Source organism: Vibrio sp. ES.051 (assembly GCF_002563795.1).
Classification (GTDB): domain Bacteria; phylum Pseudomonadota; class Gammaproteobacteria; order Enterobacterales; family Vibrionaceae; genus Vibrio.
Window position 1 is genome coordinate 57672 of record NZ_PDJL01000003.1, and the last position, 57671, is coordinate 115342.

The window sequence follows — 57671 nt, forward strand, 5'->3', positions numbered from 1 at the left end:
TTGGCATTAGTGATCGGTGCGGTGTTAGCAACACCTGCAGTGGCGGAAGTTCAAACAGACGAACATGTAGTTGTAGAAGGTCGAGAGTTCGGTTACAAGGCGGATACAAACAGTACAGCCATGCGCATGGAAATGATGCAGCTGGAAACGCCAGGACAAGTCGCGGTTATCGATGAAACGCTAATCGATGAGCAGCGTGCGAGCACACTTGGTGAAGTGCTACGTAACGATGCCAGTGTTAGCGCGGGTGGCACCAGCCGTAACCGCGAACGTTTCTCTTTACGTGGTTTTGAGCTTAGTAGTTCAGACGGCTTTCTTCGTGATGGTCGCCAACACTGGTCACATTATCGTCAGCCAATTGAGCTTTTAGAGCGCGTTGAAGTACTCAAAGGCCCATCGGGTCTACTTTACGGTAAATCTGAGCCGGGTGGCTTAGTAAACATGGTTTCTAAGAAACCAACAACTCAAACGCAAGCAAGTTTGAGTCAAGAGATTGGCTCGAATGATCACTCACGTACCGTATTAGATGTGAGTGGCGCGCTAAATGATGCAGAGACGCTACGCGCTCGTGCTATTTTTGCTAAAGAAAGCGACGGTTCTTGGCGTAGGTACGGTGATGGTACCGAGCCTAAAACGGATCGTACGGTGGCAGGTTTAGTGGTTGAGTACGATATCACAGACAACGTTATGGTATCGGCCCATTACGATCGCACGAAAGACGATGGTAGCGTGGATTCTGGTGCCTACATTGTCGATGGTAAAGCGGTTCGCGGTGATAAGTACATTTGGGATGCTCAGTGGTCTGAAATTGATAATGACGTAGAAAACTACGGTGTCGATATTAATGCTCAAGTCACGGACAACGTGAATGTAAAAGCGGGTTACAACCGCCAAGACTTTAAGCGTTTTGATGTAGAGTCTTACCCTAAGTTTGGTCAGTATGAAGAGAGCAATACGATTAAACATCGAGGCAACGATCGTACCGATAACTGGGTATTTGATACCGCCTATTTGGATGTAACCACGGACTTTACGCTGTTTGGTACGGAAAATAGGCTATTAGTGGGCGCTAACTACTTAGATTATAGTTATGATCGCTTTATGGCATTTCATAATGAAGCGAATATAGAACCTGGGCAAACCGTACCTAAGCCTGGATATCGTAGCTCGAAAAAATCGCCAACGTCAGAGTACGATACTTGGGGGCTCTACGCACAAAATATGATGACGATTAATGATTACTGGCAAGTGCTTGCGGGTGTTCGTTATGACGAAAAGCGTGATGATGCACTGACAGAAAACCAAGTTTCTCCAAAGTTTGGTGTGATTCTCCACCCGACAACGAATGGCTCGATTTATGTTCAGTATTCAGAAAGCTTTATGCCTCAAGGGCAGGTAAGTGGTGAAGATTATACGAACGATGGTGAGAAGCTGGACGCTGAACGAGGCATCTCTTACGAAGTCGGCACCAAGTGGGAATTGTTTGATCAGCGTCTTTACCTAACAGGTGCTCTGTTCGATATCACGCTAGAGAATGTCAAGCTGACAGTTGATGCACCAAATAACCCGGGTAAAGAGACAGTGACTCAAGACGGTGAGCAAGTACACCGTGGTGCCGAAATTCTAGCGCAAGGTTTTGTCACAGAGGAGCTCTCGTTAACGGCTTCTGCTATGTACTTAGATGCGGAGATTACACAGAGTAAAAACTATAAAGGCAATCGTCCAGCAGACGTACCAGAATTCTCAGCAAGTTTATGGTCTAGCTACAAGGTTCAGGACAATACCAACCTCAACCTCGGTTTGATTTATGAAGGTGAGCGCTACGGTGATGCAGAAAACACCTTCGAGAAAGATGGGTATGCACGTATCGATATGGGCGTGTCATACAAACACAAGTACGATGAAAACTTGGATATTATTGCTCGATTCAATGTCGAAAACCTGTTTGATACTGAATACTTTGCAGGTGGCGGTAAAACAGACCCTCTTGAGTATGATGGTGCTAGCGGCGTAGTGATTGGTGAAAGCCGAAACTACATGGCAACAATCCAGTTTAAGTACTGATAAAATTTTGATTTTTAAGGGGAAGTTTGGTCTTCCCCTTTGGTCGTTTTTGGAACACAGAAATATAACTCGTATGAATCTAATGAAATCAAGTATCGCTCTGTTGATATCATCGGTTTTGATTCCCGCTCACGCGGCGAACTTAAACGATGCACAAGCTGTGCAGAGTAAAACAAACCAATCGTCGGCGGTAAGTCAGAAGCGTATTGATGCAAGCGCAGAAAAATCACTGACTTTAGATGCTGAAATTGAACAGCTGCAAGAAGAAGTCGGTAACTTGAAGATTTATCGCGATCACCTTGCAAATCTCGTTGCGAGTCAAAACCAAGAAGTGGAGAGCTTGAACGAGCAAATTGAGCAGATCGCTCAAACACGTCAAGGTGTCGTGCCTTTGATGTATCACATGCTTGAAGGTTTAAAAGTGCTCGTCGCTAACGACAAGCCGATACGCAAAGCGCAACGTGAGGAGCGAATTGCAAAGCTGGATTCCATGATGACGCGCGCAGATGTTGCGGACGCAGAGAAGTTTCGTCGCATTTTAGAAGCGTACCAAATCGAGATGGATTACGGCACCAAGCTTGGTGTGTACCAAGGCAAGATCAACCTGAATGACAATGAAGCGGTGGAGGCGGATATTCTCTATTTAGGGCGTTTGTCTTTGGTAGCGCGTAGCTTATCTGGTGAGACATTCTGGAGTTGGTCACAGCAGCAACAAGCATGGCAGCCAGTGGGAGCTGAGCAGAAATCAGAGCTAGATAAAGCGTTCGCTATGGCGAATAAACAGATCGCGCCGAGCATGTTAACTCTGCCAGTGTCGTTAACCGCTGCGGAGGGCAAATAAATGATGAAAAAATGGTTATCGGTGGCACTAATTTCGACAGCCGCATTAATGCCTCATACAGCGTTTGCTAGTGATGCGTTGTTGCAAAAGGCGCAGCAAGAAAATCGTCAACAGCAATCACACAACGTAGCGCGTGAGTCGGGCTTTAAGCAAACAGAGCAAGAGCTACAGGCGATAAAGAATAAACTGGTTGCTGAGCGAGCGGCTCTTCAAGCAGAAGCCGACTCATTAAGTGTTACCTTCGCTGAAAATGAAGCAGAACTGGCGCAGCTAGAAGAAAAGCTACGTTTAGAAACCGGAAGCTTAGGTGAGTTATTTGGCGTCGTTCGCCAGAACGCAAAAGATCTAGAGTCAGAGCTAAAGAGTTCGGTAACGGGCGTAGACGCAAACTCATATCAGAAAGATATCGATGCTATTGTTGCGGCTAAATCACTGCCAACGTTGACCCAACTTCAGGCGATGTGGCGCAGCATGGAAGAACAAATCAAAGCAAGTGGTGAGATGGCAGACGTCTCTTTCACATTGCTCGATGGCGAAGGTCGTGAACAAACGGTTAATGGTGTTCGTCTTGGTTCTATGGCGCTGCTGGATGAGACTGGCTACGTTAAGTGGAATGGTCAACGCGGAGATGCGGTAAATTATCTACGTCAGCCTGACAACGGCCCAACGGCGAGCACTATCTCCTCTGGTGACATTGAGGCGCTTGTTATTGATCCGTCACGCGGCATTCTTCTTGAACAACTGGCAAACTCACCGACTTTGGCTGATCGCCTAAATGCAGGCGGCGTTGTCGGTAAAATCATCCTTGGTTTATTGGCTATTGGTCTATTGATTGCGCTCGTACGTGGTGCATCGCTGATGATTTCGTGCCAGAAAATCATGAAGCAACTGAAAACTCCAGCGCAGCCAGGCGATAACCCTTTGGGTCGCGTGCTTGCAGTGTACCAGAAAGACAAGCATCGCAGCGTAGAGGCGTTAGAGCTACGTCTTTTGGAAGCCGTGGTTGATGAGCAAACCCATCTAGAAAAAGGGTTGTCGATGCTGAAGCTGCTTGCCGCGCTTGCCCCTATGCTTGGTCTTCTCGGCACCGTAACGGGTATGATCGAAACCTTCCAAGTGATCACTCAATTTGGTAATGGTGATCCGAAAGTAATGGCGGGTGGTATTTCGATGGCGCTTGTGACTACCGTACTTGGCCTTGTTTCGGCGATGCCTTTGCTATTGGCGCACAACGTATTGGGCTCTCAAGCAGAAAATATTCGCAGTATCTTAGAAAAGCAAGGCATCGGTTTGGTTGCAGAACAAGCGGAGCGTGATATGCCGAGCAACAAAAGTCACTCTAACACCTTAGCGGAGAACGCAGCGTAATGGAGCAGATCCTACTCAACACATTGGGTTTGATCAGTGAGGATTGGGCCACAACCTTGATGAGCTTTATGCAGCAAGGTGGTCAAATCCTATGGTGGCTGGCTGCCGTCGTGGCGGTGTGCTGGCTGTTGGTCATGGAGCGAGTTATTTATCTCACAACGGTTTTTCCAGGAGTAAAGAAACAGCTTTGCGAGCAGTGGCAAGCAAGATCAGAGCACCACTCTTGGTACGCGCATCAAATCCGTGACGGGTGGATTGCAAAAGCGCAAATCGAACTGCGCCAAAACCTATCGACCATCAAACTACTTGTGGCGATTTGCCCAATGCTGGGTCTGTTAGGAACGGTGACGGGCATGATTACGGTGTTTGACGTAATGGCATCGCAAGGCAGCAGCAATCCAAAATTGATGGCTTCAGGTATCTCACTTGCTACGCTGCCAACCATGGCCGGTATGGTCGCGGCGCTTGCGGGCATGTTTGTTCATGCTCGCCTTAGTAAAGTGTGTGAACGAAAAGCTATCCAGTTAGAACAATCTTTAAGGAGTCAAAAGTGAGACTCGGACGCAGACCTAACCAACAAGATGAAGCCCAGGTCGATCTCACCTCGATGCTTGATATCGTCTTCATCATGTTGATCTTTTTTATTGTGACCAGTTCGTTTGTACGTGAGTCCGGTGTAGAAGTGAATCGCCCTCAGGCTTCTAATGTTGTCAGTCAAAAAGACGCGGGCATTTTTATCGCGGTAACGGCAGCAAATGACGTATACATCGATAAACGAGTGGTTGATATTGAGCGTGTTGAAGCGTCTATTGAACATCTGTTACTTGATCAGCCTGATGCCTCGTTGGTTATCCAAGCTGATGAGCATGCTTACAATGGCACCGTCGTGAAAGTGATGGATGCGGCAAAAGCCGCGGGCGTGAAAAGCATCGCATTGGCGGCGGAGAAACCTTAATGGGCAGGCTGTTACTTGCACTCCCAGCATCATTGCTAATTTCTTTGAGCCTGTTTAGCTTTATGGCGTGGATGGTTGATAAAGGCAACCAACGTGCGCCGGAAGCGTCAGAAACTGTTCGTTTTGATATGGTGATGGTAGAGAATGACGCCGACGTGCAGCGTCGTCAACGTTCAGTGCCAGAGCAACCAGAACCACCACAAGCGCCGGAGCCAATCGATCTGTCTCAAGCCGATACGCAAATGGAACCCATGAGCCAGATGACGCCAGTCAGTGCTTTGGGTTTAAATACGGCGCTGGATGGCATCGCGATCAGTGCACCAAACTTGAAGGGGACGATGGGTAACCAACAAGCACTGCCGTTGTATCGTGTTGATCCTCGCTATCCAAGTAAGGCGCTAAAACGTAGAGTTGAAGGCTATGTCATTATGCGTTTCACCATTGACGCAACCGGACGACCAAAAGATATTGAAGTGATCGAGGCGAAGCCAAAGCGTATGTTCGAGAGAGAAGCGATTCGTGCGCTTAAAAAATGGAAGTATCAACCAAAAGTTGAGGATGGGGTGTCCATTGAGCAGTTCGGACAAACCGTAAAACTGGAGTTCAAGTTAGCCAAATGATGAAAAAATTATTAATTGGTACGGTATTGAGCCTGAGTGCATTTTCTACTATTGCCAGCGAGCTAAGCCAATACACCGCCGCGAGAGTTCAGCGAGCACATAACTTGGCTCAAGAGGAGAAGCTAAAAGAAGCGATTTCATCTCTTGAAACTATGGATCTTTCGCATGGGTATGACCAAGCTTATGTGGATCGAATGTTGGGTATTTTTTACTGGCAGAATGAGCAAACTCAAGCGGCCATTAAGCAACTTGAGTTGGCAGTCAATAGTGGTTTGCTGCAAGATGAGCAAGCATGGCAAACCCGAAAGATGCTGGCCGATATCTTGCTGAATGAGCAACGTTTTTCTAACGCTTTACCTCATTACTACGCCCTAAGCCAAAACGTGCCTAAGGACCAAAAAGTGCATCAACTTTGGCTACGTATTTCTCAGTCGCACTATCAGCTGAGCCAGTGGCAAAAAGTGCTGTCAGCAATCGCTCGCTATGAGAAATTTGGTCAGCCTGACAAACTTGGCGCATTGTCGATAAAGCTTTCTGCTGAGCTAGAACTGAAAAAGTGGAAGCCGGCCATCTCAACCATCAAACGCTTGATCGTGATTGACCCCGAGCGGATTGAATGGTGGCGTCAGTTAGTGAGTCTTTACCTACGAGTTGAGGATAACAAACGTGCGTTAGACGCTTTGGCTTTGGCAAAACTGAAAGGGCTAAAGCTCACTCAAGATGATTTAAAACTGCTGGCACAATTGTACGCGAAACGAGGCATTCCAGAGAGAGCCGCGTTGGTGATGAACGAGCTAGAGGATGTAAACTCGAATAGTAAGCTAAAAGCTCAGCAAGCGACGTATTGGCAAATGGCAAAAGAGTGGGAAGAGTCTATTGATAGCTGGCGTATTGCTGCTCAGTTAGATAGAAAGTATTACTGGAACTATTCTCAACTGCTGGTTCAAGAAGGCCACTACAAGCAAGCACTTGCGGCGCTGGATAAGGTCAGCGGTCGTAAAGCGGATGTCGCACTTATCAAAACACGCGCTTACTACAAGCTGCAACGTTTTGACGATGCATTGGCGAACGCGAAACGAGCCGATGAAATTAAGCCGTCGAATCAAGCGAAAAGTTGGGTGAAGTACTTATCTCAGCGGCGCAAAGTGGAGTCGACCCAAAACTCGTAAACCTACAGTTATTGATAAAAAGACCCGAGCTTAGCCTCGGGTTTTCAAGTTTAGTGGAACAAGATAAGCCACACACACTATGGCGAGTGGCAGAAAAGACTTTGAAAAACGTTAACATCGTTTATTGAACGAGATCGCATACTACATATTATATTATTGACCGTAGGGGCAGTAAGAATACCAAAAGTGAGAAGCCACTCGCGCGCAGGGAATGTAACACGTAAAAAGTCCATAGAATTTATGTTGGAAAATGAAAAGTTCCCTGCTTTTTCGTGACTTAGTTCAAAAAATGACCGTCAATACCATTGATTGCATAATAAAGTGTTTGTTTTATTTCGATTTCGTCATTACTTTGTTACGTGTTCGTTGTGATTAATTCAAGTTTAATCTGATTCTGAGCGAACCGGTACAAACAACTATACGGATGTTAACAATGAAAATGAAAACTCTAGCCGTTGCAGTGGCGGCACTAGCATGTGGTACACAAGCTTTCGCAGCAGAAGTTTATAACAGCGATGGCACATCTCTTTCTATCGGCGGTCACGTTTCTGTTGGCGTCGGTGAGTATTTCGAAGACGAAGTGAAAGTTCACCAAGTGTCTCCACGTATTAACGTGGCGGGTAAGAAAGACATTGGCAACGGCATCACTATCGACGCTAAAGGCGAATGGGCACTTAACTACCTAAATGGTGGTGAACAGTCATTCTCAACGCGTTTAGGCTACATCGGTGCAACTCATGAGCAGTTTGGTCGTCTAGTCGCAGGTACACAGTGGTCACCGTACTACGACATCGCGGGCGTAGCGGACTTACCAATCGCGTTTGCGAACGATTTCTTGTACGACAACCACAACAACCTAGGGACTGGTCGCGCAGAAAAAATGCTCAGTTACCGCAAAGGGTATGATTTTGGCAACGGCTTTGCTTTCAACCTAGGCCTAGGTTGGCAGGGCGAGAATGATGATACAAGTGTATCAATCGTGAAATCTGAAGCTACAGGTCTGCCTGTATATGCAACTTCTGGTAATAAATATGATCAACGCGGTCAAATCGCACTTAGCGGCTCTGTAGCGGGCTTTGGTCTTGGTTACGTATACAGCGGCGGTGACGTTAAAATCGGGAATAATACAGAAAATGCTGAATCACACCTAGTCTCTGTAAACTATGGTGAGTATGCTTCAGGCCTATACGCAGCAGTAGTATACGGCATGAACGAATACTTCTACGATATGCGTGAAGACACATCTCAGCTTGAAGCTTTGTTGGCGTACGGCGTAAACGATTGGACATTCAGCGTTAACTACGAAGGTGTAGAAGACGACAAAGACAATAAGACAGTTACAAGCGAAACAGCATTACAAGCTGAATACGCTGTAACACCAGCGTTCTATACTTTTGCAGGTTACCAGTTTGACTTAGGTAACGACTATAATAATGAAGAGAACGACTACTGGACTTTAGGTGCTCGTTACTACTTCTAATCAATAGGCCAGTTTCTACTGCCTAAACACATCTATTGTGTTAGCGCCTACTCAGTGTGAGTAGGCGTTTTTCTTAGTTGGCCAGTTAAATGCGTATATTGCTTATTGATCGTACTGATGGTTTGTAATGAGTCCGCATACAGCCTTCACAAGAGGCGAGGAAAGTGAATATCTAATATCGTGGCTAGGAGCGATAGGAAAGTAATAGGGGCATCTCTTCCCTTTGTGTTAGCCTCAGCTTTTCAAGCTCAGATGAAAAAGGTGAGTAATATAATGAAAGTATTCAGCAACTTCGATAGCGGCAGCATTCACGTAGTGAAAGCAGACGACAAAAACGACATTCAACTCAAAATTCCTAATGACAACCTGTCAGAATTCTACCAATGGTTTCACTTTCGTCTAGAAACAGAAGCAGAACAGTCACACATCATCAAACTGCTTGATTTGGCCAAGTCTGCATACCCAGAAGGTTGGCAGGGTTACGATGTCGTGGCGTCTTACGACCGCGAAGAATGGTTCCGTATTCCTGCTGAATTCGATGGCGATACGCTGACCTTTAAAGTTATTCCAGAACGCAGTTCTATCTACTTCGCTTACTTTGCGCCTTACACGTACGATCGCCATTTAGACTTATTACACATGGCACAGAGTGCGCATCATTGTCAGTTGGAAACTTTAGGTCAGACGCTGGACTGCAATGACATGAGCCTACTGACGTTTGGTGAACCAGAAGCAGGTAAAAAGAAAATTTGGATGATTGCCCGTCAGCATCCAGGTGAAACTATGGCGGAATGGTTCATGGAAGGCATGATCCAACGTTTGTTGGATGAAAACGACACGGTTGCACGTGTGTTACTAGAAAAGGCCGTGCTTTACGTAGTGCCAAACATGAACCCTGATGGTGGTATTCGTGGTCATTTACGCACCAACGCGGTAGGCGTGAACTTAAACCGCGAATGGCAAACGCCGTCAATGGAAAAAAGCCCAGAAGTTAGCCTCGTGCGTCAACGAATGTTGGAAACTGGAGTCGACATGTTTTTAGACATTCATGGTGATGAGGCGATTCCATACAACTTCGTTGCAGGATCAGAAGGAATTCCTTCCTATGATGAAAACCTTGCTGCTTTAGAAGCGTCATTTAAGCAAGCATTACTTACTATTACGCCTGAGTTCCAAGATGCGATGGGTTACGACAAAGATGAACCAGGGAAGGCGAACTTAACGGTTGGTTCAAATTGGGTTGCAGAACAATTTAAATGCTTGTCTTATACCATTGAGATGCCATTTAAAGATAACAACAACCATCCAGACCCACTTTACGGTTGGTCGCCAGAGCGCAGCGTATTATTTGGACAAGATGTGCTAGCTGCGACGCTAACGGTAACAGATAAAATTTAGGGCAATGAAGGCATTACCCTGAAAACAGCTCATTTTTGATGAGCTGTTTTTTCTCTCAATCATTTTACACTCTATAAAACGTTGTTAGCGGCATTACTCGCACGGTGGTGCCATGTGGATCACGGCTAAACCGCCTAAAGATGTTTCACGGTATTTTTTGTTCATGTCTTTACCTGTCTGGTACATGGTTTCGATAACTTTATCTAGTGAGATAAGACACTTACTATTGCGCTTTAACGCCATACGTGACGCATTAATCGCTTTCATTGCACCCATCGCATTTCTTTCGATACACGGCACTTGAACCAAGCCCCCAATTGGGTCGCAGGTCATACCCAGGGAATGCTCCATCGCGATTTCTGCCGCAATACAGATCTGCTCGTTACTGCCGCCTCTTAGCGCCGTCAGGCCCGCTGCTGCCATGGATGAAGAAACGCCGACTTCTCCCTGGCACCCCACCTCTGCACCTGAAATTGATGCGTTAGTTTTATATAAAATGCCGATCGCCCCAGCGACGGCAAGAAAGTCCTTTAACTGCTTGATATCGAGTTCTTTAATGAATCGATGGTAATACATCAACACCGCAGGTATGACTCCCGCCGCGCCGTTCGTTGGAGAGGTGACGACTTGTCCACCAGCTGCGTTTTCTTCACTGACTGCAAAAGCAAATAAGTTAATCCAATCCATGATCTCCATGGGATCATTTTCAATCGCAGCATTGGCCTCCAGCTTTTTCAACAGGTTTGGCGCGCGGCGAGTGACGTTTAAACCGCCTTCTAAAATACCTTCAGTATTAAACCCACGATCCATGCAGAGTGACATCACTTTCCAGATCTGCTCTGCTTTTTGGTCGATCTCTGCCTCAGGGCGGAATGAAAGCTCATTCTGCAAAATCATGCCACCTAAGCTAAAACCGTTCGCTTCGGCCTTTGCAAGCATCTCATCAGCGGAAGTGAATGGGAATGGCACTTCTACTTGAGCTTGTTGTGTGCCGTACTCTAGTTCATCTGCTGTTGCGATAAAACCGCCACCAATAGAGTAATAAGTCTCGAATGCGACCTGATCGCCAGCGGCATCAAGTGCAGTGATCATCATGCCGTTCTCATGCAAAGGAAGGTAATCGCTATGGAAGACGATATCATGGTCATAACTAAACTCAATGTGGTGAGTTCCCGCTAACGGTAAGGTTTTGTTTTCTATGGTATGTTGTAATGCACTTTTAGCACTGGTCATTTTTATGTTATCTGGGCGGTTACCCATCAAACCGAGGACGGTGGCGCGATCCGTATGGTGTCCTCTGCCAGTAAGTGATAATGAGCCGTAGAGGTCTACTTGCACACGATGCACTTTCGCCATAGAGTCTTTAAGGCGTTGAGTGAAATGAAATCCGGCGAGCATAGGGCCATTAGTGTGGGAACTTGAAGGTCCGACTCCAATCTTAAATATATCGAAAATCGACAGCATAATTGACTTCCTTTAACAGTGAACCTTTGTAAAGGTCTCTAGAACAGTGTTGTTAACTAGATGTTAGGGTTTGTAAGCTAATTGGGAAAGAAGAATTTTGTAACTCTGCTAAATAACCTCGAGATTTTGATATGAAGTTAGATAATGTAGTCATCATTCTAGGTAAACGCCTAGTCAATAGTCGATTAACGGCTGAGGGTATCTCGAGAGTCGCTGCGTTATCTGACTCTCTCTCTTCTTTACCAATTGATAATACGCTGCTAATTTTTTGTGGCGGAAGAGTTTCAGATCAAACCGTCTCTGAAGCGGATGCGATGTACGCTTATTTTAAAAGACTGAATGCGTCATCATTGGTCTCGTTTCCTCAACATCAGGTTCTAATTGAAAACCGTTCGTTGAACACATTTCAAAATATGCGTAATGCCGCACAAGTGTTATGTGATAGTGGTCTGGTTCCGTTGCCGTCACAGCACCTGATTAATGTGACATTATTGTCCAATGATTACCATCTTGAACGAATCATAGAAATCCAAACGCTGATGGATGAGCAGGGGTTGCTGCGAGTTCTTAAGACAAATTGTGCCTCAAAGGGCGTTCAGCTCAATATTCCATTAGACATCAGCCAACATATTAGTGTGCCATATCCGCACAAAGGAATTTTGGCAGAGGCATTTTTACACCTTGATGAACTGACAACTTACCGAGTTTATTTAGAAGGCGTAAAGAAGGGGTCGTTTCAACGAGATTTGTCGGTTGTGAGAGCTCAGCCGCTATCCATTGCACGAAAAGCGATTGAGCAACTGCAAGTATTACCGCTAGACCAAGACACGTTACAGTTGGTTGAAGTAATTAAAAAGGCCGTCGAGATGACAGCCTTGAATGAATCTTTCGATGCGACGGAGCAAGCCTTGAGCGTACTTCATCCGACCCTTACCAGATTAAACCGCCGCTTAGATCCCGAATCTATTCAGTAAGTTCGCGTCGCGTACGTACTGCGCTTAATGCAATTAGACAGTAGCAAAGTAGCTCTATGCCTTCTTCTGAAATATTTTTAACATCGCGAATGTAGCTCTCATCCATAACTTGTTGCCAAAAGTTACCCATACCGTATAAACGTGAGAACACCAGCAATAGCATGACAGCGCCAATCAATAACTTCATATCTGGCATTTTTAAGATGTTTGCCATTTCATTCACCGTACCTTTACCCCCTCGGTAAGCTTTTGCACAGGCAAGTGCCGTTATCGTTAGGGCAGGGAAAATCCAAGAGCCATGATGAATCATGTCCGTCCAATAGTCCGTCTCACGGATAATTAGAACGGCGAAAAAGCCTGAGATCAGAATGGCCGCGTGTTTAAGCTGGGTCTGCTGCTTTGAAAGGCTAAAAAACGACCACGAAGCAATAGCGAGCATCACAAGCTGAAGTGTTTCAGTGATCGAGACTTCTCCAAGGCTTGAACCCAATACGACATAATCAAGACGAATGCTTAGGTTAACGAGAATACTGATAGCCACAATCATTAACGCGCTCAAACTTAATTTATAGATAATCCGCTTAGCTTCTTCAGTAACAACGTTGTTTTGTGCCGACTCGGCTTTTTTCATTATTTGCGTTTTCATCTGGCCCACCTGCTCCACATAGTGTGGAAGAAACGTGAATTTATGTGATCTGTGTGCGAGATTTTATTGTCCGAGTGGAAAGTTTTGTCAGGGAAATGTCAAGAATAGAACACTGTTCGATATTATTGTGCGCACTAAGTTGAGTATATTGGGCGTTTTTGGTCGGAAGATATAAGTCAATGAAAAAAGGAGCCATTTGGCTCCTTAATTGCTGATTGGGTAATTAGTATTCATCATTCTTTTTATGATGGTCGCGGTAATACTCCCATTGCTCAACACGATTGTCTTCAGAAAGAACGCAGTAAGTCACTCGTTCACCGTTTTCTGATATGGTCTCAAGCTCACCACCTTGTTGAACGCAGTAAACCGCGGCAGGATTCGCCGCTGATGTGTATTCGGTAGATCGAGTCGCACCGTCGTAGGTTGCACAGCCAGCCAGCATCATTGTCGCAGCCATAGCCATTATTAAACTTGTCTTTTTCATTCTTTATCTCCGCATGGGATGGGCGAGTATTATGCTGATTATAGGAAAATTTTAGTGGTTATTGTGTTATGCCTGTAAAAAGTATGAGGGGCGTAGCGATATTTGTATTCAAGTATATTCCTAGCTCTTGAGTGGACCATCTTCCATGCGCTTTTATCAAAGTGGTTAGAGGGCGTGTGCGGTTAAGATGAAACGATGCGCTTTCCTAGACAAATAGCAACTTGGGAAAGACGAGGAATTTCGGTAGTATGCGCGTAAAACCTTCACAGCGGAACGTTTAATGAGACATTTAAAATCGATAATCCACCCAGACATTGATCATTTGGACGACAAGATCATCTTTCAACGTAATGCTGCGCGTGCCATTGTGCTTGATGGCGAAGATGTTCTGTTGCTCTATACTGAGCGCTACCATGATTATACTTTACCTGGTGGGGGCATTGACGATGGTGAAGATGTGATTGCCGGACTGGTTCGTGAGTTAGAAGAAGAAACAGGTGCACAAAATATTCATGGCATTAAACCCTACGGTATTTTTGAAGAGTTTCGACCTTGGCACAAAGATGATGCGGATGTTATGCACATGGTCTCGTATTGTTACATATGCCGAATCGATCGTGAGCTTGGTGAGACGGCCTATGAGGATTACGAAGTGAAGAATGGCATGCGGCCTGTATGGATAAATATCCACGATGCGATTGCGCACAATGAAGAAACGATAGCGGATAGCCCGAAGAAAGGGATGAGTATTGAGCGAGAAACTTTCTTATTACAGCTCATTGCTAAGGAGTTAGTTTGATTTTCCCGCCGTATTTTTGGGTGGCAAGTTGAAAGTAATAAAAAAGTCCGAGATCCCCCCGGAACCCGGACTTATTCCAGACGCGCAAGCGAAGCGTCATCTCAATATTTTAAATCTGTTTTAAATTATAGAAACAATAGCCGCTTTTCATTGAGTGTGTAAATAAATAACAGGTCCAACCTTTAGTTTTCATGCGTTTCGCAAACGCAATGTGACGCATATCTATCAATCAAAGAGTGCAACTGAGTGTCTATGAGCAAACCACTGCTCTTTCTTATCTTTGAGATACCCTAGCTTAACGTTTTTACACACGTTGGTAGCAAGATCACGAGTTTTCAAATCAGTCGAATAGGAGGGCGCAGTTTTACGTTCTTCTGACATTGATGGCTTTGGCGTTTTTTACAAACTGACCAGCGGGGGGAGTCGACTAAAGTCGATGAGTGGTTGAGAAAGCGGAATGGGTTCGGTGACAAATAAGAGTAACGGTTGGAAGGATGATGATTGTAACTGCTCTATATCTATTAACTGTTCCAGTGCGAAAAAGCGACTGACATATTGGTGAGTTTCTTGAGGTAACTTGAGTTGTTGGAAATGGCTGCTACCCGCTCGTTTAATCGCACGTGCGACTCGTCCTTCTCCTGCGTTATACGCGGCCAAAGTAAGAGCGATGTCTTGGTTGAACTTGTTGTATAAGAATGTCAGATATTTAAGCGCCGCGATTGTGCTCGCTTGGGTATCAAAACGATCGTCCTGTTTTGAGTCCACGTTTAATCCGAATCGTTGCGCTGTCGCAGGGATGAGCTGCCAAAGCCCTGCTGCATTTGCGTGAGAAACGGCTTTTGGGTTGTAAGAGGATTCCAGCATCGGGATCAAGGCTAGTTTCGTTGGTAACGAATGGTTCTGTAATTGCTTGAGAATATGATCCAACACTGGGCTCACTGAATTGAGACGTTTGGTGATTTGTGGTTTATATGGGGCTAAAACTTGATATTGCTGCTGAATATCAGCGGAACGTGGCTGTGCTTGACAGATTGCTGACAGGCAAGAAAATAAGGTGATAAAAATATAAAGACCTACAGTATTCAATCGGGATGGCGACGGAATCTGTAGGTTAGACGAATATCGTTTAGAACGATTTATCTTCATAAGTGTGTTGCACTGGTTGTTTGAGTTGACTGATCAACTCATGGAACGCCGCAGAGCTTTGACCATTGCTCTGATTGTATTGTTGGCACTGACTGACCAACGTTTCTAACAGCGCCCATTGTTCTCTAGCTTGCTTGGCTATTTGGGCAGGCAAAGCGTTGAAAATTCGTTTCACGCTAGTGTCATTAGGTGTTAACCCCAACTCTCGCATACACTGGCTTCTCTCAGTGGCTGAGCGACTGAGTTTATTGAGTATCGGCGTTTGTTGCTGAATATTATTATTCAGTGTTTCACCATCAAACATTAGGTACAAAGACTTCTGCTGTTGAAGTAAAGGGAGCAGTTGTCGATAGAGTTTAATATCTTCTGGTATTGAGCGAACAAAATGTTGGATTCGCTGCGATACTGCGCTTGCCATGATGCCTTCCTAGTGTATTTTTACTCGTGACCGGTGTGGAATTGCATGATCGCCTTTGATAGTACTTGGGTATCTAGGCTCAGTTCGCCACGTGCTAATGCATTGCGTACCTGTTCTACTTTTTCCATGTCAACATCGGGTAGTGATGCCATTTCAGCTTGAGCGCGATCAATCGCAGCCGTATTCGCCTGAAATGCGGGCTCGCTTACTTTGTTTTGTTCGACGGTGTCGACCAGTTGTTTGCTCGCTTGCTGTAATTTTGTTTGTGGGACATGACCGCCCGCGACTTTGTCTATTTTCATGCTGTGGTCCTCATCATCATGTTCTAATTAAAGTAGGCGGCTAGGGTGTAAAAAACATTAAATATTTATTTTGTACTCGAAGTTCACTATGGCTGACGAGCGCCAAAATCAAAAAATGTTACTCTCAGTCCAAAATCAGAATTGAGTGTGGACTTGATTGAGTCCTGTCACCACGGCCCGTATGACCTTTCCTGAGCTTAGGTTTTTCACTTCAATCTGTTGGCCTTTCGCACCATCTTCAAAGGCGACACCTTTCGTACTGGCACTAAATCCATTTTTTGTGGCAATCACGATGACTTCGTTGCCCTTTTCTATTAACGGTGGGGCAGATAAGTTCGATGGATCTACCACTTGACCTGCACGCAGCCGGCGGGAGGTTTCTAACCCAATCGCTTGCTTCGGATGAGTATAAAAATCGTCCTGACGAGTGATGGTGCGTATTTCCAGTTTGACGTGTTTCGCTGTCACGACTTCATCTCGGCCCACGGTGGTGGTGGCAACCAAGACGGGCAATGTCAGTTTTGATTTTATTGTCACGTTAATTCGCCAAGATGAAGACATATCATCGCAACTTACCGATCGTTTAAGGTTTCCGACTGGCAGAGGTTGGTTATCTCGACCAGTGATGATCAGAGGCGAATCACATTCTGGTAAGTGGTTGGCCGACCCCGGCACCCACATGTCGAAATTCAACTGGTAGTTCCCCCACCGGTTGGAAAGTGCAAAGCGTTTTACTTCTTGCTCGAAGTGCTCTGTCACGGCGCTTTTTAGCTTCTCGACACTGAGGGTGTTGTTGTCAGTGCTGGCAAAACTTTGGCCTGATGTGAGAGCGAGTAGCATGAGCATCAGTAGTGAGGAAGAGCGCAGCTTCCCCTTATTTTTAATGCCTTCCGCGACCCGGAAGTTTGATTTCCATGATTGTTTGTAAGTCATTGATATGAATTGCTATTTTTTATGGCACGTATTTTGTTTATATATTGGCGTATTCGAGCCGACTGTAAGGAAGATGCATGGCGATCACATTTGAAAATGCTTTAGGTGTACATCCAGAGGCACTCAATTTTCGTGTTCAGCGTACCAAAGTCCTCGCCAGTAACCTAGCAAATGTTGACACTCCTGGGTATTTGGCGAAAGACCTAAGTTTCACCACTGTTATGAAGAAAATGTCGACAAACGGTGTGAGTAATTCTGTACCTAAACTTCAGGTTGAGGCCCAGTACTCGGTGCCTTACCAGAATAGTAAAGATGGCAACACTGTAGAACTTGGTGTTGAACAAGCAAAATTCACCCAAAATAACATGGACTTTCAAACCAGCCTGACGTTTCTCAATATGAAACTTAGTGGTTTAGCGAAAGCGATTGAGGGACGTTAATTATGTCATTCACTGATATTTACTCGATCACTGGCTCAGCGATGACGGCACAAACCGTACGTCTTAATACGGTAGCCAGTAACTTGGCAAACGCAGACGCGGTATCGGCAAATCCCAATGATGCCTATAAAGCTTTAAAGCCAGTGTTCGCCACGGTGTATCAAAAAACGCAAATGACAACGGAAAATGGTGTGTATCCCAATGCTGAAGTTCGCATTGCTGACGTTGTGAAAAGTGCAGGAGAAGCCGAGAAACGCTTTGAGCCAAATAACCCATTGGCGAATGGTGAAGGCTATGTGTATTACCCCGATATTGATGTTGTCGCTGAAATGGCAGACATGATGTCGGCAACACGTAGCTTCGAAACCAATGTTGAGGTGTTGTCAAATGTGAAAAGCATGCAACAAGGTTTGTTGCGTTTAGGGCAGGGTAGCTAATGAGTCTCGCACAATACAACGCACTATCGTCTGATGCACCCGTTCAAGCATCGGCTAGTAATGGCAGCGGTATTTCTGCAAACCCAAATGATATGAACAGTGCCTCTTCGTTAGAGAACGAGTTTATTTCTTTAATGGTGGCACAAATTCAAAACCAAGACCCGCTTAACCCCTTGGATGGTACGGAATATGTCAGCCAGCTGGCACAGTTCTCTCAAGTTCAAAGTACAGAGAATATGTCGACGATCATGCAAAACAGCATGGTTCTGCTCGATAACATGCAAGTACTTTCTACCGCTGGCTTAGTGGGTCAAACCGTTTACGTTAATTCAAATGAATTTGAACTCGGCGAAGGCGTTCAAAGCGGAAAAATCGAGCTAGAGCATGGCTCAAACCAAGTAACGCTAGAGGTGAAAGATGAATTCGGCCAGTCAACCAAAGTGCCTTTAGGTGCTCATGGGGCTGGGGATGTCGATTTTTCAATTGATCCTGAAGCGCTGGGTCTTAAACCCGGTAAATATACGGTGTCGGTTGAGGTACAAGACGGACAAGCAAGTCCGAACATCCTCATGGCTGGTACTGTCGAGCAAGTGCGTATTCCGAATACCGGTGGCGCTGCATTAGTCAACGTACAAGGCGTTGGTAATGTTCCTTTTTATCAAATCACTCAGTTTGGTGCTTAACCAAATAAGAAAATCAGAGGTCTTTTTATGAGTTTTAACATCGCACTAAGTGGTCTGGACGCGACCAATACGGAACTAAACACGATCAGTAACAACATTGCCAACGCTTCTACATATGGTTTTAAAGGGGCGCGTGCTGAGTTTTCAGCGGTATATAACGGCATGCAACCTGGCGGCGTAGAAGTTGCTTCTATCTCACAGAACTTCGATAAAGACGGCTCTATAACAGGAACCGGTCGTGCAATGGATTTGGCTATCAACGGTGGTGGTTTTTTTGTCACTCAAGATAGTGCGGGTCAAATGCTTTACACTCGTTCTGGCGTGTTTGGCACAGACAAAAACAATTTTGTCGTTTCAAACAATGGCGCAAAATTGCAAGGTTATGGCGTTGATGGTGACAATAATCTGATGGAAGGCGCGGTGGGCAACATCCAAATTGCTACCTCTTCACTGAAGGCTGAAGCAACAGACAAACTGGATTTTGTGGCCAACTTTGATGCCAGTGCAAGTAAAGTGAACCTTGTTCCTGCGGATAGTGATCTCTTAATCCCAACTGACGACCCTAGACGTGACCCGGGTGACCCTGCCTATGATGCTAGTATTGTACAACCTTATGATGAAACAGCTGTTGCTTTTGATCCAGAAGACCCTAAATCATTTAACTCTTCTTACACCACCAAAGTGTATGACTCGCTAGGTAATGCACATACAGTCACTCAATACTTTACTAAAACAGATGCGAATGAGTGGGAAGCCCGAGTGCATGTAGATGGAAGCCCAACTACACCCGAAACAAAGCAGGAAGTTACGTTTAAAGAGGATGGGGTACTAGCTTCTCCGATTAATGCATTTGAGGTTGAATTTCCAACAGCCGGTGGCAAAAAAATGGAAATTGATATCAGCTTAGCCGGCAGCACCCAGTTCGGCGCCGCATTTGGTGTGAGCACCAATAACCCGAACGGTCATACCTCTGGTGAACTGGCTGGTGTGCGTGTCGAAGACAACGGTATGGTTTACGCCACCTACACTAACGGTCAGTCTCAGCTGCAAGGTCAAGTTGTACTGGCCGATTTTGCTAATACTCAAGGTCTTGCTAAAGCAAACGGTACCTCATGGACGCAAAGCTTTAGCTCAGGCGCGCCAATTATTGGTGCTCCGGGGTCAGGCACGCTAGGTGATTTAACCCCAGGTGCACTAGAAGGCTCTAACGTTGACTTAACCAGTGAGCTTGTGGCGCTGATGACGGCACAACGTAACTACCAAGCGAACGCAAAAACCATTTCGACCAACGATAAGCTCACTCAAGCTTTATTTAACGCGGTGTAATGGGAGAGTTGCATGGATAACTTGTTATTTACCGCAACCTCGGGTGCGAGCCGTGTTCTTAAAGCTCAACACGTGCGTTCAAATAACTTATCAAACGCGGATACTGCCGGCTTTCGGGCTGATATGGAGCGGGTAAGTAGTCTTGAAATGCAAGGCCCAGGCTTTGATGGCCGCACTATGGTCGTAACGAATTCAGCGTCAACACGTTTTGATTCGGGCGACATCATGAAAACGGGACGCCCACTAGACATCGCCATTATGGGCGAAGGTTATCTAGCGGTTGAAACGCCTGCTGGTAACGAAGCTTACACCCGTGCGGGCAATATTCAGGTAGATACCTTTGGCGCAATGACCATTAATGGTTTCGCGGTGCTTGGTGAAAATGGACCTTTGGTCGTGCCTGATTATCAAAAGATTGAAATTAGCGAACGCGGACAAGTGTCGGTTATCCCACCGGGTGGCGGCGCGGAAATCGCTGCAGGCACGTTAAAGTTGGTTAAACCAGAAATGAATCAACTACAAAAAGAGAGTGACAGCCTACTGCACAGTGTTGATGGCGTGCCATTCGCAGCGGATGAGACCGTGCAGGTGTCTGCAGAGCACCTTGAAGGCAGTAACGTGTCTGCCATTGATGAGTTGATTAACGTGATGTCGCTAACGCGCAACTTCGAGATGCAAGTTCGCATGATGAAAACGGCTGAAACCTTAGCACAAGCTGGTAATAAATTAATGGCGGCGAGATAGTCGGTCTCGCACCACAAGGAGTAACCAATGCATTCAGCATTATGGGTAAGTAAAACGGGCATGGCAGCGCAGGACACTAAGATGACTGCCATTTCCAACAACCTAGCAAACGTAAACACGGTTGGTTTTAAGCGCGACCGAGTGGTCTTTGAAGACTTGTTCTACAACATTCAGCGTCAACCCGGCGCTCAAGTGGATCAGGTGAATGAGTTGCCAAGTGGTGTTCAGCTGGGCAGTGGTGTTCGCGTGGTGGGCACACAAAAAGTGTTCACCCAAGGCAACACGCAAAACACGAGACAAGATCTAGATTTAGCGGTCATGGGGAAAGGCTTTTTCCAAATTGAAAACTCAGATGGCCAGATCATGTACTCGCGTAATGGTCAGTTCCACATCAACTCTGAGGGCTTGATGGTCAACAGCCAAGGTCTACCGTTAGAACCACAAATCCAAATTCCGGACAATGCGAATTCGTTTTCTGTTGGTGTTGATGGCACGGTAACCACGACCACGGCAGACGATCCAACGCCTCAGCAGCTGGGTCAAATCACGTTGGCAAAATTCATTAACCCAGCCGGTTTAGAAGCCGTGGGCGGCAACATGTTCCGTGAAACCGAAGCAAGTGGCCCAGCAGATGAGCTTATTGCGGGTGAAGATGGCGCAGGTAGCATCAAACAAGGCGCACTGGAAGGTTCAAACGTACAGGTAGTGGAAGAGATGGTCGATATGATCACCACTCAACGTGCGTACGAGATGAACGCGAAAGTCGTCTCTGCTGCAGATGACATGTTGAAGTTTGTTTCACAATCAATGTAAGTATGAAATTGGTGATGATGAAGGAAAAAGCAATGAAATGGCTTTCTAAGAGTTGGGCTGTAGCCGCCGTGTTGCTGGTGGGGTGTGCTGGCCGTCAGGAATTTATTCCGCCTGAGCCAAATGCCGAGGAATATGCGCCACCAACACTTGATTACACGTTACCGGAAACGCAGTCTGGTAGCCTTTATCGTCACCAATACACGATGACCCTCTTTCAGGATCGTCGTGCTTACCGAGTCGGTGATGTGTTAACGGTTGAACTTTCAGAAGAAACGTCATCAAGTAAAAAGGCGGGTACTCAGTTTGGTAAAAGTTCTGCGGTGAACTTCGCAGTACCGACCATTGGCACAAGAACATTTGATGAGTTTGGTGTGGGTATCGATGGCAACCGTAGCTTTGATGGCAGTTCTTCCAGCTCTCAAGGTAACAAGCTGCAAGGTGCAATCACGGTAACCGTGCATGAAGTTTTGCCTAATGGTGTACTGCGAATCAGCGGCGAAAAATGGCTTCGTTTGAACCAAGGTGACGAGTTTATCCGTTTAACGGGCATCGTTCGTGTCGATGATATTAATCGCGGTAACCAAGTTTCTTCTCAACGAATTGCGGATGCGCGTATTACCTACGCAGGACGCGGTGCATTGGCAGATAGCAATGCAGCCGGGTGGCTGACTCAGTTCTTCAACAGCCCATGGATACCTTTCTAATGAAGTCAATGCAATCTTTTTTTACGTCTTTCCTATTGGCGTTGATCTTAGGATTCCCAGCCACTTCACAGGCTAAAGGGGAAATTCCGCTCATGGACTTGGTGGATGTGCGAGGCATCCGAGAAAACCAACTGGTCGGTTATGGCTTGGTGGTGGGTTTAGCCGGACAAGGTGACCGAAACCAAGTGAAATTCACCGCACAATCGATCACTAATATGTTGCGTCAGTTTGGGGTTCAAATTGATGACAGCATGAACCCAAAATTGCGTAACGTGGCCTCCGTCAGTGTCACAGCCTCCGTTGACCCAATGGCCGGGGCAGGACAAAACTTGGACGTAGTCGTGTCTTCGATTGGTGATGCGAAAAGTCTTCGTGGCGGTACGCTATTACTGACGCCTTTGCGTGGTGTTGATGGTGAAGTGTACGCCATTGCGCAAGGTAATGTCGTGGTTGGCGGTTTGTCAGCAGAAGGACGCAGTGGCTCAAAAATTGAAATAAACACACCGACAGTGGGTCGTGTCCCTAATGGCGGAACGCTAGAGCGCGAGATTAAAACAGATTTTAATCAGCGAGATGAAGTGACTTTGAATTTGCGTAAGCCAAGTTTTACGACCGCAAAAAATGTTGCCCGTGAAATCAACAATACTTTCGGTCCCAATGTGGCGGTGGCAATCAATAAAGCGCGAGTGGATATGCGTGCGCCAAAAGACACACAACAACGTGTTGTGATGATGTCGATGCTCGAAGAGATGAGTGTTAAGGAAGGGCGTAAACCTGCACGTATTGTCTTTAACTCTCGCACCGGAACCGTCGTGATAGGGAAGAGCGTTAAAGTGAGTGAAGCCGCTGTGAGTCACGGCAACTTGACCGTGCGGATTTCTGAATCGCAGCAAGTGAGTCAGCCGAATGCATTTGCAAATGGCGACACGACAGCGGTTAACCAAACTGACCTTGATGTTAATGAGGATTTGGCTCAAATGGTGATTTGGCCACCAGGAACCGAACTTAACACTATTGTGAGTGCCGTAAACAGTTTAGGTGCAACACCCACCGACTTAATGTCGATTTTACAAGCATTGAACGAAGCTGGTGCGCTGAATGCTGAACTGGTAGTGATTTAAGGAGTTAAGGATGAAACTAGACAGTACCCATGATCAAACTCAGCTCAACTCGATGCTGTATCACGACCAGAGCACCCTTGCCAATATCAAACAAAGTCGTGATCAGGAAGGGGCTCTTGAAGTCGTTGCTGGTCAATTTGAGGCGATGTTTCTACAAATGGTACTGCGTCAAATGCGCAGCAGCAGTGATGTGTTAGCAGATAAGGACAGCCCGTTCTCAAGTCAACAACAAGGCGTTTTTCGTGATATGCACGATGGCCAATTGGCGATGGAATTGGCTAAAAAACAGGGCTCTGGAATCGCGAACATGCTCATCCAGCAACTCAGTCCATCAATGCAAGAAGTCGCGTTTGATACCTCGCGTAATGTATCGCCAGCCAACGACGGTAAGCAAGATGATTCCGAATCGCTTTCTCTGAAGGTACAAGAGGAAAACACGGGTCTATTTAACGCTAAGCCTGAAACCGTCGCCTCTGTTAAACAAGTCCTAGGTGAGGCCGGTTTAAGCACCGCGTTTTCTCAGCCGCTGATCAGGAAAATGGAGCTGTAAATGAACCTTGTAAATATCGCCCTTTCAGGTTTAAACGCGAATCGTGTTGCACTTGACGTAACGGCGCAGAATGTGGCCAATGTCAATACGCCTGGATACAGTCGTCAGCAAGCGTTGATGGCCTCAGTTGGCGATGGAAAAGCCAACAGACTCAGCCCGGGTATGGGGGTGGAAGTAACCAGTATTCGCCGTGTTACCGATCAGTTTCTTGTTAAGCAAACGTGGTCAACGAATAGTCTAGCGGCATATGCGTCTGCTTATAACAGCAATATGGGCCAGTTAGAAAATACGTTAGGCGCGGATGGGTTTAATATCTCCTCAGGCTTAGACTCGCTGAACGCGGCGCTTAACGACGCTACGGTTAAGCCGGAGTCGATCCCTTACCGTCAGCAAATTATCAATGAATCTGAAGCTTTGGCGCGCCGTTTTAATACACTGACAGAATCGCTGCATAATCAGCAGAAGGACATGAGTGATCAGCGTAATGCGGCGGTTGAACAGGGCAATAGTCTGATGGCTAATATTGCTCAGGTGAATAAGCAGATCGTCGAAATGCAAGGCACGGGTGGTAATCCAGCGCAATTAATGGACACGCGCGACTCGCTTATTGGCGAACTTTCGCAAATCGTAGAAATTAAAACAAACGATCAACCAGACGGTAGTACCCAAGTAACGCTTACCTCTGGTCAACCGCTTGTGATGGGATCGGATTACGGTCAATTGAAAGCAAAACCAGATCCTAATGACCCTTACCTTGCGGATTTAAGTGTTGATTTTGCCACACAAAGCTTTGCGATCAACAAGTCAGTTGGCGGTAAGCTTGGCGCTGTTTCTGATTACCAAACGAACGTTCTTAAACCGAACCAAGTGGCTCTGGACGATATGGCAAAAGCACTTGCAGATGAATATAACGCCGTGCTAGCGACCGGAACCGACTTAAACGGAAATCCGGGTAAGCCGCTGTTTAGCTATGATCCAGCCAACCCGGCTGCCAGCCTTACAATCACCGATATTGAGGCGAAAGACTTAGCGTTTTCAAGTGATGGCACTCCAGGCAATGCAGATATGCTAAATGAGCTGATTCAGCTTAGTAATAAACCCGTTGCAGTGACTGGCTACGGCTCGTTGAGTTTGAACGATGCCTACACCGCGATGGTCGGTGAAACGGCGATCAAGGCACGTCAAGCTGGTGCGGATTTTGAAGCAAAATTAGCGATGAATACGCAAGCGCATGCCGCGCGCGACAATGTAAGCGCGGTAAACAGTGATGAAGAAGCAGCGAATCTGATGACATTCGCCAACGCGCACAATGCCAACATGAAAGTGATCAGTACAGCGAATCAATTGTTTGACTCGGTACTGCAGTTATTCTAAAGGAAACCCGACATGCGAATCAGTGACAGTCAATTTAGTCAAATGATGCTGCAAAGCTTGCAAACCAACAATGCAGGCTTAGGGCAGGTACTTCAACAGATGGCAACGGGTGATCGGCTCACCAAGCTGTCCGATGATCCAATGGCGTCCATCAAGCTACTTAATCTTGACCGTGAAAACAGTGCAATCAGTCAGTATCAAAGTAACATCGCCAACCTTAAAACCACGCTTTCTTCTCAAGAAACGCATTTGGATACGGTTAATGAAAGCCTGAAAAGTATGCGTGATCTCGTGCTTTGGGGCGCGAATGGTTCACTCAACGATCAAGACCGCGCAGGTATGATTACTGAGCTTAAGAGTTACCGAGACTCGATAGAGTCGTCGTTCAATGCTCAGGATGAAGAAGGACATTATTTGTTCTCTGGTACCAAAACAGACACTGCTGCGGTAAATAATACAGCTGGCGGTTATGTGGTGGATGGCAATAATGACAAACGTGTTGTAACCGTGGCGAAAGGCGTGACCATGGAAGCGAATATGACGGCAAAAGACCTGCTTGAGCTTGGTGGCGGTGATAACGTTCTTAACCAAATGGATGCTTTAATTGCAGAGTTTGAGAACCCAAGTGCAAATTTTCAAGCAGAGGTAGACGCGAGCCTGACCGCAATTGATGATACGTTAGCCAATGTTTTAGGTGCGATGACCGAAATTGGTGGTCGGCATAACAACCTTGATCAAATGGATGGCGCACACGGTGAAAACAAGCTGTTTGTTGACAAGGTCACGAGTGACTTATCAGCGCTCGATTACGGCGAAGCATCGGTACGCTTGAGCAATTACATGGCCGCGTTACAGGCAACGCAAGCAAGCTATGTTAAGATCAACGACCTGTCGTTGTTTGATCGCATTTAAGGTTAGGAAATTCATTTATGGTAATGAGCACAGTAGAGGTTAGGCCACACAGCATACGACTGGGTGGACAAGAACAAGCCTCTATCATGCCGACGCGCTCCGCTGACTCAAGCGCAGCCATTAAACCGCGTCCGACTCAGGTTCAAGCTGACACAGCGTCGGCTTATTCCGTTTCTGGCATTCAATTGACGCAAGGTCAGCAGCAAGCAACGGCTGTACAAATTGCCTCTAAATCGTTACAAGTTATTGGTAAAGAGCTTACACAAATAAAACGTGGCTTGACGCAAGCCGTGACCCAAGGGGCGCAAAATGTGCCTGGCTTGCAAGAGACGCTAGTGGGCTCGAAAGCGACGATTCAGCAGGTTGTGGAGCAGGCGCGGTTTGATGGGCAGAAGGTGTTAAATAACGAACTGCATCTAGAGCTAGATAAAGCAGACATTCGCCGTTTTTCTATTCCAGGCTTGAACGTACATCGTTTAAGCGACAAAGCTGAGCAAATTCGTTTGGACTTTCCTCAAGGTCAAGCGGTGATGATTCAGTTTGATGGACAGGCGGATGGTGCACGTACGGTCAAAATGCTTGATCGTAGTTTGATTGCTTTAGGAATGCGCGCGTCATTAGCAGAAGATGGCAGCATTTTGTTTGAAGCACGAGACCATGCTTATCAGCAAATGCAACAGAAAGTAATGGTGACTGGCGAAGGACACCGCTTCCCTGCAGGTCAACCCAATGTGCTTAATCTGAAGTCAGAGCCTGATGGTATTGCAGAGCTGAGTTTTAACTTAGGATCGCGTGATGGCATTAAACAAACTATTGCCAAAGTGAACCAGCATCTAAGACAAGTGCAAACCAGTTTACAAGAAGCCAAAGCATTTCATGGTGAACTGAATACTCAAATGCGTTCGGTTCAAAATAAAACGACCCCACTTTCTATTGATGATGTGAATAAAAAACTCGATGGTTTTATGCATGCGTCAGGAGAGTTTACGTCGACTTTCCAAGCGTTAAATGCACAAGCAAACGTGCGTCGCCACACCGTGGTTGCGTTGCTGAAATAACCAGTCCCTCAAAGATTTCCGACGTTGCATTGTTGCCGCCCCCCAATAACGACAACAACGCATCCTCGGGAATCTTCCTTTCCATTTTATTTATGGTTCTAAAGCTCTTGCTACGGAGCGGTGTAATTTTTGGAACAACCAACCGAGTGCAATTAAAGACGCCCCCAACCCTAAGAAACTGATCGCGCGCCAGAAACCATCGAGAGAACTGACATCCCATAAAAATACCTTTAGTGCCACACACGCGAGTACAATTAAGCCGATGCGCTGCATCATTAACCCTTTATGGGTAACGCCTCGCCAAGTCAGTAGCCCGCCCACGAGTAAACCTGCAACCGAATAGCTAAATAGCTCGGCCATACTCGTTGGCTGAAACAGCATCATTGATGTCGTTTGCCAGAACTGGCGAATCGACATGCCTAACCAGATAGCTACCAGTGTGAACCCAAGGCTAGCAACCGCAAAGCGATGAATTTGTAATGTATTCCAGCCTTTGAACACTGCTGTAAGCAAGACACATGCAGGAAGTAACCAACCAACACTCAACATATTAAATATCGGTATTGCCTGCGCTGAGACATTGTCAGCCGCGAGTGGAGACTCTACCGTATTGAGTAAAATGAGCAACAATGCGAACACACACCACAGTAAGTAGCTGTAGGCCTGATAGACACGACTTAACTGCTGAGCAAATTGACTTCGGTAGCTATAGATTAAGCCCATCACCAAGGCTTGGTTCGCAAAAACGATGGCGCTAGTGAAATCAATCTGTCCCAAGTAGCCATATTGCCCCGTTAACCAGTAGTTGGTTTGGGTGAACAATGCCATTAAGAAAACATGTAAAAATGCACCTTCAAACCAGTTAGCGAGTTCAAAATCCATTCGAATTAACACCGCGCGAGCGTACAGTAAGATAACCAGAGACGGCACATAACTTAAAATCACCCAGGCCCAATGTTCTGTTTCAATCGGTTGCCATTCGGGGATAAATGGCAAAAGCGTGAGGCGAATGGTCAGTATGCTCATGACCACTTTCACCGCCCAATTGGCCGGAGGAAACCGCTGTGATTGAGCTTGTAACGCCATCACGGCCACTTGCACTGAAATCGCCGTGGTTAACCACGTGTCACTTAACCAAACAAAAGCGACGCCCGCAATCAAGGCATGAACGATTGCAGAGCACTCAGACATCAGCACGGTCAGGCGTTGACCTAAAAGAACGTAATAAAGGGCGATGAGGGCACAAAAGAGGGTCCAGTGCCATGCGTAGTTTGGGATAAACTCGTCGATATAAAACAAGCTGATTAAGCTCATCACCGGAGCGAGCACCAATAAAAGCACACCACTTAATTGAGAGCGATCACAGAGTGACTGGGCGTACGTTCTGCCGCAAATGAGCGCAATACTGACCGCGAGAGCGAACAAGATGCTCGCTTTATGCTCAGGCAGATAGAGTGTGTCAAAAGCGATAGAGAGAACCATTATCGCCGTAGCGAATACCACGATAGACGGCAAGAAGACTCGTAATGACCAGCCTTTACGTAGCGCGGGCAGCCATACCGCGGCAACGAGTAAAGTAAAGCAATACGTCATTTGCAAAATATTTATCGCTGGCATTCTGGTCACGGCAGAAAACGTCAATAACGCAATCGCAATAGACGTTACGGTTGGTGGGTTTGTCCATTTTTTTTGGTGATGGTGATAACGACGGTTAAGTGCCCAACCCATTCTGGGTACGGCGAAAATAAGATACAGTGTCAGTGAGAGGTAGACGGCTAACCAAGAGAACAAAATCTCGGTCGGAATGCTCTCAATTAACAGCAGCATCCACAACACATGAGCAAGCGCAATGCTAGGGGAAATCCAGCTCTGGCGGACGATCTGCATCAGTAATGTGGCGGCGATTGAGATGGCGCTGATGTAACCTGCCAGTACGTAATAGTCGGGCTCTGCACTGCCAATCCACAGTGGCGCAGTGTATCCGCCAATCAAACCTAGCACGGCCATTAGTGGCCCTTGTCGCAGTGACAGCGCCAAGCTGAACAAAGCGGTTACTGCCAAAATGATCAGCGAGACACTCGGTGTTAGCATTTGATAGATAACAAAGGCAAAAATGACCGTACAATAAATGCCTGTTAATCCAGTCCCCGTCACGGCGGCAGGGACATAAGTGAAGCCTTGAGCGCGTTTGGCTCGATCGGGACTGTGTTGTTCTTTACGGTGAAATACCTCGCCGGCAAGCACCATCGCTAAAGACAGAGTCAATGCAAAGGAGACACGCATCAGTGGTGAAAACTCAATATGGCTACCAATCACTTGCACGAGATACCCGCCACCAATCAGCATGGCAAGTGCGCCGACCCAAACCAACCAGTTTTCTTGGATATTAGCTAGCAGATCCTGGAGTTTGTTGAGGAAGAATGGTTCGTTTTTTTGCTCAAATACGTCTAAGACTATGCTGCTTGGTTGGGGTTGCGCTTGAGGTGTGACATCAGGTGATGGCACTGAATCGACAAGCGTGTTATCGATAGTTGAATCGGGTGAGCTTATGTGTTCAGTCTTTGCCGCGACATGGGAAGGCATCTGGCGGGACTCTGCCGCCATGTGTGATTGCTGAGCGGGCTCCTCGTGCGCATCACGGCGTAGATGGTTCTGCAGTGAGTTGAGCTCCTGCCGAAGCTTGTCTAATTCTTTTTCCTGACGTGATACTCGACCAGTCGCTTTCACTCCGATAAGGAGAGCAAGCAGCGCCATGAGCAGTGCTAATGTTGTGTACAATCCATTTCTCCTTGCCCTCTGCCGATTTTATCTCACGGTACAGGATGATTAAGCTGAAGCACTTATGCTAAAGCTTAGCGCATGCCTTATGCTTGAAAAGCATTATATAGCCTGAGGCTGATGCCCTTCTTAAGGTAGTCTTGTTTTCTATATTAACCCAGCAATAAAGCCACCAATGCGTGTCGATTCAGGTTTCTATTTCTTCAAAATACTAAAACATTAATCATGCAGATAAAAATACTATACAATGAGCCGTTTACTGATACAGAAGTTTAATATTTGTACAGTTGACCACTAGCAAAGTGGTTTATCAGTCGCTGAGTTATTGAATGAACGATTTAAAAGACGTATTAGCAGGCATTAGAAGTGTGCGAGGGAGCTTGACAGCTTCTCTTCAGAGAATTGCCGATTTTGTGCTAGAGCATCCGGAAAACATTGCAACTCTGTCGACTTCTGAGTTGGCAAATGCTTGTGGTGTGGGAGAAGCGAGCCTGATTCGATTCTGTAAGAAGCTTGGATATAGCGGCTACCACGAATTCAAGATGTTGCTGGCCGTTTCTTTGGCCAAGAACCACGCCCATGAGCCTGGCCTGCTTTCGAGTGAAATCGACCTCAATGATGAAATGCCATTAGTGGCAGACAAGCTTCAGATGATCATCCAGCAGGTCTTGTCCGAGACTCGCGCTTTACTTGACTTCCGTACTTTGCGTGCGGTGTCTGAACGTATATCCAACGCTGAGTCAATCATCTTTGTTGGCGTAGGCTCTTCTGGGATCACAGCAGAAGAAGCCAAAAATAAACTTATGCGCATTGGCTTAAATGTGGATGCGATATCCAATAATCATTTTATGTACATGAAAGCTTCGCTACTCAGCGAACAAGATGTCGTAGTCGCCATTTCCCATTCTGGTGAGTCTCCAGAAACGATCAAAACTTTAGCTATCGCCAAAGAATCTGGTGCGTTTACTGTTGCGCTTACCCACAATTCGCAGTCTGGCATCTGTGGTCATGCAGATGAAGTTTTGCTCAATGGCAATCGTGAAAACTGGTTGCAAGGAGATTCTTTGGGAACAAAAATTGCGCAAATGTTTGTTTTGGATCTTCTTTACACCGAGTTGGTGCGTTCTGACATGGATCAAGCGAAGCGTAATAAACTGAAAACAACCCAATCCATAATGTAAAACGTCATTCATACCCCATACTTTTTGTGTGATTGTTCTCACAGATGTTGTGTCGGTGAGTAGTATGTCACGCCAATGTGTGGAGTAATACTCCGCAACAACAAATGTTATGGAGTTTTATTTTATGCCTAGTTCTTCATTTTTTGAAACGGCACAAAAATTTGGTAAGTCGTTCATGCTGCCAATAGCCGTGCTTCCAGCAGCCGGCTTACTGTTAGGGATCGGTGGTGCCTTGTCGAACCCGAACACGCTGATAGCTTACCCCTTTCTTGATATTCCTTTTCTGCAAGCGATTTTTACAATCATGACAGCGGCTGGTGCGGTCGTATTCGGCAATTTACCCGTTTTGTTTGCTGTGGGCGTTGCTGTCGGATTAGCAAAGAGTGACAAGGGAACCGCCGGCTTGGCGGCTTTGCTCGCTTATCTTGTCATGAATGCGACGATAGGCTCAATGCTCTCTTTGCAAGGTGCTCTAGCCACTGACAACCTCGGTGCGGTTGGACAAGGATTAATCCTAGGCATTCAAACTCTTGATACAGGCGTGTTTGGTGGCGTAGTCGTGGGGATTATGGCGAGCATTCTCCATACTCGTTATAGCAATATAGAGCTACCAAAATTCTTAGGTTTCTTTGGTGGTTCTCGATTCGTGCCCATCGTTTCGGCGTTTTCCGCAATCGTATTGGGTGCGTTGATGTACCTAGTTTGGCCAAAAATCCAATCGGGTATTTTTGGTATGGGCGGACTGATTGAAAGCACGGGTTATGTTGGGACTCTGCTATACGGGTTTATTCTTCGTATGCTTGGGTTATTTGGTCTGCACCATATCTTCTATTTACCATTCTGGACGACCGCATTAGGTGGCGCAGAGACGGTGAATGGTGTGATGGTCGAAGGTACACAACGAATTTTCTTTGCACAATTGGCCGACCCTTCGGTTCAGCAATACTTTATCGGAACGTCACGCTTTATGTCCGGTCGTTTTATCACCATGATGTTTGGTCTCATGGGGGCGGCATTGGCTATCTATCACTGTGCTAAGCCAGAGCATAAAGCACGTGTGAGTGGATTATTGCTTTCAGCTGCGCTGACTTCTTTCTTGACCGGTATCACAGAACCATTAGAATTCTCGTTCTTGTTTGTTGCTCCAGTACTTTATTTTATTCACGCAGTATTTGATGGCTTTGCGTTCATGCTCGCGCACATGTTTGAAATTACCATTGGTCAAACTTTCTCTGGTGGTTTTATTGACTTTATCTTATTTGGTGTGCTGCAAGGGCAAGCAAAAACCAACTGGATGATGGTGCCAGTGATTGGTTCAGCTTGGTTCTTCCTTTACTACTTCACATTCCGTTTTGTTATTTCTAAATTTGATTTGAAAACGATGGGGCGTGAAGACGAGGCTCAGGAAGCGGCATCCAACGCGACAGGAACGGAGCGAGCAAGTGCGATTGTGAAGCATCTGGGTGAGGCAGGTAATATTAAAGAAGTAGATTGCTGTGCGACTCGACTAAGGTTGACTCTGCAAGATGCGTCAAAAATCAGTGAGCAAGGATTGAAGGCGACAGGGGCGGTTGCCGTCGTGGCCAAAGGGAATGGCGTTCAAGTGATCTATGGTCCACACGTTACGATCGTTAAAAACGAACTAGAAGAGTACTTAAATCTATGAATCCATTTTTCCAAACCATTCAGCATCGTCTCATCGTCTCTTGTCAGGCCTTGGAAAATGAGCCGCTTCACAGTGATTTCATTATGTCCAGAATGGCGCTGGCAGCCAAACAAGGTGGTGCTGCTGGGATCCGAGCAAACTCTGTCGCGGACATAAAAGCCATCAAGTCGACGGTTGATCTACCGGTGATTGGGATTATCAAGAGTGATTTTGATGACTCTGACGTGTTTATTACCGCGACAATGGCCGAAGTTGACGAGCTGATGCAAGCCAAGCCTGAAATGATCGCCTTAGACGCAACTTTTCGTAAGCGACCGAATGATTTGAAGTTGGATGCTTTAGTGAACACTATTCGTGAGAAGTACCCACTGGTTTTGTTGATGGCAGACATCTCGAGTGTTGATGAGGCCGTGAATGCCGAGAAACTGGGCTTTGACTGTGTTTCTACAACATTATTTGGTTATACCAGCGAAACAAACGGCAGCAAATTGTTTAACGATGACTTCCAATTTTTAAAAGAGGTTTTGCAGCAAGTGGCTTTGCCTGTGATAGCGGAAGGGAACGTGGCGACACCAGAAATGGCGAAGCGCTGTTTAGAGTTAGGTTGCCATGCTGTTGTGGTGGGAGGCGCCATTACAAGACCTCAACAAATTACTGAGCGATTTGTCACCGCTCTCAAGTAATCCATCCTTAAAAAATACCTTAGTTCCCCCAAGGTATGGATGGTAAACAAATTAGGGAGGCTATTTTTATAGCCTCCCTAATTTTTATCCTCGAACGACAGAGCTTCCTCGCGACGCTTCGTTATACCTTGAAATCACTATCGTGGTACTTCAGCGTCACTTTGCGACAAAGGGCATTATTGTATCGTTGATCTTCCCCGAAGGGACGCAATAGGATATTACCGCCAATTGGAGTAAGCGATTAGGTTGGCATCTGAACCGTTTATTATCCAAGCTTAGATACTAAGGTCGGCCAAGAAGGATTTAAACCTTGGACGAATCATGCTACTTAAGCCTCGGGTTTGGCTTAATACATCGTTACCAGTAACCGATTTCGGAAAAGCAATAGATGGCATTCAGAAATTTCGCATTGACGTTACTAGTAAGGATCGTAATACTGCGCGACTGTTTTAATTTAGGGTGACATTATGGCTCCGCACACGAACCGAAAAGATTTACATCTAGACGCTGTTTTACATCATGATATGAACATGAAACAGAAAACAGCGGGCTTTGAGTCTATCGAGTTTGAGCACTGCGCGCTGCCAGAGTGTGACTTTAACGCTATCGATCTGTCGACAGAATTTCTTGGTCATCGGCTGGCCCTGCCATTTTTGATCAGCTCAATGACGGGCGGTGCAAAAGACGCAGAAGCGATCAACTGCCGTTTAGCGGAAGCGGCGAGTGAGTTGGGTATTGCAATGGGGGTTGGCTCACAGCGCATCAGTTTAGAGGAAAGTCAACATTCCGGTTTAGGCAGAACCATACGTGCTTTAGCCCAAGGTGTGCCTTTGTATTCCAACCTTGGCGCGGCGCAGCTGCGTGACAAAAATAAGTTGGAGAATGCACAACGAGTGGTTGAATTTATCCAAGCGGATGCTCTGTTTGTGCATGTGAACCCAATGCAGGAAGCGTTGCAGAAAAACGGCGACCATAATTGGATTGGCGTGTTGCATGCGATTGAAAAGCTTAAATCGCGTGTGAGTGTTCCTATTATTATCAAAGAAGTCGGTTTTGGTATGAGCGGCGCAGTAGCGAAGCGATTGGTCGATGCAGGCGTTGATGCCATCGATGTGGCTGGAGCTGGTGGCACCAGTTGGAGCGCAGTTGAAGGGTATTGCCAAGATAACCCCAAGATGCGGCGTGCTGCCGAGTTGTTTCGTGATTGGGGCATCCCAACCGCGACATGTTTACAACAAATTCGTTCTCAGTCGCCAAGATTGCCTCTAATTGCATCTGGGGGCATAGGTCACGGATTAGACGCCGCGAAAGCGATTCACCTAGGCGCAAACCTAGTCGGGCAAGCTGGAGGCGTATTGAACGCTGCAACCATTAGTACCCAATCGGTGGTGGATCACTTTGAGCAAATGGCGCTAGAGTTGCGTTTAGCGTGCTTTGGTACGGGCGCGACTAACCTTGGGGCTTTAACGAAAGCTCGCCGCTTGTAGCCTAAGCTCTGCGCATAAACTGAATCATGAACGAGATATTGTCGAAGCCTTAACACCTAGACGAATAATTTCGTTATAGTTGATACAGTTATAGTTGATACAAAAGTCACCTCAACAAGCTCATACCCAAAAATATTGTTTAAAATTGGAACCTTACACTTATGAAAAAACGAGTCATGCTACTGTTGGCGACGGCAGCTTTAACTGCTTGTAGTGATGAAATTGGCACCGAGGCTTGGTGTAACGATATGCGCGATAAGCCCAAAACAGAGTGGACAGCCGATAATGCCGTGGATTTTGCAAAGTATTGTGTGCTGCAAGATGGTGTGGGCAGCGAGCAATGGTGTCAAAACCTAAAAGACAAACCAAAAGGTGACTGGACCGCAAATGAAGCGACCAGTTTTACTAAGCACTGCATTTTCTGAACAGGCGTGAAACCGTCTTAGCTAAGACGACATTCAGCGGGAAAAACACCAAGCAAAACGCTTGGTGTTTTTGTCTCTAGGGTTGCCGAATTTAGAGTGTTTATATTCAAAGGCTGATGCCTATGTGGCAACACCGCGTTGCACATTGAGAGATGAAATACCTGAGGGAGCCGCAACCAGTATGGTTTGTTATAGAGCGCAATGCCGCTAACAAACCACAATGCACTCTATTAATTCATTGACTCGCAACGTTATTTCGCACTTTGCAGTTCTTCCAAGCCGCCAGCGTTATGTAGATTTGTGAATCCGTGCGATTGCAGGTATTGATACGCTTTATCAGAACGGTTGCCCGTGCGGCAATACAGCACAATCGATTGATCTTTTTTGATGCCTTTAACATGCTGGTCGAGCTCGGAGAGAGGGACGTTAACAGCATTATCTAAGTGCTCAGCAGAGAACTCTTGCGGCGTGCGAACATCAACAATCATTGCGCCTTGTTCAATTAATTGCCAACCTTGTTCCGCGCGCTCTGAAGCAAACCCATTGAACGATACCAAACTCATGCTAAGGGTGGCGAGAAGTAGAGAAATTGCCTTTTTCATTATTCCATCGTCCTTTCAATTCATGTAACCACAGTAGGCTTTGTCCGAAAACCTTGCCATCATAGAAGCATCACCGTCTAGATTTATTAAAATTTCAGATAGAAGATTTTGTTCGGAATCACAAAAAAATTTTATCGATTTTTCCCTTGAACTTGTTTGTTTCGACCTTATTATTCTCACCGAAGGCGAGCCGTCGACTCACAACCCTCTCTTTATGTTCAATATGACTTTTATTTTGATTCTCAGTAGGAGGCACTTCAAAAATGAAAATCCGTCCTTTAAATGACAAGCTTATTGTTGAAAGACAAGCGGTAGAAAATAAATCTGAAGGGGGAATCGTTCTAACTTCTCAGTCGGTGAAGAAATCAAACCGCGGGAAAGTGATTGCTGTTGGTTTAGGTCAGCGTTTAGACAATGGTGAGCGCGCTGCGATGGAAGTCAAAGTAGGCGATGAGATTATTTTTAATGACGGCTACGGCGTAAAAACTGAAAAAATTGACGGCGTAGAATACTTGATTCTGTCCGAATCGGATGTGTTAGCAATTGTTGAGTAATTTTTTTGTAGTAGTTTTTTGAGGAGATAATCATGGCTGCAAAAGACGTATTATTTGCTAGTGACGCACGTCAAAAAATGCTTAAAGGTGTGAACTTACTGGCAGACGCAGTAAAAGTCACGCTAGGTCCAAAAGGCCGCAATGTTGTATTAGACAAATCTTACGGTGCGCCAACCATCACCAAAGATGGTGTGTCTGTGGCGAAAGAAATCGAACTAAAAGATAAGTTCGAAAATATGGGCGCACAAATGGTGAAACAAGTGGCGTCCAAAGCGAATGATGAAGCGGGGGACGGCACCACCACTGCAACTGTGCTGGCGCAATCTTTCATCAATGAAGGTCTTAAAGCCGTTGCTTCCGGCATGAACCCAATGGACCTAAAGCGTGGTATCGATAAAGCAACCGAAGCCGCGGTTGAGAAGCTACGTGAACTGTCTAAACCATGCAGCGATAAAGAATCCATCATCCAAGTCGGCAGTATTTCAGCGAATAGCGACCGCGAGATTGGTGAAATCATTGCTGAAGCGATGGAAAAAGTTGGTCGCAATGGCGTGATTACGGTTGAAGAAGGCCAAGGTTTAGACAACGAATTGTCTGTGGTTGAAGGCATGCAATTTGACCGTGGCTACTTGTCGCCATACTTTATCACTAACCAAGAAAACGGCTGCGTAGAACTAGACAACCCATACATTCTGTTGGTGGATAAAAAAGTCAGCAGTATCCGTGAGCTGTTGCCAGTGCTAGAAGCGGTGGCGCAATCTTCTCGCTCACTATTGATCATTGCTGAAGACATCGAAGGCGAAGCGCTAGCGACATTGGTTGTAAACAACATGCGCGGTATTGTGCGAGCAACGGCGGTGAAAGCGCCAGGCTTTGGTGACAACCGCAAAGCGATGCTGGAAGACATTGCGGTCCTAACCGCAGGTACAGTCATTGCTGAAGAAATCGGGCTAGAGTTGGAAAAAACAACCCTAGAGCAACTAGGTAGCGCGAAGAAAGTCACCATCACCAAAGATACGACCACCATTGTAGGTGGTGCGGCGGAAGCCAATGCGATTGCTAACCGTGTGGCATCGATTGAAAAACAAATCGAAACCACGACATCTCAATACGATAAAGACAAGCTACAGCAACGTATTGCGAAGCTTTCTGGTGGTGTAGCGGTGATCAAGATCGGCGCTGCAACTGAAGTGGAAATGAAAGAGAAAAAAGACCGCGTAGACGATGCTCTACATGCAACTCGCGCCGCGGTTGAAGAAGGTATCGTTGCTGGTGGTGGTGTTGCCTTGACTAAGATCGCGAAAGAATTGGCAGATCTAAAAGGTGACAATGATGACCAAAATGTAGGTATTCGCGTAGCACTACGTGCAATGGAAGAGCCTCTTCGTCAGATCGCAACCAACGCCGGTGATGAAGCCTCCGTGGTCGCGAACGCTGTAAAAGCGGGTGATGCAGATTACGGTTACAACGCTGCAACAGGTGAATACGGCAATATGATCGAAATGGGTATCTTGGACCCTGCGAAAGTAACGCGTTCTGCGCTTCAATTCGCGGCGTCTGTGGCTGGTTTAATGATCACCACAGAGGCGATGATCACCAACCACGTAGAAGACAAAGAGCTTAATTTCTAGTCAGGAGGTTCGCTAGTGATTAAGTAAGCGTTAAGTAACGATAACCTTGAACAAGCTAAGCGGGCTCACCCGAGCCCGCTCATCGGTCATTGAGGTAAGTGTTATGATCCGTTTACCCGCGTTTTCTTTTTCGATATCCGAGTCTGGTGGTCGTGAGTCATCGACAAAGTGGCCTGCTGCTATTCGCTTCCCCCTCGTGCCAGCTGGGCCAGAGTTTTCAATCGAAAATGCTCTGCCTAAATGGCCGACAGTGACGATATTTACGATCGACCTGTCTCAATTATTAAAAACGCGTGCACGAGTGATTCATTAACAACAAAAACAGCCAACGTAATGTTGGCTGTTTTTTGTTTATGAGTGTCATGCCATCCGCTTTTAAATTCTCTGCCAGCGCTTTATTTATATAACGTAGTCCTTTGGATAGTTCAGGTACAGGAACTCGGTCATCGATGTTGGCTGGATAAGCTTGGCCGCTACAACATCACCAAGATGATTGGTGATGATATGAAATTTAAACCCATAGAACCAACCCTCTGTTCCTTTGCCCCATGAAACCATCTTCTTGAAGACGTTATGCTTAGGGATGCGCAGATTGTGACAGACTTTAATACTCGTAGAATCAATAAACTTAATGGTTGTCGGTTCTCTTTTGACATGAGTAAATAAAAAGCTGATCACAGAACCAGCTTTTAGTTCCTGTCTATTCTTATCCCGAATTCAGGATAACTTAGCTTGAAGAGGACTTCTCAAATGCAAGTTATTTCGGCGCTTTCATCGCTTCGGATTGATTACCTGTCATCACGAAGTGCAACTCACCACCCGGTTTTAATTCGGAATGCTCGAAGAAGAAAGCATTATCCAGTTCTTTGCCGTTGATGGTGACAGATTTAATATACATGTTGTCATCAGCGTTGTTTTCTGTGGTGATGGTGAACGCGCCACCTTTGACTGGAATTATCGCTTTGTCGAACAGTGGGCGACCCACAGTGTAAATAGGCTCTGCCGCGTTCACTTGGTAGAAGCCAAGTGCAGACATCACATACCACGCTGACATTGCGCCCACGTCTTCGTTACCAACTACGCCTTCTGGTGCAGCGAAATACATGTCATCAAGAATGTGGTCGACGACTTGTTGTGTCTTCCATGGTTCTGCAGTCCAGTTGAATAGATAAGGAATGTGGTGTGAAGGCTCGTTACCAAACGCAACTTGACCAATCAAACCAGACATATCCGGTGTTTCTGTCCCTTGGCTTTCTGCGGTGAAGGTTGCTTTTAGGTTTTTCTGGAATTCAGCATCGCCACCCATGATGGTTTTTAAGCCCGCGATGTCATGCGGTACAAACCAAGTCCACTGCCACGCGTTACCTTCGGTGTAGTTGCCTGTCTCGTGTTCTGTACCGTATGGGTCGAATGGTGTCATGAAGGTTTCATCAATCATCACTGGACGCATAAAGCCCGTTACGCCATGTTCAGCGTATTCTGTTGGGTTGTAATCGAAGTACTTTTTGTAGCCTTTCGAACGTTCAAGGTATTGCTCTTCCGCTTGAGTATCACCCGCTGCTTTGGCGATTTGCGCGATAGCCCAATCGTAGAACGCGTTTTCCAGACCGTAAGAAACAGACTCGACCGTGTAGTCTTGAAACACTGGTTCACCATCGACACGTTGGATGGCTGGCGTGAAGCCGTTTTTCTCAATGTAATCGATATGCTTGGTTAAGGTGCGATCCAATACGCCTTGATCCCAATCTGCTTGTAGTGCTGGGTAGTTCTCGTAAGTCGAAGAGTCGATCGCTGCTTTCAGCGCCAGCTCTTTCTCTTGCTGAGTAAACTCTTCTGGGAACTTGGTGATCGCATCCGCAATCACTGCTACCGCTGGGTAGCCAACCATGGTGCCTGTCTCGTCGCCTAGGTGCTCCCATTTCGGCAGCAAGCCGCTTTCAGTGTACTTCTGAACTAGATTCTTCGCGTATTGAACCGCGCGGGTTGGTTCAGTGATGGTTTTCAGTGGGTGTAATGCACGTTGGGTATCCCACAAGGAGTAAACCGAGAAGTTTGGCTGCTCTTCTGTCGCTTGACCGTAAGCGATGGAGTATTCCCTTTCGCCTTCACGAATCGAGCCTTTGCCCATGCCACGGAATCGACCGTCCACGTCTTGATGCACCATAGGCGCAATCTTGGTGTGGTAAAGCGCAGTGTAAAAGATCTCTTTTTGATCTTCTGTGCCCCCTTCGATGGAGAAGTTGAGTGCTTTTGCCCATTTCTCTCGGGCGTTGTTGCGTGCAGTATTAAAAGATACGTTGGCTTCAGCATCGTAGTTGTTTTCTGCACCTTGTGGGTCAACCGCAGACAACGCCACTTGCGCGTTCAACTCTTGTGAGGCTTCACCTTCAAATTCGATGTAGGCAGTGACGTCCGCTTTGACATGTTTAATTGGATTACCTCGGTCATCGTAAATCAATTCAGAAACATGCTCTGCCGTTAGGCCATTAACAGGCTTACCATTGGCAAGGATGTAGACGTCTTTGATCTTCTTATCGAAAGTCGCATAGAAGTAGATTTTTTGGTTTTTCGCCCAACCAGAGAAGTGCGCCGCATCGCGCTCGCCCGTGATGGTATGTCCGTCTTCACTCACCGTCAGTTTGTTACGCAGAGAGGTCGCACCCCAGTCACTGTTAAGGATGGAGTTAAGATCAATCTTCAAACGTTGTGGTTGACCTTGCGGGTAAGTGTAACGGTGGAAGCCGACACGTTCAGAAGCCGTAAGCTCAGCTTTGATGCCGCTCTCTGCAATTTTTACCGAGTAGTAACCTGCTTCTGCCACTTCTGAGGTTTTGTCCATCTTGACTGAAATCGCTTCGCGGTAGTCGTTGCTGTCTTTAATGTACTTAGCTTTATCTTCGGTAAACGGCAGGAACAGAATGTCACCTAAGCCGCCCATACCCGTGCCGGATAGGTGAGTGTGGGAGAAGCCAAATAGGGTCTTTTTATCGAAGTGGTAACCTGAAGAAGAGTGCCAGCCGATCAGCTCGGTATCTGGAGAAAGTTGCACCATGCCTTCTGGCACAACAGGACCTGGGAAGGTGTGTCCGTTAAAGCCTGTCCCAATGAATGGGTCGACGTATTTTAGGTTGGAAGTATCGACGCTTAGTGAGGTGTTATCGTCGCCTTCATTGCAGCCAGCCAAGCCAATAACACTTGCCATCACAGCGGTTGTGATAGCGGTTTTCTTAAAGTTCATCATCTTGATTCCTTAGGCAGGAAGCGCATCACTTCCTGCCAATGAGTTGATTTATCTGCTTATTCTCTAAACACGAATTACATAAAACGTTACTGAGCTTGAAGCGCTTCTTGCTTGTCCCCCGTCATGACGAAGTGAAGCTCGCCACCTGCTTTGATTTCGCTGTGTTTGAAGGTGAAGTTTGCATCCAGCGGTCTGCCGTTGATGGTTACGGACTTCACGTATTTGTTGTGTGGGCTATTGTTGTCTGCGATGACGTTGAACTCGCCGCCTTCCACTGGAATGGTGATTTCATCAAACATAGGGCGACCGATGGTGTACATCGGATCCGCAGGCGTCACTTGGTAGAAGCCCATTGCCGACATCAAGTACCAAGAGCTCATCTGACCTACGTCTTCGTTACCAATCAAACCGGTTGGCTCGCTGGTGTACATCTCTGACATGATGCGGTCTAGGTACTCTTGCGCTTTCCATGGCTCATCCGTTAGCGCGTATAGGTAAGGAATGTGGTGCGATGGCTCGTTACCGTGCATGTACTGACCGATGTAACCCGTTAGGTCTGGCAGCTCTTCACCTGTGTTTGAAGAACGTGCATTGAATAGCTCGTCCAAGTCTTCACGGAAGGCTTTTTCTGGCGTGGTGTCTTTACCTTGCGCCAAGTCTGCTTGGTAGATTTCTTGTTTCAGACGGCTGAAATCGTGCATTGGTTGGAACTTCCATTGCCACGCATTACCCTCTGTGTAGGCAAACTCGTCCACGTAGTAAGGGTCGAATGGTAGCAGTGGGCATTTCTCTTTCATCACGCCTGAGCCTTCTGGCCACTCAACCATTTCACACTCGTCCAAACGATCTTCATCAGCGGGTTGGTTGAACTCCAATGGCGGTTTGTTTGGTGATGAGCTGAGTGGGTGGTTTTTCGGACGTAAGAAGCCAGTCTCTGCATCCCAATGGTTAAGCCAGTTATCGGCACGAGTCATAAACTCTTCTTGCAGTTTTACATCGCCAGCCATGCGCGCGATTTCTGCCATTGCCCAGTCGCCGTATGCAAACTCAAGCGTGTAAGACGCACTGTTCCAGTAGCCGTGATGAACAAAACCGTTTTCTTCGTACACCTTCACTTGCACAACGTTTGCTGCGCCAATGTTGTTGTCTTCAGTCCAATCTGGGAATTCAGAAGCCTCGTGGTAACGCACGGTAAACTCAGCCGCTTCTTTGGCAAGTTGTGGGTCGATGTCTAACCCTTTTGCCATCGCGTCAGCAATGATAGAAACCGCAGGGAAGCCGATCATAGTGCCCGTGTAATGGCTGTGCAGTTCCCATTTCGGCAGAATGCCACCGTCTTCGTATTTACGAATCAGGTCGTTGGCAAACTCTTCGGCACGTTGTGGGTCGATGATGGTTTTCAGTGGATGCGCTGCGCGGAAGGTATCCCACATGGAGTACACAGAGTAGTTTGGTGTGTCACCTGCGTCTTTTTGAATGCGAGTACGCATCGCAGGGTATTGACCGTCGACATCTTGGAAAATCATTGGCGCGATAGATGCGTGGTAAAGCGCAGTGTAGAAGATCTCTTTCTGATCTTCCGTGCCGCCAGATACCATCATGCGGCTAAGCTCTTGGTGCCATGCGTCGTTGGCTTGAGCGCGCGCGGTATCAAATGACACGTCTTTCGCTTCTGCTTCTCGGTTTTTCTCAGCGCCTTCTGTCCCTGTCGGTGAAAGACCAACTTGGATTTCCAGCGGTGTTGATGACGGTGCGAACTCTAGGTAAGCAATGGTTTTCAGCGCATCGATGTTGTCGTTGTTTACATCGATTTCGGTTTCTGCGCCGTCAACCAAAGCAATGGCTTTGACGATAGGTTGGTTGAAGGTGGCGTAGAAGTACACGTGTTGGTTGTTCGCCCAGCCGTTCGAGCTACGTAAACCGCGGATGGTGTAAGCGTCGATGAATTCTAACCCCCCCTTCATGGTGCGGTTGTTGAAGTGACCTTTGTTGAGGGTGTGGTCTAGGTCGAATTTGATGTGTGGCGAGGTGCCTTCTTTGAAGGTGTAACGGTGGAAGCCAACACGTTGGGTCGTGGTTAGCTCGGCTTTGATTTCGCCTTTGTTCAGTTCAACCGCGTAGTAGCCCGCTCCTGCGGTTTCGTTGTCTTTATCGAACGTGTTGAAAACGGCGTTTTCTTTTTTGGTAAATGGCAGAACTAAGATGTCACCAAGGTCGGTAATGCCTGTACCAGAAAGATGAGTGTGGGAGAAGCCATATACTGGGATTTCAGTCAGCTTACCGTGGTCGAAGTAACCTGCGGCAGAGCCCCAGCCTTCCATTTCGGTATCAGGAGAAAGTTGTACCAAACCGTAAGGTACAACCGCGCCCGGGTAGGTGTGACCGTCTGCGCCCGTACCAATCAATGGATTGACGTGTTGGGTCAAAGTCGTGTCGAGGGATGGATTGCCAGAGTTGCTGTTGTCGTCATCGCTGTTACACCCAGTAAGACCAAGCATGGCAGCGAGAATAGCGGTAGAGATAAGGATTCTTTTTAGTTTCATTTTTATGGTTCCACTGAAGTGAAGTTTTTTAGGGGGCTAGGTGCCCCCTTTCGTTATTTGGATAGGTATCGGTTACTGCACTTTCATCGCTTCAGATTTGTCTGAAGTCATAACGAAATGCAGCTCACCACCGTCTTTCAAATCGCTGTGCGCGAAGCTGAAGTTGTCACTCAATTGTTTGCCGTTGATGGTCACCGACTTCACGTAGATGCTCTCTTGGCTGTTGTTTTCTGAGGTGATGGTGAATTTACCGTCCGCGACTGGAATCACGGCTTTGTCGAACAGAGGACGACCGATGGTGTAGCTTGCTTCGCCCGGTGTGACTTGGTAGAAGCCCAATGCAGACATCACGTACCACGCCGACATCTGACCGACGTCTTCGTTGCCAATCAGACCTTCATGCGTTGGGTGGTAGAACTCGTTCATCGCTTGGTCGACGATTTCTTGTGTCTTCCAAGGTTCTGCCGTCCAGTTGTATAGGTAAGGCACGTGGTGATCAGGCTCGTTACCCATCACGAACTGACCAATGTAGCCAGACATATCGTGTGATTGACTGGTATCAGCGTTGGGGTCGGCATTAAACAGAGCGTTCAGGTTGGCTAGGAATGCCGTTTTTCCTTGTTCGGTAACGTCTTCAGGAAGTGAGAAGTCAGTACGGTCGATGTGTTCACCGCCCATCACATTAGCAAGACCGTTCAAGTTGTGCGGTGCAAACCATGTCCATTGCCATGTGTTGCCTTCGGTGAAGTCTTCACCTCGGTGCTCGGCGCGGTAAGGCCAGAACACGTCACTTTCGTTGAGTGCTTTGCGGTCTTTACATGCGTTGTAATCCATACCACCTGGGATAGACAACGCCATGTTCTCGTCCAAACAGTCTGCTTTCAGGTTGTTTGCCCAAACCTTTCTGCCACTGTTCATGTAAGCCGGACGCATAAATCCCGTTGCACCCAATGCGTTGCCTTTGGTGTCTTGCAACTTGCCGTATTGTTCTGGGTTGTAATCGAAGTAGTTTTTGAACGATTCAGAACGTGCCATGTAGCGGTCGTACTGCTGGTCGTTGCCCGCAAGTTTGGCAATTTGGGCGATACACCAGTCGTAGTAAGCATTCTCAAGACCGTAAGAAACCGACTCGTTGACTAACTCGTCGTATTTGTCGATTTTCAAACCTTCTACGTAACCCGGTTTGTCACCTGAACCTGGTGACCATTTGATGTTAGCTGGGATGAAACCAACATCTTCTTGGTAGTAGTTGTGACGCGTCATGACCGTGAAGCGCTTGTCGCCGCTCCAAGCGTTTTGGTAAGGTACCCAGCTTTCGATTTTATTTAGATTGAAATTCACTGTGTCATCGGCGGCTTTTAATGCCAAATCAAATTCCGCTATCGTGAACGCTTCTGGATGTTTAACCATGATGTCAGCAATCACCGAAACTGCTGGGTGACCGACCATTTCGCCGGTGTAATCCGAGTGCAGTTCCCATTTTGGCAGCACGCCGCCCGTTTGGTATTTGTTCAATAGATCGCGTGTGTGTTCAATCGCACGGTCTTTATCGATGATAGTTTTCAGCGGGTGTGCGGCGCGGAAGGTATCCCACATTGAGTACACCGAGTAATTCACTAAGCCATCTTCCGCTTGGTGCACTTTGCCATCCATTCCGCGGTATTTGCCATCCACATCTTGGTATAGGAATGGGGCAACAAACGTACGGTAGAGCGAGGTATAGAACATGGTTTTGTCGGCTTTGTTGCCACCTTCCAGTTCAAACTCGCCAAGGATGTTTTCCCAAGCCACTCGGTTTTGTTGTACGACGTTATCGAAATCCCAGCCGTTGGTGTCCGCTTCTAGGTTTTTCAGTGCGCCGTCAACGCCAGTACCAGAAACCGCCACTTTGACCACCAATGGCTCGTCGCTCTTACCAAAGTTCAGATGGGTCAGGACATCGTTTGCGCGCTTTGCCAAACGTTCTGGGTTAGGCTCTGGTTCGTCCGGCATTGGCTTATGCTCAGCGTAGCCGCGGTAATCTTCCAAGCCGACTTCGGTGGCATCGGTTGGAGTCAGTTTGCTTTCAGAAGCCAGCTTGGTGTACAGGGTCTCTTCAATGATTGGTTCAGAGAATTCTGCCGCGAAGAAGACGGTTTGCCATTGACCCCATTCGTTTGAGGTGCGCGCGCCTACGACAGTGGTGTCGTTAACGCGTTTGTAGTAAATGCTGCGAGAGTGGTTGCCGTATTGCTCCAACAGTTCGTGTTGAAGATCGATGCGCACTTTGCGGTCTTCACCCGGTTTGAAGGTGTAACGTTGGAAGGCCACGCGGTCGGTTGCCGACAGTTCAGCTTTTACGCCGGTTTCTACAAGGTCAACCGAGTAGTAACCAACTTCTGCCACTTCCGAGCTTTTATCCATGGTCACGGCGTCAGTATTAAAGCCTGTATATGGCAAGAAGGCGAAGTCGTTTAGGTCGCCTTTACCTGCGCCAGAAATGTGGGTCATTGAGAAGCCAGAAAGCAGGCTGTGCACTGGATCGTATTCAACAGGCGAGCCTTTGCCATTCCAACCGTTTGGATCGAAGTTATCTGGTGAAGGTTGAATCATACCTTCTGGCATGACTGGAGATGGGTTAACGTTGCCAAGACCTTTAGTACCGATCAAGGTATCAACGAACTCCAAAGTTGGGGTAGAGATAACCGGAGTTTCTGGATCAGAGTCGCTGCCACAACCAGCAAGACCAAGCATGGCGGTTAACACTGCGGTAGAGAGTAGGGTTCTTTTTAGTTTCATTGTTTTTATTCCACGAGAAAAGGGGGACACGAGGTCCCCTCAAAATCATTATTCGCCTAGGTTGGCTTGCATTGCTTCAGACTTATCAGCCGTCATCACGAAGTGCAGTTCGCCGCCTGCTTTGAATTCGTGGTACTGGAAGGTGTTGTACACGTCCAGAGGCTTACCGTTGATGGTCACTTCTTTGATGTAGATGTTGTCTGGACCGTTGTTCTCAGCCGTTACCGTGAAGGCGCCAGAGCCAATGTCTACCGTCGCTTTGTCGAAGATTGGACGACCGATGCTGTAGGTTGGATCGGTTGGCGAGATTTGGTAGAAGCCCAGTGCCGACATCAAGTACCACGCCGACATTTGACCGACGTCTTCGTTGCCGATGATGCCGTCTGGCGTCGGTTTGTAGAACTTATCGTAAACTTGGTCTAGGTATTCCTGCGCCTTGTAAGACTCTTCAGTACGGTTATACAAGTAGATTACGTGGTGCGAAGGCTCGTTACCGTGAATGTACTGACCGATGTAGCCTGTCATGTCTTGATGCACTTCACCGCCGTTTGGATCGGCGGTAAATAGGTTGTTCAGCTTGTCATTCAGACCTTGAGTGCCGCCCATGATTTCAGTCAGCTTGTCCAAGTCTTGCATGAATGCCCATTGCCACTGCCACGCGTTACCTTCGGTGTAGTAGAAAGCGTCAGACTTGTATGGGTCGAAGTCAGTTGAAGCGTATTTCAGCGCACATGGGGCGCCTTCTTTGAGTTCCGTCGGTACGAAGAAGCCTGTGCCGTCTGCGTTACCTGCTTCTGCATCCCAGTGTTTTAGAGAGTTGTAAGAACGTGCTTTGAACTCTTCATACGCGTCCATATCACCAGCGGCTTTCGCCATTTCAGCAATTGTCCAATCGTAGAATGAGAATTCCAACGAGTACGACACTGAGTTCCAGTTCGGGTAACGAACACACTGTTCCTTCTCGTGGTAGTTCAACTGACCTGCCATGAGTGAGCTTAGGATGTCGTCATGAATTTGTGGGTACTCATACGGTGTGTAACGCGCTGATTTCACCGATGCGGTGTACGCTTGTTCGGCGTCAATCAAGCCTTTACTTACCGCATCGCCAAGAATTGCCGCCGAAGGGTAGCCGATCATAGTCCCCGTTTCTGAGCCGTGACCTTCCCATTTTGGTAATAGACCAAACTCGTCGTTAGATTTACGAATCAGGTCTTTGACGTAAAGCGTGGCTTGATCTGGGTCGATGATAGTCCACATTGGGTGAACCGCGCGGAACGTATCCCACGTTGAGTAGATAGAGTAGTTTGGTGTGTCGCCGTCTTTCAGTGTACGTATAGTGCCAAGCATATCCACGTATTGACCATCCACATCGTAGAACTCAATTGGCGCGATCATCATGTGGTACATGCCCGTGTAGAAATTGGTTTTCTCTGCGTCTGTGCCGCCTTCTACTTTGATTTTCGCTAGCTTCTCAGCCCACGCGTATTCTGCGTCTTCTTTTACTTTTGCTAGGTCAAAACTTGGCGCTTCCGCTTCTAAGTTTTTCTGTGCGCCTTGCCAGTTAACAGGAGAGATACCCACACGGATTTCAATTGGCTCTTCACCTGCGCCGAAGTTTAGGTAAGCGGTCAGGTCATCGCCTGAGTAAACTGCACCATTACGCATTTCGCGCGTTGGCTCTAGGTCTTGTTCACCCAAAAGTGCTTTCGCGATGGGTTGGTTGAGTTTCGCGTAGAAGAAGATGTCTTGACCTTGGTGATCTTGCCCTTGGAACCAACCTGTTGATGTTTTACGACCGCGAATGGTGTATTCATCCACCACTTCTACTTTGTTCTTCAAAGATTTGCCGTTGTTGTTCATTAGGGTATGACCCAAATCGAACTTCACGTTGCGGTCCGCGCCGTCAGCAAAGGTGTATTTGTGCAAACCAACGCGTTTGGTTGCGCTCAGCTCCACTTCAATTTGACCTTGGTTAAGCTTGGTTTTGTAGTAGCCCGCGCTTGCTTCTTCATTGGCTTTATCGAAGGAGTTCAGTTGTGTGTTCGCCATGTCTGCGTATGGCAGAACCAAGACGTCGCCTAAGTCCGTTGCGCCTGTACCAGAAAGGTGAGTATGAGAGAAACCATACAACGGGACGTCTGTATGCATCACTTCGCCTGTTTCGTAGTTAGATGGATCCCAGTAGCCAGAAGCCGAGTGCCAAGGGTTAAGACCGGATTCGTGGTCTGTGCTCGATCCGATGAAGGTATCTGGAGAAAGTTGAACCATACCTGCTGGTATCGTCGCGCCCGGAAAAGTGTGACCAGAAGCTGCTGTGCCGATCATAGGATCGACGTATTTCAACACCGCGAGATCAACAATTGGATCGCCCGGCAGTGAAGAGGAAGAATCGTTGTCGTTGTTACAACCAGCAAGGCCACCAGTCAAACCAACCAAGATAGCCAAAGAGATAAGATTACGTTTAAACATGTGCATACCGATTTTTGTTATTGCTTGTAGGGATGCCGGGGGTGTGCTTCCCCCCGACTGAGAGGTAAATATTGGGATTAACGAGAACCTGTTGGCATTTCGTTTTCGTGCAAGAACTCACCGATACCTTGTGCTGGTGGAAGGTCTTGATCTAGAGAGCCCCAACGTTGATTTGGTTTGTCGCCCATCACGAACTCCAACTCACCGCCGTACATGATTTCATCATGAGTCAAGTAAGTGCGGTTGAAGTCTTTACCGTTGTAGCGAGCTGATTGAATGAAGATGTTTTCGCGGCTAACGTTCTTCGCGGTAACCGTGAACTTCTGGTTGTTGCCGACATCGATAGATGCGCTTTCAAACAGCGGAGTACCGATTTCGTAGATGCCAGAAGAGGCGTTTACTGGGTAGAAGCCAAGCGCACGGAACACGAACCACGCAGAGAGCGTACCGAAGTCGTCGTTACCACAAATGCCGTCAGCGGTGTTCTTGTAGCAAATATTGGTTGCTGCTGCGATTGCCGACTGACCTTTCCATGGTTGACCAACGTAGTTGTATAAGTACGGAACGTGAATATCTGGTTCATTACCTTGAACGTGCTGACCAACGTTACCGGTGTTGAACACTGGGAATTGGTTGTCGCCGGCATTGCGGTCTGGGTAGGTTGACCAGTATTCATCTAAGCGTGCTGCGAATAAGTCACCGCGCTCTGCTTCTGGGTTTTGTGTCTTGTTGAAGCGCGTCATCAAGTCAATTAAACCATGAATATCGTGCTGAACACTGAACGAGTATTGCCAGCCGTTTGATTCTGAGAACGACCAATTAAACATGTCTGGTCGCCAGTCTTTACCTACTGTACGACCAGTGATTGGATCTACCCAATCAGCATCAATGAACCTGCCATCGTAGTCACGCGCTTTGAACCAACCTTGGTATTGTTTGCCGCCAAAGTCGAATTGCGCTTGCCAGTTCTTAGAGCGGTTAGCGAACTCGGTGTAGCGTGGGTCTTGCTCACCAAATACTTCTTTAATCGATTGTGCGATTGCCCAGTCATTCATTGAGTATTCAAGTGAGTAAGATGCCGTCCAAGCATCTTTGAATGGTGAGTGACTGCCGTAAGAATCTGGCGGAGTGTCGTGCAATTGCGCTGGCACGTAACCTTGTTCTTCGTATTCTTTAATCCACGCAACGCCTTCACTGGTTGCCGCGCGTGCGTCAGTGATCATGGCTTCAACCAGACGCTCTTTCACGTCTTTGCGTTCAGCTTTGGTAAAGCCGAGGTCGATCATGCGTTTTTCTAGCGAGCCTTTCGACAACACATCGTGAATCACAGGCGTTGAGTGCATGCCCATCATCATGCCCGTTTCGTTGCCTTTGAATGTCCACTCAGGTAGGCGACCTTTGCGCACGTTGTCTTTGTCATCCACCCATTCTTCTTCTGCGTAAGACAGCATAGACAGCACCACGTCTGCGAGACGATCAGGCTCAAGAATCGAAGACAGCGGTTGAACCGCACGGTAGGTATCCCACAGTGAGAAGGTGTCGTAGCGCGTGAAGTCTGCTTTGCCATCTTTGTTGGCATCGGCGGTGCGGATCGACTCTTTCAGCGTATCGACCTTATCGCCCCAAGGCGTGTTGCCATCTGGGTAAGCGTTGCGACCTTGGTGAACTTGGCGGTAGCGACCATCTAAGTCAGAATGGATTGTTTGACCTAGGTACGAGTGATACATTGCAGTGTAGAACGTCTGCTTGTACTCTTCGTCGCCCGAGACTTGGATCTTGCCGAGTTCGTCTTCCCACTGTTTGGTTGCGTCTTCGCGTACTTGGTCGAAGTTCATACCCGCAACTTCCGTCATGTTGAGAGAAGCACCTGATTTGCCATTCTCGCCGATCTCAACGTTTGATAGCGCCAATTTCGCTTCAACTGTTAAGCCGTCTTTTGAGGTGTCGAACTCAACGTAAGCACGCGCGTATTGGTACTTGCCGCGTGTTTCGTTACCGATTTCCGTAATGCTTTCTGGCACGTTCATGTAACGACCTTGCTCTTTATCGTAGTAAGCAAAACGAACGTTTTTGATTGGTTGGTCGAATTCCATCACGAAGAATTCTTTTTGGCTTGGTGCCCAACCATCTGAGAAACGGTGACCTTCTAAACGATTGCTTTCTTTGTCCCATTTTAAGTAAGAATCTGAGGTGTAATCCCAGTTAATTTTGAAGCCAGTGTTAACAATGATTTCTGACTTCTTATCACGAGGAAAGGTGTAACGATGCACGCCAACGCGATCTGAAGCGGTTAGCTCAGCTTTGATGTCGTAATCCAATAAGTCAACTTTGTAATAGCCCGCCGTGGCTTGCTCATCACGATGTTGGAAGCGAGAGGCTTCTAGGTTTAGCGTCGCAGAACCTTCGTCGATCATGTAATCAGAGCGTGAGTTGATTGGCATGACAAGAATGTCGTTCAAGTCGCCCGCACCAGCTCCGGAAAGGTGAGTATGAGAGAAACCAGAGGTACGTGTATCATGGTAGTAGTAGCCTGAAATGTATTCCCAGCCGTTAGAACCGTTGTTTGGCGAAAGCTGCACCATGCCGTGTGGTGTGGTTGCACCAGGGTAAGTATTACCTAGGTTACCTGTGCCGATGAAAGGGTTCACATAGCGCGTTACGTCCATATCTGAGAAATCGAGAGGAATGTGGACGCCCATGTTGATTTCGGGGTTTTCTGGATTTGGCTTGTCATTACAGTCGCCATCGCCAATGGGAGGACATACTGGTTTGTCGCCTTCTGGAATTTCAGGAAGGGCTGGGTTGTTCTCGTCATCCGCTTCATAAATATTGGTGGTTTCATCGTTACAGCCAGTCAGACTAACTAGGCTGCTTAGGACTGCGCAAGCAAATAAGGAAGGTTTGAGTTTCATTTTTATAGCCTTGTAAGTTGTAGGTTTAGGTAGTTGCCAAAATAGAGGTATTACTAAAACTTAAAAAACTGGAAACAGAGCCCTCCGGGGGAAGGGCTCTTAGGGGGAGGAGCTTAAGGTTTAAGCTTGGATAAGTTCAGAGGCTTTCTTCATTGCCTCTTTAGTCGAACATTCGATCACTTGAGCGTTGGCAAAACGGTGGGCATCTTTTACCTGGATGTCGTGAGCTAGTATAACCAGCTTGGCATTTGCTACGTCTAGGGCACTAATGCGGTTCTGGATGCCGTTTTGACCTTGGGTCTCTACTTTGATTTTGATACCAGCCGCGGCGCCAGCTTTCTCTAGTGCTTTTGCTGCCATAAAGGTGTGTGCTACGCCTGATGGGCAACAGGTTACTGCAACGATGTCATACTCGCCTTCGCCTGCCGTTGGCACCGCTTGAACTTGTGCAGAGGCTGCTTCTACCATTTCATCTTCAGTTTCTTCAGCAATTGGTTTCCAGAGGCCAACGATAAGCGCGGTGGTTAAAGAGCCGAGCGCGATGCCCACAACGTACATTGGAATGTTGCTTGATACTGGTGCAGTGATTAGACCGCCCCATGGTGCATGCAGTAGGACGTCGGTTAGAAAACCAAACACACAGCCCACGATACCACCGGCAACGATTGAAGGAAGCACGCGCATTGGGTCGTTTGCTGCGAATGGAATTGCACCTTCAGAGATACCGATAGAGCCCATAATGGCTGCTGCTTTTCCCGCTTCCTGCTCTTGTTGAGTGAACTTCTTCTTAAAGAGGAAAGTGGCGAGCGCCATACCTAGAGGAGGTGTACAGATTGCGATACCAACACCACCCATTAACCATGGTTGAGTATCCACTTGAGTTTGAGCAAATAGCGTTGCTACTTTGTTGATTGGGCCACCCATATCGAAGGCCGTCATACCACCTAGAATTGTACCTAACACCATTTTAGATGCGCCCGCCATCGAGGCGAGGAACTCGTTCATTGATGCCATAAAGAGCTTGATTGGCTCACCGATCCCCCACAAAACGATACCCGCAGAGACGATAGTACCCACAAGAGGATAGATAAAGTACGCCCCCAGTGCGGTCATATTGGCAGAAAGAGGAATCTTTTTAAGTTGTAGAACCACACCACCCGCGATGAAGCCCGCAACGATACAGCCTAGGAAGCCGCCGCCCATATCCGCCATAATGGCAGAAGAGATCATCGCTGGCGCTAAAGCAGGTTTGTCTGCAATGGAATAACCGATGAAGCCACCAAGAATAATTGGGAAGAGTACTAAACCTTTAATCCCGATGGTTGAAATGTCGGCGAGTAAGCCGTCAGCAGGTACTGCACCTTTCCCTGAAGCCATTACCGCCAGTGCGAGTAGAACGCCACCAGCAACGATAAATGGCAGCATGTGAGAAGTACCATATAAAAGATGGCCTTTTATGGTGCTGAGTGTTTTTTTATAGTCGCTATTATTAGCTTGAGCTGTGATTGTACTCATAATTTCACGCCTTATGAATTAATTAAAATATTTAGTATTTGATGTTCATCTTTTGCATTTTTTATATCTTCAATAAATTCTTCGCTAAATTTTCCGAATAATTCTTGAAGAACGTAAATATGGTGATCAGCGCCATTGTCTGGTGAAGCAATCATGAAGAATACGGTTGGCTTGATGCCTTCTTCGTCGTCATAATCGATACCTTCGTGTTTTACGCCAACAGCGATGGCTGGCTTTATCACTGCTTTGCTTTTTGAGTGAGGGTATGCGATGCCGTCCATTGAAGTGATGCTCAATGCTTCACGCGCTTCGATGTCGGTTAAGAAAACCTCTTTGCTATTGATTCGATAACTTTCGAATAGCATCTGTGCCAGTTCTTCAAATACCGCTTTTTTATTATTTGCTTGAAGGCAACCTTTAATTAAATTGACGTTGGTTAGCTCTGTAATCATTGTTGACTCTGATAACTGAAGTAATGCTTTAAATTTAATTAATGTTATTGTTTTCGGAAATAGTAAAAAAAATACAATAGCTATATTTTTGTATCACCCAAGATTAAATGTGATAGCCGTCATTAATAATGCTTAATATTATTAACTTTGTTGTGTGACGTATATTCCAGTTATTTTGTAATGAGTAGTGAAGATAAAATATAAATGAGAGAAGAAACCTATGGTGTATATAACGCATCACACTCGATATATGACCACCCACTCGGGTGCTAGATTTCGTATCACACAGCTTCAGCCACCATTTTAATGAACTCAGGCGAACATTCAGGGCCCATTTACCGTGAGTTCTGGGTTGATTTTAGAGTTGGCATTACGACGAAATGAAAACTTTTGTTCCCCTTGATGCACGGACTTGAGTCAGGTTTGAAATAAATGCCAAGGGGAGGTTGAGAGGAAGGGTCGCATAGGGAGAGAGATTATGATTTATTTTTATACTTATGCAATAAATCCAATGGGATATGACAATAGTCATTTGGGAAGCGTGTCAGTCTGTCTTGATGTTCGTGAGCGCTTGGAACATAATTTCTCAGCGGCAAGACTTCCACCACGATCTTATCGGCGTCTTCTCTTGCGGCAATAAAAGCTGTCGTGATGCTCAGGTGCTGATCATTTTGGCTGTAGATACCAGTGCGGTATTTCTCGCCAACGTCGTTGCCTTGTTGGTTGAGGCTGTATGGATCGATGATCTCAAAGAAATAGCCCATTAAAGTTTCAATCGAGACTTGCTCTGAGTCAAATTGAACTCGGACGCATTCTGCGTAGCCATCGTATTCGGTTTGAGTCGAATTGGTTGTGCCATTCGCCCGTCCCGCTTCAGTGCTGAGTACGCCAGGGAGGTTACGCATAAACTCTTGCACTCCCCATAGGCAACCGCCAGCAAAGTATATTTGTTCCATCATTTTCATCTCATTTAAAGTTTGACGCATTATCTACTGGCTGTGCTAGCTCGCACGTTAGCTAAGCGTGGTGGCGTCACCATTATCACTGAAAAACGACGTAATATTGTCCTAACGCATTCCAGAAAATTTGGCCAAATTTACCCATCTTCTATTGGCAACACCAACGAAATGTCGGTGTGATTAACCGATAAGGCCGCTCCAAAATCGACCTAGAATCGCTTAAAAAGCTGGGCGTGACGTAGTGTTAGGGGAGTACTCGTTTTTTAACTCAACGGCTTTCAGACCATACTGCGAATTCATTCCCACTTGGCTCGGCGAAGTGGAATCGACAGCCGCCCGGAAATTCAAAAATCGGACGGATAATTTGTCCGCCAAACTGCTCCACTTTCGCCAATGTGGCCTGAATATCGGCACTATAAAAGGCGAGCAAAGCACCACCATTGGCGGTTTGATTAACAAATTCCGATTGAAAGAATCCACCATCCAACCCTTGTCCAGAAAATGCGGTGTACCCTGGGCCGTAATCGATAAACTCCCAAGCAAACGCACGCTCAAAAAATTGTTTGGTTGCGAGTATGTTTGTGGAACCAAATTCAACGTAATTTAATTTTTCATGTTGATGCATGGTGAAATCCTTATCCGTTCATTTCATGTCATTAAGCAAACTTTTCAACGATGATGTCATCGGCTTTATCGACAAAAACTGCGCCTTTTTCTTTTAAATCAGCAAGCACACTATCAACACCATCTGCTAACACCGCACGAGTTGCCGCGAGATTGACCACAACGTTATACCCCAACGCTAACGCTTGTAGAACGGATGTCTTGACACAAAAATCGAGCGCGAGTCCGCCGACGACTAAGGTATCGATGCCGTTGCATGTTAGGAATTCATGCGCACCAGTGGTTTTGGTATCGGCAATGTCATGAAAGAAAATACCATAAGGGTGCGCATCGGGATCCATGCCTTTGTTAACTTGAAAATCATAGTCCAATACTGGTGGTAAACCATCTAACAGTTCTGAACCTGTCGTGCCAAGCACACAATGGTGGTTCCATTTTATGTCCACATTCGGTAGGTCGACGGGCTCAAGCATGTTGGCTGGCGTTTCTGCATCCCACTTGGCTTTCGGAGGATGTAGATCACGGCTGACGAGCTTAAGACGGCCCTTCGCGTGATTATTTAAAAGCTCAGGAACAATCTCTAATGCACCTGCCACAGGTAATTCATTTGGGCAGAGTTCACTAAAGCCTTTCTCAGGATCAACGTCGATCACGGCCGTCGTTTGAAAGTTAACTCGAACAGTCATGGCAGACTCCTTGTCTGTCTGGTTATCTGCGTTTAGCCACGCAAACAGTTTTGAAAGAAGGTGACTTCGTCGCTGGTGAGTGTATACACCATGGCGGGCTTACCACCTTTTCCCTTGTTGGTTGAAGCGACTTTGTTGGTCGGTTGCAACACCCCTGAATCAATCAAGCGCCGCTTAATGGTCATACGGCTGATATCGATACCAAACTCCTGATATGCAGAGATGATGTCTGCGACCAAAAACTCTTTGTCTAATGCAAATAAAAGCACCGATGTGTATTCAATTGATGCTCGAAGTTTCTGCCATGCTCTTTCAATGGTTTTTTGATGGTCAAACGCTAAGGTTTCTTGACCATTGAGAATCGCTTGCAGAGGGAACCACTTTAGCTGACATTCTGGCACACCCGCGTTATTGATTTGCTCGACGTTGTTGCGATCAACCAAAGCGTAGTGAGTAATGTTTAAGCTCCAATCTTCTGGATCTCGCTTAGGATCACCGTCAATAAATGCTTCACTGAAGTGGCGAGGATAGGTGTGGATTTTTTCGCGGCAAATTCGGCGACGGGCCGCTTCAAAATTTTCATCGGCTGGGCGTCCGCCTTCACGGGTTAGGTCTTTATCAAAGACAAATCCTCCCGGTAGTGCCCAGACACCATGGTATGGCCGATTTGGATTTGAACGTTTAATCAACAACACTTCCAATCCCTTATTGGCACAGCCAGATAACCTGAATGGAATAATGTCGACAGTTACGATCATGGTTGGGTCCTAATATTGATTTGTAAGTAATCTAGCGCATAACTAGTAGCCAATCAATGGTAAGTAACGAGCTGTTATATACATTATCATTAATTATGCGATCTAGTGATGGGTATAAAAGTTCCGCCAGTGGTGACTTATGCACAAGGCATGATGAATATTTGAACGGAAAAACCTTATATAAATGAATGGTTAGTAACAAAGTTTGACAAACGTAAGTTGGGTGTTTATTGTTTACGCAATTTAGTTAGTAACAAAAAGTTATATACCCAAGGGCGTGTAGAAGGGCACCTAATGACCACCAAACTATTTTCTTCTCGCATCATTCAAAGCGCTTTGGACTTTGATGTCTACAAAGTCAATATGATGAGTGCCGCCGCCGCGCTGTATCCTGATGCGATGGTGTCATATAAATTTATTGTACGTAGTGCCGAAGACTTGTCTGAATTGCTACCAGAGGTAAAAGCAGAAGTACTCAAACTCGCAGATGTTCGCTTTACCCAA

Annotated in this window: 53 protein-coding genes and 1 pseudogene (2 of these 54 cut by a window edge); 33 read left to right on the forward strand and 21 right to left on the reverse strand. The window is 46.7% G+C overall.

Features of this window, described 5'->3' with window-relative positions; all coding sequences use genetic code 11:
• The 9 genes from ATG66_RS00925 to ATG66_RS00965 form a co-directional block, all read left to right on the forward strand.
• Nucleotides 1–2064, forward strand: partial view of a TonB-dependent siderophore receptor gene (locus ATG66_RS00925; RefSeq protein WP_098413541.1) — the 3' portion only. Its footprint begins 18 nt before the window's first position; only the last 2064 of its 2082 coding nucleotides appear in the window; its start codon lies beyond the left edge, outside the window; the stop codon is at nucleotides 2062–2064.
• A 73-nt stretch (nucleotides 2065–2137) separates the two neighbouring features.
• Nucleotides 2138–2905 carry a DUF3450 domain-containing protein gene (locus ATG66_RS00930; protein ID WP_179885556.1) on the forward strand — a complete coding sequence of 256 codons (768 nt, stop codon included), beginning with the start codon at nucleotides 2138–2140 and terminating at the stop codon, nucleotides 2903–2905.
• Complete coding sequence (locus ATG66_RS00935; RefSeq protein ID WP_098413543.1) at nucleotides 2906–4273, forward strand: MotA/TolQ/ExbB proton channel family protein; 1368 nt, start codon at nucleotides 2906–2908, stop codon at nucleotides 4271–4273.
• Entirely contained in the window at nucleotides 4273–4827 is a 555-nt protein-coding gene (locus ATG66_RS00940; protein ID WP_098413544.1) for a MotA/TolQ/ExbB proton channel family protein, read from the forward strand. The genes ATG66_RS00935 and ATG66_RS00940 overlap by 1 nt, the downstream gene beginning before the upstream one ends.
• Nucleotides 4824–5228, forward strand: a complete 405-nt coding sequence (locus ATG66_RS00945; RefSeq protein WP_098413545.1) for an ExbD/TolR family protein — start codon at nucleotides 4824–4826, stop codon at nucleotides 5226–5228. Before ATG66_RS00940 ends, ATG66_RS00945 begins: the two co-directional genes overlap by 4 nt.
• Nucleotides 5228–5848: an energy transducer TonB gene (locus tag ATG66_RS00950; RefSeq protein WP_098413546.1), complete on the forward strand. Its 621-nt coding sequence runs from the start codon at nucleotides 5228–5230 to the stop codon at nucleotides 5846–5848. Before ATG66_RS00945 ends, ATG66_RS00950 begins: the two co-directional genes overlap by 1 nt.
• A complete protein-coding gene (locus ATG66_RS00955) occupies nucleotides 5845–7017 on the forward strand; it encodes a tetratricopeptide repeat protein (RefSeq protein WP_098413547.1) in 1173 nt (390 codons plus the stop codon). The genes ATG66_RS00950 and ATG66_RS00955 overlap by 4 nt, the downstream gene beginning before the upstream one ends.
• Nucleotides 7018–7450: 433 nt before the next feature.
• Nucleotides 7451–8497, forward strand: a complete 1047-nt coding sequence (locus tag ATG66_RS00960) for a porin (RefSeq protein ID WP_098413548.1) — start codon at nucleotides 7451–7453, stop codon at nucleotides 8495–8497.
• 273 nt (nucleotides 8498–8770) lie between these two features.
• Nucleotides 8771–9895 carry a M14 family metallopeptidase gene (locus tag ATG66_RS00965; protein WP_179885557.1) on the forward strand — a complete coding sequence of 375 codons (1125 nt, stop codon included), beginning with the start codon at nucleotides 8771–8773 and terminating at the stop codon, nucleotides 9893–9895.
• Between the two features lie 93 nt (nucleotides 9896–9988).
• Here the strand turns inward: ATG66_RS00965 and ATG66_RS00970 are convergent, their stop codons facing one another.
• Nucleotides 9989–11359 carry an L-serine ammonia-lyase gene (locus ATG66_RS00970; protein ID WP_098413549.1) on the reverse strand — a complete coding sequence of 457 codons (1371 nt, stop codon included), beginning with the start codon at nucleotides 11357–11359 and terminating at the stop codon, nucleotides 9989–9991.
• A 131-nt stretch (nucleotides 11360–11490) separates the two neighbouring features.
• Between ATG66_RS00970 and ATG66_RS00975 the strand changes: the two genes are divergently transcribed.
• Nucleotides 11491–12333: a YdcF family protein gene (locus ATG66_RS00975; RefSeq protein ID WP_098413550.1), complete on the forward strand. Its 843-nt coding sequence runs from the start codon at nucleotides 11491–11493 to the stop codon at nucleotides 12331–12333.
• On the opposite strand, the gene ATG66_RS00980 is transcribed toward ATG66_RS00975, so the two are convergent.
• Nucleotides 12323–12979, reverse strand: coding sequence for a hypothetical protein (locus ATG66_RS00980; RefSeq protein ID WP_098413551.1), 657 nt, complete (start codon nucleotides 12977–12979; stop codon nucleotides 12323–12325). The genes ATG66_RS00975 and ATG66_RS00980 overlap by 11 nt on opposite strands.
• Before the next feature lie 223 nt (nucleotides 12980–13202).
• Nucleotides 13203–13463, reverse strand: coding sequence for a putative hemolysin (locus ATG66_RS00985; RefSeq protein WP_098413552.1), 261 nt, complete (start codon nucleotides 13461–13463; stop codon nucleotides 13203–13205).
• Between the two features lie 280 nt (nucleotides 13464–13743).
• Between ATG66_RS00985 and ATG66_RS00990 the strand changes: the two genes are divergently transcribed.
• Nucleotides 13744–14262 (forward strand): NUDIX hydrolase, encoded by a 519-nt coding sequence (locus ATG66_RS00990; RefSeq protein ID WP_098413553.1) that lies wholly within the window; start codon nucleotides 13744–13746, stop codon nucleotides 14260–14262.
• Nucleotides 14263–14661: 399 nt separating this feature from the next.
• Here ATG66_RS00990 and ATG66_RS00995 read toward each other — a convergent pair whose 3' ends face one another.
• The 4 genes from ATG66_RS00995 to flgA form a co-directional block, all read right to left on the reverse strand.
• Entirely contained in the window at nucleotides 14662–15408 is a 747-nt protein-coding gene (locus ATG66_RS00995; RefSeq protein WP_098413554.1) for a lytic transglycosylase domain-containing protein, read from the reverse strand.
• On the reverse strand, nucleotides 15389–15826 hold the full coding sequence (gene flgN, locus ATG66_RS01000) for a flagellar export chaperone FlgN (RefSeq protein WP_098413555.1): 438 nt from the start codon (nucleotides 15824–15826) through the stop codon (nucleotides 15389–15391). The genes ATG66_RS00995 and flgN overlap by 20 nt, the downstream gene beginning before the upstream one ends.
• Before the next feature lie 20 nt (nucleotides 15827–15846).
• Nucleotides 15847–16128 carry a flagellar biosynthesis anti-sigma factor FlgM gene (flgM, locus tag ATG66_RS01005; RefSeq protein WP_098413556.1) on the reverse strand — a complete coding sequence of 94 codons (282 nt, stop codon included), beginning with the start codon at nucleotides 16126–16128 and terminating at the stop codon, nucleotides 15847–15849.
• 135 nt (nucleotides 16129–16263) lie between these two features.
• Entirely contained in the window at nucleotides 16264–17061 is a 798-nt protein-coding gene (flgA, locus tag ATG66_RS01010) for a flagellar basal body P-ring formation chaperone FlgA (RefSeq protein ID WP_098413557.1), read from the reverse strand.
• 77 nt (nucleotides 17062–17138) lie between these two features.
• Here flgA and flgB point away from each other — a divergent pair, with 77 nt between their 5' ends.
• The 12 genes from flgB to ATG66_RS01070 are packed head-to-tail and all read left to right on the forward strand — an operon-like array spanning nucleotide 17139 to nucleotide 27223.
• Nucleotides 17139–17501, forward strand: a complete 363-nt coding sequence (gene flgB, locus ATG66_RS01015) for a flagellar basal body rod protein FlgB (protein ID WP_098413558.1) — start codon at nucleotides 17139–17141, stop codon at nucleotides 17499–17501.
• Nucleotides 17502–17503: 2 nt separating this feature from the next.
• Complete coding sequence (gene flgC / locus ATG66_RS01020) at nucleotides 17504–17938, forward strand: flagellar basal body rod protein FlgC (protein ID WP_098413559.1); 435 nt, start codon at nucleotides 17504–17506, stop codon at nucleotides 17936–17938.
• The gene (gene flgD / locus ATG66_RS01025) at nucleotides 17938–18621 is read left to right on the forward strand and encodes a flagellar hook assembly protein FlgD (protein ID WP_098413560.1); all 684 of its coding nucleotides are present in this window, start codon (nucleotides 17938–17940) and stop codon (nucleotides 18619–18621) included. Before flgC ends, flgD begins: the two co-directional genes overlap by 1 nt.
• 27 nt (nucleotides 18622–18648) lie before the next feature.
• Complete coding sequence (locus tag ATG66_RS01030) at nucleotides 18649–19947, forward strand: flagellar hook protein FlgE (protein WP_098413561.1); 1299 nt, start codon at nucleotides 18649–18651, stop codon at nucleotides 19945–19947.
• 12 nt (nucleotides 19948–19959) lie between these two features.
• Entirely contained in the window at nucleotides 19960–20691 is a 732-nt protein-coding gene (flgF, locus tag ATG66_RS01035) for a flagellar basal-body rod protein FlgF (RefSeq protein ID WP_098413562.1), read from the forward strand.
• A gap of 27 nt (nucleotides 20692–20718) precedes the next feature.
• Nucleotides 20719–21504 carry a flagellar basal-body rod protein FlgG gene (flgG, locus tag ATG66_RS01040; RefSeq protein WP_098413563.1) on the forward strand — a complete coding sequence of 262 codons (786 nt, stop codon included), beginning with the start codon at nucleotides 20719–20721 and terminating at the stop codon, nucleotides 21502–21504.
• A 32-nt stretch (nucleotides 21505–21536) separates the two neighbouring features.
• Entirely contained in the window at nucleotides 21537–22208 is a 672-nt protein-coding gene (gene flgH, locus ATG66_RS01045; protein WP_098414482.1) for a flagellar basal body L-ring protein FlgH, read from the forward strand.
• On the forward strand, nucleotides 22208–23329 hold the full coding sequence (locus ATG66_RS01050) for a flagellar basal body P-ring protein FlgI (protein ID WP_179885558.1): 1122 nt from the start codon (nucleotides 22208–22210) through the stop codon (nucleotides 23327–23329). Before flgH ends, ATG66_RS01050 begins: the two co-directional genes overlap by 1 nt.
• Before the next feature lie 10 nt (nucleotides 23330–23339).
• The gene (locus tag ATG66_RS01055; RefSeq protein WP_098413565.1) at nucleotides 23340–23879 is read left to right on the forward strand and encodes a rod-binding protein; all 540 of its coding nucleotides are present in this window, start codon (nucleotides 23340–23342) and stop codon (nucleotides 23877–23879) included.
• The gene (gene flgK / locus ATG66_RS01060) at nucleotides 23880–25253 is read left to right on the forward strand and encodes a flagellar hook-associated protein FlgK (RefSeq protein WP_098413566.1); all 1374 of its coding nucleotides are present in this window, start codon (nucleotides 23880–23882) and stop codon (nucleotides 25251–25253) included.
• 12 nt (nucleotides 25254–25265) lie between these two features.
• Entirely contained in the window at nucleotides 25266–26165 is a 900-nt protein-coding gene (gene flgL / locus ATG66_RS01065) for a flagellar hook-associated protein FlgL (protein WP_098413567.1), read from the forward strand.
• A gap of 17 nt (nucleotides 26166–26182) precedes the next feature.
• Entirely contained in the window at nucleotides 26183–27223 is a 1041-nt protein-coding gene (locus ATG66_RS01070) for a flagellin (RefSeq protein ID WP_098413568.1), read from the forward strand.
• A gap of 90 nt (nucleotides 27224–27313) precedes the next feature.
• Here ATG66_RS01070 and ATG66_RS01075 read toward each other — a convergent pair whose 3' ends face one another.
• Nucleotides 27314–29977 carry a DUF2339 domain-containing protein gene (locus tag ATG66_RS01075; RefSeq protein WP_373560820.1) on the reverse strand — a complete coding sequence of 888 codons (2664 nt, stop codon included), beginning with the start codon at nucleotides 29975–29977 and terminating at the stop codon, nucleotides 27314–27316.
• A 353-nt stretch (nucleotides 29978–30330) separates the two neighbouring features.
• On the opposite strand from ATG66_RS01075, the gene ATG66_RS01080 reads away from it, so the two are divergent.
• From ATG66_RS01080 to ATG66_RS01100, 5 genes are all read left to right on the forward strand, one after another.
• Complete coding sequence (locus tag ATG66_RS01080; protein ID WP_098413570.1) at nucleotides 30331–31182, forward strand: MurR/RpiR family transcriptional regulator; 852 nt, start codon at nucleotides 30331–30333, stop codon at nucleotides 31180–31182.
• A 124-nt stretch (nucleotides 31183–31306) separates the two neighbouring features.
• A complete protein-coding gene (locus ATG66_RS01085; RefSeq protein WP_218925165.1) occupies nucleotides 31307–32848 on the forward strand; it encodes a PTS transporter subunit EIIC in 1542 nt (513 codons plus the stop codon).
• Nucleotides 32845–33531: an N-acetylmannosamine-6-phosphate 2-epimerase gene (locus ATG66_RS01090; RefSeq protein WP_098413572.1), complete on the forward strand. Its 687-nt coding sequence runs from the start codon at nucleotides 32845–32847 to the stop codon at nucleotides 33529–33531. The genes ATG66_RS01085 and ATG66_RS01090 overlap by 4 nt, the downstream gene beginning before the upstream one ends.
• Before the next feature lie 467 nt (nucleotides 33532–33998).
• Nucleotides 33999–35018, forward strand: a complete 1020-nt coding sequence (gene fni / locus ATG66_RS01095) for a type 2 isopentenyl-diphosphate Delta-isomerase (RefSeq protein ID WP_098413573.1) — start codon at nucleotides 33999–34001, stop codon at nucleotides 35016–35018.
• A 161-nt stretch (nucleotides 35019–35179) separates the two neighbouring features.
• On the forward strand, nucleotides 35180–35443 hold the full coding sequence (locus tag ATG66_RS01100; protein ID WP_098413574.1) for a DUF3012 domain-containing protein: 264 nt from the start codon (nucleotides 35180–35182) through the stop codon (nucleotides 35441–35443).
• Nucleotides 35444–35694: 251 nt separating this feature from the next.
• Here ATG66_RS01100 and ATG66_RS01105 read toward each other — a convergent pair whose 3' ends face one another.
• Nucleotides 35695–36045, reverse strand: a complete 351-nt coding sequence (locus ATG66_RS01105) for a rhodanese-like domain-containing protein (RefSeq protein WP_098413575.1) — start codon at nucleotides 36043–36045, stop codon at nucleotides 35695–35697.
• 263 nt (nucleotides 36046–36308) lie between these two features.
• On the opposite strand from ATG66_RS01105, the gene ATG66_RS01110 reads away from it, so the two are divergent.
• The 3 genes from ATG66_RS01110 (at nucleotide 36309) to ATG66_RS01120 (ending at nucleotide 38543) form a co-directional block, all read left to right on the forward strand.
• Nucleotides 36309–36599, forward strand: a complete 291-nt coding sequence (locus tag ATG66_RS01110) for a co-chaperone GroES (RefSeq protein ID WP_098413576.1) — start codon at nucleotides 36309–36311, stop codon at nucleotides 36597–36599.
• Between the two features lie 32 nt (nucleotides 36600–36631).
• Nucleotides 36632–38230, forward strand: coding sequence for a chaperonin GroEL (gene groL, locus ATG66_RS01115; protein ID WP_098413577.1), 1599 nt, complete (start codon nucleotides 36632–36634; stop codon nucleotides 38228–38230).
• Nucleotides 38231–38333: 103 nt separating this feature from the next.
• On the forward strand, nucleotides 38334–38543 hold the full coding sequence (locus ATG66_RS01120) for a hypothetical protein (protein ID WP_098413578.1): 210 nt from the start codon (nucleotides 38334–38336) through the stop codon (nucleotides 38541–38543).
• Between the two features lie 86 nt (nucleotides 38544–38629).
• Here ATG66_RS01120 and ATG66_RS21150 read toward each other — a convergent pair whose 3' ends face one another.
• From ATG66_RS21150 to ATG66_RS01165, 9 genes are all read right to left on the reverse strand, one after another.
• Nucleotides 38630–38908: a transposase gene (locus ATG66_RS21150; protein WP_179885559.1), complete on the reverse strand. Its 279-nt coding sequence runs from the start codon at nucleotides 38906–38908 to the stop codon at nucleotides 38630–38632.
• A gap of 79 nt (nucleotides 38909–38987) precedes the next feature.
• Nucleotides 38988–41468, reverse strand: coding sequence for a GH92 family glycosyl hydrolase (locus tag ATG66_RS01130; RefSeq protein WP_098414483.1), 2481 nt, complete (start codon nucleotides 41466–41468; stop codon nucleotides 38988–38990).
• 89 nt (nucleotides 41469–41557) lie between these two features.
• Nucleotides 41558–44014 (reverse strand): GH92 family glycosyl hydrolase, encoded by a 2457-nt coding sequence (locus tag ATG66_RS01135; protein WP_098413580.1) that lies wholly within the window; start codon nucleotides 44012–44014, stop codon nucleotides 41558–41560.
• Between the two features lie 72 nt (nucleotides 44015–44086).
• Nucleotides 44087–46792 carry a GH92 family glycosyl hydrolase gene (locus ATG66_RS01140; RefSeq protein WP_098413581.1) on the reverse strand — a complete coding sequence of 902 codons (2706 nt, stop codon included), beginning with the start codon at nucleotides 46790–46792 and terminating at the stop codon, nucleotides 44087–44089.
• 48 nt (nucleotides 46793–46840) lie between these two features.
• Entirely contained in the window at nucleotides 46841–49261 is a 2421-nt protein-coding gene (locus tag ATG66_RS01145; protein ID WP_098413582.1) for a GH92 family glycosyl hydrolase, read from the reverse strand.
• Between the two features lie 77 nt (nucleotides 49262–49338).
• Nucleotides 49339–52173 (reverse strand): GH92 family glycosyl hydrolase, encoded by a 2835-nt coding sequence (locus ATG66_RS01150; protein ID WP_098413583.1) that lies wholly within the window; start codon nucleotides 52171–52173, stop codon nucleotides 49339–49341.
• Nucleotides 52174–52293: 120 nt separating this feature from the next.
• Nucleotides 52294–53688 carry a fructose-specific PTS transporter subunit EIIC gene (locus tag ATG66_RS01155; protein ID WP_098413584.1) on the reverse strand — a complete coding sequence of 465 codons (1395 nt, stop codon included), beginning with the start codon at nucleotides 53686–53688 and terminating at the stop codon, nucleotides 52294–52296.
• A gap of 11 nt (nucleotides 53689–53699) precedes the next feature.
• The gene (locus ATG66_RS01160) at nucleotides 53700–54140 is read right to left on the reverse strand and encodes a PTS sugar transporter subunit IIA (RefSeq protein WP_098413585.1); all 441 of its coding nucleotides are present in this window, start codon (nucleotides 54138–54140) and stop codon (nucleotides 53700–53702) included.
• Between the two features lie 476 nt (nucleotides 54141–54616).
• Nucleotides 54617–55096 carry a peptide-methionine (S)-S-oxide reductase gene (locus ATG66_RS01165; protein WP_179885603.1) on the reverse strand — a complete coding sequence of 160 codons (480 nt, stop codon included), beginning with the start codon at nucleotides 55094–55096 and terminating at the stop codon, nucleotides 54617–54619.
• Between the two features lie 78 nt (nucleotides 55097–55174).
• Between ATG66_RS01165 and ATG66_RS21140 the strand changes: the two are divergent.
• Nucleotides 55175–55276: pseudogene (locus ATG66_RS21140) on the forward strand (DNA-binding transcriptional regulator YciT); the annotation flags it as partial.
• Nucleotides 55277–55367: 91 nt separating this feature from the next.
• On the opposite strand, the gene ATG66_RS01175 reads toward ATG66_RS21140, so the two are convergent.
• The 3 genes from ATG66_RS01175 to ATG66_RS01185 are packed head-to-tail and all read right to left on the reverse strand — an operon-like array spanning nucleotide 55368 to nucleotide 57167.
• Entirely contained in the window at nucleotides 55368–55724 is a 357-nt protein-coding gene (locus ATG66_RS01175) for a VOC family protein (RefSeq protein ID WP_098413587.1), read from the reverse strand.
• Between the two features lie 31 nt (nucleotides 55725–55755).
• On the reverse strand, nucleotides 55756–56409 hold the full coding sequence (locus tag ATG66_RS01180) for an isochorismatase family protein (RefSeq protein WP_098413588.1): 654 nt from the start codon (nucleotides 56407–56409) through the stop codon (nucleotides 55756–55758).
• Nucleotides 56410–56441: 32 nt separating this feature from the next.
• A complete protein-coding gene (locus ATG66_RS01185; RefSeq protein ID WP_098413589.1) occupies nucleotides 56442–57167 on the reverse strand; it encodes an NUDIX domain-containing protein in 726 nt (241 codons plus the stop codon).
• A gap of 294 nt (nucleotides 57168–57461) precedes the next feature.
• Here ATG66_RS01185 and pncB point away from each other — a divergent pair, with 294 nt between their 5' ends.
• Nucleotides 57462–57671, forward strand: the beginning of a protein-coding gene (gene pncB, locus ATG66_RS01190) for a nicotinate phosphoribosyltransferase (protein WP_098413590.1). Its footprint extends 1101 nt past the window's final position; only the first 210 of its 1311 coding nucleotides appear in the window; it begins with the start codon at nucleotides 57462–57464; its stop codon lies off the right edge, out of view.

Excerpts from the sequence above, each read along its gene's own strand:
- ATG66_RS00930 (WP_179885556.1), top strand. The coding sequence starts at position 2,138 with ATGAATCTAATGAAATCAAGTATCGCTCTGTTGATATCATCGGTTTTG.
- ATG66_RS00935 (WP_098413543.1), top strand. The coding sequence starts at position 2,906 with ATGATGAAAAAATGGTTATCGGTGGCACTAATTTCGACAGCCGCATTA.
- ATG66_RS00940 (WP_098413544.1), top strand. The coding sequence starts at position 4,273 with ATGGAGCAGATCCTACTCAACACATTGGGTTTGATCAGTGAGGATTGG.
- ATG66_RS00950 (WP_098413546.1), top strand. The coding sequence starts at position 5,228 with ATGGGCAGGCTGTTACTTGCACTCCCAGCATCATTGCTAATTTCTTTG.
- ATG66_RS00955 (WP_098413547.1), top strand. The coding sequence starts at position 5,845 with ATGATGAAAAAATTATTAATTGGTACGGTATTGAGCCTGAGTGCATTT.
- ATG66_RS00960 (WP_098413548.1), top strand. The coding sequence starts at position 7,451 with ATGAAAATGAAAACTCTAGCCGTTGCAGTGGCGGCACTAGCATGTGGT.
- ATG66_RS00965 (WP_179885557.1), top strand. The coding sequence starts at position 8,771 with ATGAAAGTATTCAGCAACTTCGATAGCGGCAGCATTCACGTAGTGAAA.
- ATG66_RS00970 (WP_098413549.1), bottom strand. The coding sequence starts at position 11,359 with ATGCTGTCGATTTTCGATATATTTAAGATTGGAGTCGGACCTTCAAGT.
- ATG66_RS00975 (WP_098413550.1), top strand. The coding sequence starts at position 11,491 with ATGAAGTTAGATAATGTAGTCATCATTCTAGGTAAACGCCTAGTCAAT.
- ATG66_RS00980 (WP_098413551.1), bottom strand. The coding sequence starts at position 12,979 with ATGAAAACGCAAATAATGAAAAAAGCCGAGTCGGCACAAAACAACGTT.
- ATG66_RS00985 (WP_098413552.1), bottom strand. The coding sequence starts at position 13,463 with ATGAAAAAGACAAGTTTAATAATGGCTATGGCTGCGACAATGATGCTG.
- ATG66_RS00990 (WP_098413553.1), top strand. The coding sequence starts at position 13,744 with ATGAGACATTTAAAATCGATAATCCACCCAGACATTGATCATTTGGAC.
- ATG66_RS00995 (WP_098413554.1), bottom strand. The coding sequence starts at position 15,408 with ATGAAGATAAATCGTTCTAAACGATATTCGTCTAACCTACAGATTCCG.
- flgN (WP_098413555.1), bottom strand. The coding sequence starts at position 15,826 with ATGGCAAGCGCAGTATCGCAGCGAATCCAACATTTTGTTCGCTCAATA.
- flgM (WP_098413556.1), bottom strand. The coding sequence starts at position 16,128 with ATGAAAATAGACAAAGTCGCGGGCGGTCATGTCCCACAAACAAAATTA.
- flgA (WP_098413557.1), bottom strand. The coding sequence starts at position 17,061 with ATGACTTACAAACAATCATGGAAATCAAACTTCCGGGTCGCGGAAGGC.
- flgB (WP_098413558.1), top strand. The coding sequence starts at position 17,139 with ATGGCGATCACATTTGAAAATGCTTTAGGTGTACATCCAGAGGCACTC.
- flgC (WP_098413559.1), top strand. The coding sequence starts at position 17,504 with ATGTCATTCACTGATATTTACTCGATCACTGGCTCAGCGATGACGGCA.
- flgD (WP_098413560.1), top strand. The coding sequence starts at position 17,938 with ATGAGTCTCGCACAATACAACGCACTATCGTCTGATGCACCCGTTCAA.
- ATG66_RS01030 (WP_098413561.1), top strand. The coding sequence starts at position 18,649 with ATGAGTTTTAACATCGCACTAAGTGGTCTGGACGCGACCAATACGGAA.
- flgF (WP_098413562.1), top strand. The coding sequence starts at position 19,960 with ATGGATAACTTGTTATTTACCGCAACCTCGGGTGCGAGCCGTGTTCTT.
- flgG (WP_098413563.1), top strand. The coding sequence starts at position 20,719 with ATGCATTCAGCATTATGGGTAAGTAAAACGGGCATGGCAGCGCAGGAC.
- flgH (WP_098414482.1), top strand. The coding sequence starts at position 21,537 with ATGAAATGGCTTTCTAAGAGTTGGGCTGTAGCCGCCGTGTTGCTGGTG.
- ATG66_RS01050 (WP_179885558.1), top strand. The coding sequence starts at position 22,208 with ATGAAGTCAATGCAATCTTTTTTTACGTCTTTCCTATTGGCGTTGATC.
- ATG66_RS01055 (WP_098413565.1), top strand. The coding sequence starts at position 23,340 with ATGAAACTAGACAGTACCCATGATCAAACTCAGCTCAACTCGATGCTG.
- flgK (WP_098413566.1), top strand. The coding sequence starts at position 23,880 with ATGAACCTTGTAAATATCGCCCTTTCAGGTTTAAACGCGAATCGTGTT.
- flgL (WP_098413567.1), top strand. The coding sequence starts at position 25,266 with ATGCGAATCAGTGACAGTCAATTTAGTCAAATGATGCTGCAAAGCTTG.
- ATG66_RS01070 (WP_098413568.1), top strand. The coding sequence starts at position 26,183 with ATGGTAATGAGCACAGTAGAGGTTAGGCCACACAGCATACGACTGGGT.
- ATG66_RS01075 (WP_373560820.1), bottom strand. The coding sequence starts at position 29,977 with ATGGCGCTGCTTGCTCTCCTTATCGGAGTGAAAGCGACTGGTCGAGTA.
- ATG66_RS01080 (WP_098413570.1), top strand. The coding sequence starts at position 30,331 with ATGAACGATTTAAAAGACGTATTAGCAGGCATTAGAAGTGTGCGAGGG.
- ATG66_RS01085 (WP_218925165.1), top strand. The coding sequence starts at position 31,307 with ATGCCTAGTTCTTCATTTTTTGAAACGGCACAAAAATTTGGTAAGTCG.
- ATG66_RS01090 (WP_098413572.1), top strand. The coding sequence starts at position 32,845 with ATGAATCCATTTTTCCAAACCATTCAGCATCGTCTCATCGTCTCTTGT.
- fni (WP_098413573.1), top strand. The coding sequence starts at position 33,999 with ATGGCTCCGCACACGAACCGAAAAGATTTACATCTAGACGCTGTTTTA.
- ATG66_RS01100 (WP_098413574.1), top strand. The coding sequence starts at position 35,180 with ATGAAAAAACGAGTCATGCTACTGTTGGCGACGGCAGCTTTAACTGCT.
- ATG66_RS01105 (WP_098413575.1), bottom strand. The coding sequence starts at position 36,045 with ATGAAAAAGGCAATTTCTCTACTTCTCGCCACCCTTAGCATGAGTTTG.
- ATG66_RS01110 (WP_098413576.1), top strand. The coding sequence starts at position 36,309 with ATGAAAATCCGTCCTTTAAATGACAAGCTTATTGTTGAAAGACAAGCG.
- groL (WP_098413577.1), top strand. The coding sequence starts at position 36,632 with ATGGCTGCAAAAGACGTATTATTTGCTAGTGACGCACGTCAAAAAATG.
- ATG66_RS01120 (WP_098413578.1), top strand. The coding sequence starts at position 38,334 with ATGATCCGTTTACCCGCGTTTTCTTTTTCGATATCCGAGTCTGGTGGT.
- ATG66_RS01130 (WP_098414483.1), bottom strand. The coding sequence starts at position 41,468 with ATGAACTTTAAGAAAACCGCTATCACAACCGCTGTGATGGCAAGTGTT.
- ATG66_RS01135 (WP_098413580.1), bottom strand. The coding sequence starts at position 44,014 with ATGAAACTAAAAAGAATCCTTATCTCTACCGCTATTCTCGCTGCCATG.
- ATG66_RS01140 (WP_098413581.1), bottom strand. The coding sequence starts at position 46,792 with ATGAAACTAAAAAGAACCCTACTCTCTACCGCAGTGTTAACCGCCATG.
- ATG66_RS01145 (WP_098413582.1), bottom strand. The coding sequence starts at position 49,261 with ATGTTTAAACGTAATCTTATCTCTTTGGCTATCTTGGTTGGTTTGACT.
- ATG66_RS01150 (WP_098413583.1), bottom strand. The coding sequence starts at position 52,173 with ATGAAACTCAAACCTTCCTTATTTGCTTGCGCAGTCCTAAGCAGCCTA.
- ATG66_RS01155 (WP_098413584.1), bottom strand. The coding sequence starts at position 53,688 with ATGAGTACAATCACAGCTCAAGCTAATAATAGCGACTATAAAAAAACA.
- ATG66_RS01160 (WP_098413585.1), bottom strand. The coding sequence starts at position 54,140 with ATGATTACAGAGCTAACCAACGTCAATTTAATTAAAGGTTGCCTTCAA.
- ATG66_RS01165 (WP_179885603.1), bottom strand. The coding sequence starts at position 55,096 with ATGGAACAAATATACTTTGCTGGCGGTTGCCTATGGGGAGTGCAAGAG.
- ATG66_RS01175 (WP_098413587.1), bottom strand. The coding sequence starts at position 55,724 with ATGCATCAACATGAAAAATTAAATTACGTTGAATTTGGTTCCACAAAC.
- ATG66_RS01180 (WP_098413588.1), bottom strand. The coding sequence starts at position 56,409 with ATGACTGTTCGAGTTAACTTTCAAACGACGGCCGTGATCGACGTTGAT.
- ATG66_RS01185 (WP_098413589.1), bottom strand. The coding sequence starts at position 57,167 with ATGATCGTAACTGTCGACATTATTCCATTCAGGTTATCTGGCTGTGCC.